We start from the raw sequence: 56453 nt of genomic DNA, 5'->3' as shown, positions 1-56453 counted from the left end.
GAGCTCGGGCATGACCTGCACCTGAAGCGTCCAGCGCGGATAATTGCCCTCCTCGATCGCGCCATAGAGCGCTTCCTGGTAGCTTTCGCGCGTGCGGCCGATCACATCAGCCGCCTCGGCATTGGTGTAGTGCTTGTGGCCGTGCTGGGTCTTGAAGTGGAACTTGACCCAATAGCGCTCGCCGGCATCGTTCCAGAGCGAGAAGGTGTGCGAGCCGTAGCCGTTCATGTGCAGCGGCGAGACCGGACATCCGCGGTCGGACATCAGGATCGTGACCTGATGCAGGCTTTCCGGCGACAGCGACCAGAAATCCCACATGGCGGTCGCCGAGCGCAGGTTGGTCTTCGGATGACGCTTCTGGGTGTGGATGAAGTCCGGGAACTTGTAGGCGTCGCGGACAAAGAAGATCGGCGTGTTGTTGCCGACGAGGTCCCAATTGCCCTCGGGCGTATAGAATTTCAGCGCGAAGCCGCGCACATCGCGTTCGGCATCGGCGGCGCCAAGCTCACCGGCAACGGTGGAGAAACGCGCCAGCATCGGCGTCTCGGCGCCCGGCTGCAGAACCTTGGCCTTGGTGTATTTCGAGATGTCGCCGGTGATCTTCAGCGTGCCATAGGCGCCCCAGCCCTTGGCATGCACGGCGCGCTCAGGGATGCGCTCGCGGTTTTGATGCGACAGCTTCTCGATAAGCTGATAGTCCTGCATCATGACGCCGCCGCGCGGGCCGGCCGTCAGCGAATTCTGGTTGTCCGGCACCGGGGCACCGGCACTCGTCGTCAATATGGGTCGATCAGACATCGCGTCCTCCTGTCAAAGGGTTTCGCGTCCGGGTGGTCACACAGGACCGGCGGCAGCCGTGGCGACTGCCGGCCGCAAACTGCGCGGCGATCAAAGCCCGAACGCTCTGGCAAGAGGGTTTTCCCACAGCGCTTCGATAATCTCCAATTGCATAAAAATTAAAAATCGATAAGATTTTCCTATCATGCTTACACTCAGACAGATGCGCTATTTCGAGGCGCTTGCCTCTGCTCGCCACTTCGGCAAGGCCGCCGAACTCGTCCATGTCAGCCAGCCGGCGCTCTCCGCCCAGATCATCGAAATGGAAAACCACCTGGGGGTGAAGCTGGTGGAACGCAGCCGCAGCGGCGTCTTCCTCACCCGCAAGGGCGAAGAGGTGCTGGCCCGCACCCGCGCCATCCTCGCCGAAGTGGATCAGCTGGAACTAAGCGCGCGGACCAGTTCCGGCACGCTCGAAGGGCGGATCCGCATCGGCGTCATCCCGACGCTTGCGCCCTATCTCGTTCCGCGGCTGGTGCCGCACCTGCGCCAGGTCTACCCGGCCATCGAGATCGAACTGAAGGAATCGGTGACATCGAGACTGGTGGCCGATCTCGGAGAGGGCCTGCTCGATGCCGTCGTCGCCGCCTTGCCGATCGAGACCGACGGGCTTTCGACGAAGCCGCTCTTTTCCGACCGCTTCTTCATGGCGATGGCGGACGACGAGCGAAACATCCTGATGTCGCCGCTGACCGAAGACCAGGTGGATGTCGAACAGCTGCTGCTGCTCGAAGAGGGCCATTGCCTGCGCGACCAGGCGCTCGCCGTCTGCAGCACGGCGGGCAAGCGACGCCTCGTCTCCTTCGGTGCGACCTCGATGACGACGCTCCTGCAGATGGTCGCCAATGGCATGGGCATGACGCTCATCCCGGAGATCGCGATCGCGACCGAGGCAGCCCGCAATTCCATCCGCATCGTGCCCTTCGCCGCCCCTGAACCGGCGCGCGAGATCGGGCTTATCTGGCGGCGCAGCAGCCCGCGCGAGCGCGACATGGAAGCGCTCGCAGCGGCGATCAGCGGCTGCGCCGACCACATTCTCCAGGCGGCAGCCGCCTGACCTAGCGACGCTCAGGCCAGCTTGGTCTTCAGGAACTCGACCGTCCGGCTCCAGGCGAGATCGGCTGCGGCCTTGTCATACCTCGCGGCAGAAGTGTCGTTGTTGAAGGCGTGGTTGACCCCGTCATAGACATAGATCGTCGCGTCCTTGCCGTTGTCTTTGAGCGCTTTCTGGTAGGCCTCGATGCCGGCGTTGATGCGCTCGTCGAGGCCTGCATAGTGCAGCAACAGCGCCGCCTTGATCTTCGGCACGTCCTCGGCCTTGGGCTGCGCGCCGTAATAGGCAACGCCGGCCTTCAGATCCGGGGAGCCGACCGCAAGCCGGTTGACGAGACCGCCGCCCCAGCAGAAGCCGATGGCGCCGACCTTGCCGGTCGATTGCGCATGTCCTTCCAGAAACGCCACGGTCGCCGCCGCATTCGCGGTCGTTGCCGCCGCATCGAGTGCGCCGATCATCTCGCGCGCCTTATCCTCGTCCGTCGGCGTGCCGCCGGCAGGCGACAGGAAGTCGGGCGCCAGCGCCAGGAAGCCTTCGAGCGCCATGCGCCGCGCAACGTCGCGGATATGCGGGTTCAGCCCGCGGTTCTCATGGATGACGATGACCGCCGGCAGCTTGCCGCTCACCTCTGCCGGGCGAACGAGGTAGCCCTTCATATCGCCGCCAGCGCCGGGATAGGTGATGTCCTCGCCGGTTACCCGGGTGTCGTTTGCAGCCACGATCTCGGCCTTTGCGCCATTGGCGGCGAGCAGCGGCGCGATCGCTGCCGCCGCCGCCGCGGAGCCGGCAAGGCCAGTGAGCTTTTCCATGAAACGACGGCGATCGAGGGTCAGATGCGTGTACTCGTCATAGGCGTCGATCATCGCCTGCGTGATCTTCGGTTCCTGCATGCCAGCCTCCTCCGGTTCATATCTCCCGCGGCGGCAGACAGAACCGCCCGCGACAGAATAGGTCGGCGGGCGGTCTGGAACATACAAACTTGCGTTACTGCCACGTGTTTCCCTCGCCCTTAAAGGCCGAAGGTCCCGCGCAGGTCGATCAGCCGTTGAGGTCGAGTACGATGCGGCCGTCGATCTTGCCTTCCTCCATGCGCTTGAAGATGGCGTTGATGTTCTCGATCTTGTCCCAGGTGAAATGCGACGCGACCTTGCCTTCGCCGGCAAACTCGAGCGATTCCTCCAGGTCCTGCCGCGTGCCGACGATCGAGCCGCGGATGGTGATGCGCTTCAGCACCGTGTCGAAAATCGGCAGGCACATCTGCCCGGGCGGCAGGCCAACAAGCGCCATCGTTCCCTTGGAGCGCAGCATGTTGAAGGCCTGCTCCATCGCTTTTGGCGCCACGGCCGTCACCAGGGCGCCATGCACACCGCCGGTCGCATCTCGCACCTGCTCGACCGCATCCTTGTCGCGCGCGTCGACGACGAGGTCGGCACCGAGCTTTCGCGCAAGTTCCAGCTTGTCCGGGAAGATATCGACGGCGGCGACATGCATGCCCATCGCCTTGGCATATTGCACCGCCATGTGCCCGAGCCCGCCGATGCCGGAGATCAGCGCCCATTCGCCCGGACGCACCTCGGTCTCCTTCAGCCCCTTGTAGACCGTGACGCCCGCGCAAAGAATGGGGGCCGCCGCTCCGAATTCGAGCTTTGCCGGCAGGCGGCCGACGAAGTCAGGATCGGCGAGGCCGTATTGCGCAAACGTGCCGTTGACGGAATAGCCGGTGTTCTGCTGGCTGCCGCAGAGCGTTTCCCAACCGGTGCGGCACGGCGTGCAGCCGCCGCAGGCAGTATGCAGCCACGGCACGCCGACGCGATCGCCTTCCTTCAGGCGCGTCACACCGCTGCCGAGCTTGGCGACGTAGCCGACGCCTTCATGTCCGGGAATGAAGGGCGGCTTCGGCTTGACCGGCCAATCGCCGTTGGCGGCGTGCAGGTCCGTGTGGCAGACGCCGGTTGCCTCGTATTTGATCAGCACCTGGCCGGGACCCGGCTCCGGGATCGGCACATTCTCGATTACCAGCGGCTTGCCGAATTCGCGCACCACGGCGGCTTTCATCGTTGCGGTCATCTCGTCCTCCGATGCGTTGTTGCCCAACGCCGGAGAGACTACGCGCAAAAGCGGCATCGGGTAATTGATACGCATCAAGACGGGAAGATGAAGGCGCAGACTGTCTCAGATCTGCGCCAGAATGCCGGTTCGCCTATCCCGGATCAGCTCATCGCCATCCAGACGGCGAGCCACACCCACATCGCAAACAGCGTTGCGCAGCCGCCCATGAACAGCGGGCGGCGATAGCGCAGGCGATTGCTGGTGACATGCACGAAGGCGTGCACATAACGCAGGGCGACGAAGAGCCAGGCAAGCGCGAGCGAGACGATGTTGTCGGCCTCGGTGATGTAGAGCAGCACGCAGCAGACGTAGAAGAGAACCGGCAGCTCGAACTGGTTGGCGATGCTGTTCTTGACCACCAGGCTTTCGCCCGGTTCGTCGCGGTTCTCGCGAAACTGACCGGCATTCGCCTTGCCGGCGCGCACCAGACCCATGCGGCGGACGGAGAGAAGAGCGTAGAGGCAGAAGACGAGGAAGACATGTGCCACGATCGGCCAGAAAATCTCGAAACCCGTCATTACGTTACTCCCTCAAACACGCTTACTCTGAAAAAGCGAAGGGCGCCGCGCGATGCCGCGGCGCCCTTCGAATGCAATCGCAATCAGTGCGCGCCCGGATAGTTCGGGCTTTCGCGGGTGATCGTCACGTCATGGGCGTGGCTTTCGCGCAGACCAGCACCGGAGATGCGCACGAACTGGGCGCGCTCCTGATATTCCTTGATCGTCGGGCCGCCGACATAGCCCATGGAGGCCTTGAGGCCGCCCGCGAGCTGATGCAGGACGCCTGCGACCGGACCCTTGTAGGGAACCTGGCCCTCGATGCCTTCCGGCACCAGCTTCAGCGTGTCGCGCACTTCCGCCTGGAAGTAGCGGTCTGCCGAACCGCGCGCCATGGCGCCGACGGAGCCCATGCCGCGGTAGGCCTTGAAGGAACGGCCCTGGTAGAGGAACACTTCGCCCGGGCTTTCATCGGTGCCGGCAAGCAGCGAGCCGATCATGACGGCCGAAGCACCGGCAGCGATCGCCTTGGCGAGGTCGCCGGAGAACTTGATGCCGCCATCGGCGATGACAGGAATGCCGGCCGCCTGAGCGGCTTCGACGGCGCCCATGATCGCAGCGAGCTGCGGCACGCCGACACCGGCGACGATGCGCGTGGTGCAGATCGAGCCCGGGCCGATACCGACCTTGACCGCATCCGCACCGGCATCGATCAGCGCCTTGGTGCCGGAGGCAGTCGCGACGTTACCGGCCATGATGCGAACCGAATTCGAGAGCTTCTTGACGCGGGCGACCGCGTCGAGAACGCGCTGCGAGTGACCATGGGCGGTATCGACGACGATGAGGTCGACGCCGGCATCGATCAGTCGCTCGGCACGCTCGAAGCCGTCATCGCCGACGGAGATGGCGGCGGCGGCGCGAAGGCGGCCCTGCGCATCCTTGGAGGCGTTCGGGTTCAGCTGCGCCTTCTCGATATCCTTGACGGTGATGAGACCGACGCAACGGCCGTCGCCATCGACGACAAGCAGCTTTTCGATGCGATGGGCGTGCAGCAGGCGCTTGGCTTCCTGCTGGTCGACGCTTTCCTTGACCGTGACCAGGTTCTCATGGGTCATGAGCTCGTGGATCTTCTGGTTCGGATCCGAAGCGAAGCGGACGTCGCGGTTGGTGAGGATACCGACGAGGCGACCCTGCTTCTGGCCACCGGCACCGCCGTTTTCGACGACCGGAATGCCGGAAATGCCATGCTGCTTCATCAGGCCGAGTGCATCGGCAAGCTTGGCGTCGGGGCCGATGGTCACCGGATTGACGACCATGCCGCTTTCGAACTTCTTGACCTGGCGAACCTCTTCGGCCTGCTCGGCCGGTGTCAGGTTGCGGTGGATGACACCGATGCCGCCGGCCTGCGCCATGGCAATCGCCAGACGACCTTCGGTCACCGTGTCCATGGCCGACGACAGGATCGGCAGGTTGAGGTCAATGTCCTGGGCAATGGTGGTCGCGATGTTGGTCTGACCGGGCATGACTTCGGAATGTCCCGGCAGGAGCAGGACGTCGTCGAAGGTCAAAGCCTCCAGACCAGTTGCCGTTTCGATGATGCGCGCCATGGCCAATTCCCTTCAAATAGCGAAAATCCCCGGGGACGGGCTGCGATTTGTCCACCGGGCGACTTCAAAGCGTGTCTTGGAAGTTGGCGAGGGCTCGTAACACGGATATGTCAGGATGAAAATAGCCAAAGCCGGGAAATGTCCCGCCTTCGGCCGATATTTGTTGCAGAGCAGCATTTCCGCGCAAAGAGGCGCGAAAACCGATCAGATGTCGAGCTGATAGCTTGCGGGCACGAAACGGTAACCCTCGCCCTGCTTCTCGACGAAACCGACCGCCGGAAACGGCATGTGGTAACCGATGAAGGGCAGCCGTTCGCTGGCGATCATGTCGAATACCCGGCGACGCGTCTCTGCCGCCTTCGCCTTGTCCATGTCGAAACGCACTTCCCAGTCCGGCCGCTGTAGCGACAGCACATAATGGTTGGCGGTATCGGCCGTCAGTATCAGGCCCTTGCCGTCGGAATCCAGCCGGAACACCATGTGCCCGGGCGAATGGCCGAAGGCGGCAATCGCCGAAATGCCGGGCACGACCGCGGCGCCGTCGCCGATGAAGGTGGTCTTCTCCGCAAGCGGCACGACTTTTTCCAGCACCGCCTTGTGGCCGTTTTCGGCCGGCGTGCCGGCGCGGGCCGGATCCTTCCAGAAGGCGTATTCGACCTCGCCCATCACATAGCGGGCATTGGCGAAGGCCGGCTTCCCGGCCTCCATCAGGCCGCCGATGTGGTCGCCATGCATATGGGTCACCACGACGACCGAGACCTGTTCGGGCGCATAGCCGGCAGCGCGGATCCCGTCGAGCAGACGGCCCGCCCCCGCGTCCCGACCGCCCTCGCCCATGCCGGTATCGAAGAGCACGAGATCCGATCCAGTATCGACCAGGGCCGGCGAATAGCTGTTGAGCAGCGCATCCGTCGGCAGGAAGTTCTGCTGCAGCAGTTCGGCCACGGCCTCTTGCGGCTGGTTGGTGCCGTAGGTCTCGTGCGGCTTGTCGCTGACGCGCGTGCCGTCGTTGACGACGACGATCTTGAACGCGCCAAGCTTGAGCATTCTTGTCGGAGGGCTGGCTTTCATGCCGGTGTTTTCCGATTTTTCCTGAGCGACTGCAATGCCCGTCATCAGCGAGGGCGCTGCGAGCACGCTGAGCGTTCCCGCTCCCATCAAGGTCCTGCGCTTCATCGACATTTCACTCATGGTCCGTTTTCGCTTTCTGTTGGGTCCGTTGCCATCGGCGGCAACCCGGCCAGAACTAGCGTCTTGACAGCAAAGGCCAGTCGGGATCACAGGCTTTTGATCCGCAATCACCGGTTTTGCCCCGACAAAAGCCATGACCGGTATTATTAGCTTCTGCTTATCGCTGACCGTCCGAAGCATCGTTTCATGAACCGTATCGTCCCGATGATCCTCGCCGTCGCTCTTTTCATGGAGCAGATGGACTCGACCGTGATTTCCACGTCGTTGCCGGCAATCGCCCGCGACATCGGCGTCGGGCCGATTACGCTGAAGCTGGCGCTGACCGCCTATATGGTGGCGCTGGCGATCTTCATCCCCTTGAGCGGCTGGATGGCCGACCGCTTCGGCGCCAAGAAGATCTTTCGCGCGGCGATCCTGGTCTTCATTGCCGGATCGATCTTCTGCGCCATTTCGAACAGCCTTCTCGCCTTCGTCTTCTCCCGCTTCCTGCAGGGCATGGGCGGCGCGATGATGACGCCGGTCGCCCGCCTCGTGCTGGTGCGCGGCACGCCGCGCAGCGAACTGGTGTCGGCGATGGCGCTGCTGACGATCCCGGCGCTCGTCGGTCCGCTTGCCGGGCCGCCGCTCGGCGGCTTCATCACCACCTATTTCTCCTGGCACTGGATCTTCCTGATCAACGTGCCGGTCGGCATCGCCGGCTACATCCTGTCGGGCATCTACCTGCCGAAGATGGAGCCACTCGATCCGCCGCCGGTCGACGTGTTCGGCTTCCTGCTCGGCGGCGTCGCCGCCTCCGGCATCGTCTTCGGCCTGTCGGTGATCAGCCTGCCCGCCCTGCCTCCGGTCATCGGCATCGCCTCGGTGTTGATCGGCCTCTTTTCGGCCCTGCTCTACATGCGCCATGCGCGGCGCCATCCGGCCCCGGTCCTCGACCTCAAGCTCTTCAAGGACAGCGCCTTTCGCGCCGCTTCGATCGGCGGCACGATCTTCCGCATCTCGGTCGGCGCCGTTCCCTTCCTGATGCCGCTGATGCTGCAGGTCGGCTTCGGCCTCAACCCGTTTCAATCGGGCATGATCACCTTCATCGGCGCGGTCGGCGCGATCACCACGAAGTTCTATGCACGCCGGGTCCTGGCCTTTGCCGGCTTCCGCACGACGCTGATCATTGCGGCGATCATTGCGGCGATCACCACCTTCGCCAATGGCTTCTTCACGCCGGAGACGCCCTATCTGGTGCTGATCACGATCCTGCTTATCGCCGGCTTCGCGCGTTCTTTCTTCTTCACCAGCGTCAACGCGCTGTCTTTTGCCGATATCGACGATGCGGACGCCAGCAAGGCGACCTCGATGAGCGCCGTGCTCCAACAGATCAGCCTGGCACTCGGCGTCGCTGTCGCCGGTGCGATCCTCGAAATCGAGACGAAGCTCAGCGGCGGCCCGCTGCAGCTCGACGATTTCCATACCGCCTTCATGATCATCGCCGCCGCCAACCTGATCGCGGCGATCCCGTTCCTCACCATGGCGAAGAACGCCGGTTCCTCCGTATCGGGCCACCGGCTACCGGCGCGCGAGATCGAAACGGCTGCGGGGAAATAAGCCGCCCGACACATGCGCCGGCGGCGAACACGGCGGCGGCTTTTCGAACGGCTGCTGCATGTCGCCTTAAACCGACCGTCCTCGTGGACGGCAGCATGCGGCAAATCAAAGGATTACAGGGCCCCTTGCGCGTCTGATCAAGGCGCGGGGAGCCCAGCTGCCCCAAGCGGTTCTCGCGCCGCCTAGTAGTCGGCCAGCACCTGCTCGGCACCCACGTCGCCAAAGCGGGGCTTCACGCCGAGAAGCGGTGCCGCGCGGCCGATGATGGCCTTGACCATGGGGGCGGCATTGGCCGCAGCCGTTCGCCCGCCATTTTCGCCGGTCCGTGGCGCATCGATGATCGAAAGAACGATGTATTTGGGCTTGTCCATCGGGAATGCCGCCAGGAACCCATTGAAGTTCAGGTCCTTGGCATATCGCCCGTTAATGACCTTGTCGGCCGTGCCGGTCTTGCCGCCGACATGGAAGCCTTCCACCTGCGCCCGCCTGCCGGACCCCTTCACGCCATTCCAGTTGTAGAGAAAGCGCATGTCGGCGCTGGTCGATTCCTTGATCACCCTCTGCGCAACGAGCTGCGTGTCTTCTGCCGAGCGCGGCAGGAATGTCGGCGGGATCAGGTGCCCGCCGTTCATCAGGGCGGCGGCCGCAACCGCCGTCTGCAGCGGCGTCGTCGCCACGCCATGGCCGAAGGATATCGTTACCGAGTTGATCTTCTTCCAGGTACGCGGCTGGGTCGGCGTTGCCACGCCCGGCATTTCGGTTTCCATCTTCGACAGCAGGCCCAGTTTGGTCAGAAACTGCTGGTGCGCTTCGATCCCGACCATATCGGCGACAGCCGCCGTGCCGATGTTCGACGAATACTGGAACACCTCCGGGATCGACAGCGGACGGTTCTTGCCCTTGAAGTCCTTGATGGTGAAGCCGCCCATGCGGATCGGCCGCGACGCGTCGACGACCGAATTCAGATTGACCTTGCCCGCATCCAGTCCCATCGCCAGCGTGAAGCTCTTGAAGGTCGAGCCCATCTCGAAGGTGGCGTTGCTCATCCGGTTGAACCAACCCTTTTCGTACTCCTTGTCGACGCCGCCGCCGGGCAAGGTTCGCGAGGGTTCGTTCGGATCGTAATCGGGCACCGACGCCATGGCGAGCACTTCGCCGGTGTCGGCGTCGAGCACCACCGCACCCGCGGCTTCGGCCTCATAGGCCGTCATCGCGTTGGCCACCACTTCGCGCACGATGTTCTGCACGCGCAGATCGATCGACAGCCGTACCGGCTCCAGCGACGCATTGCTGGTGAGGCCAGCCGCCCGCAGATCGGCAAAGCCCTGCTGATCGAGATAACGCTCTATGCCCGCCAGTCCCTGGTTGTCGACATTGACGTGGCCGAGGATGTGCGAAGCGGTGACGCCGCCGGGATAGAAGCGGCGCTTCTCCGGGCGGAAACCGATGCCGGGAATGCCGAGCGCCAGAATATCGGACTGCTGCTTCGGGGTGAGCTGGCGCCGCAGCCACTGGAAGGCCGAACCGGACTGGAGCTTGCGATGCGTGTCGCGCCAATCGAGATTGGGGATGACCGTCGCGAGCTTCTCGACGACCTCGTCGGCATCGACGATCTTGCGCGGCTCCGCATAGAGCGACATCGTGTTGAGATCGGTCGCCAGCAGATGTCCGTTGCGGTCGACGATATCCGGGCGAGAGGCAATCACGTGGCCGCTGCCACCGATCGATGCGGTGTCGGCCGGCGCCGACAGGCCATACTGAACCAGCCGTCCGCCGACCACGAGGAAGACCACGGCGAAGCCGGCGATCAGTATCCCCACGCGCTGCCGCGCCTGGTTCCTACGGCCGGCGCTGGTGCCGATGATGACCCCCGGCTTGCCGGCACCATTCCTCTTTACAGAAAAATGCGCGCGGCTTCTGAGCCGAACGGCAAGCGAAATCATCGACATACAGGTACTTCCACATGCAGGCCAACCGAGCACGTGCTCGACCCGTCGCCAATCGTCGATCGGCAGCCAGCGCTCGGTGGAACTAAAACCTTAGGAGGTCCTAATGGACCAGAGAGTAACACCAGAGTTGCACTCAACTGGTTAATGGCCGATTAACCACGATGCACCGTCTTTAGGGGGAACCGGGTTTTACAGAGCGATCAGGGGTGCGGCCGATCGGCACAAGCCAGCCCGGCCCATCGCTCCGCCCTGCCTTCATGATGAGGAGATTTCTGGAAAGTCGGCGGCCCGCGAGCGGTTACTCCGGCCGCTCGCAGACCGCGGCGATCTTGTTGCCGTCGTGATCGCGCACCCAGGCGCCGTAAAAATTTGCGTGAAACGGGCGCAGGCCCGGTGCGCCCTCGTCCGTACCGCCATTGGCAAGGGCTGCGGCATGAAAAGCATCGACGGCGGCACGCGTCTCGGCTTCAAGCGCGATGCTCACACCATTGCCATAGGTGGCGGGCGCGCGGTCGAAGGGCGTCACCACCCAGAAACGGATGCGGTCACCCTCAGCACCATAGCCGATCTCGGTCTCGTCCTGGCGTTGCCTGTGAAACCCAAGCGCCGGCAACACCGCATCGTAGAACGCGCCGGCGCGTGTCAGATCGTTGCTGCCGACCGTGACGTAAAGCAGCATGCTATTCGGCCGCTTCGTCTTCGGTTTCCGTTTCGCTGGCGGTCTGCTGACGTCCCTTGAAGTCCTTGGCCAACAGGAACATCTCGACCGATTCGGCGCGCGAGGAGGCCGGCTTCACATGGATGACCTGACGGAAATTCTGCTTGAGCATGTTGAGCAGCTCGCGCTCGGTGCCGCCCTGGAAGGTCTTCGCCAGGAAATGTCCGCCCTTGCCCAGCACGTCGACGGCGAAATAGGCTGCGACCTCGCACAGATGCATGGTGCGCAGGTGATCGGTCTGGCGGTGCCCGGTCGTCGGCGCCGCCATGTCGGAGATCACGAGATCCGGCGTTCCGCCGATGGCTTCCTTCAGTTTCGCCGGCGCCTCGGGGTCGAGGAAATCCATCTGCAGGATGCGCACGCCCGGGATCGGGTCCACCTCCAGGAAGTCGATCGCGGCGACGCGCGGATCGGCATCGGTCGAATTGGTGACCTTGGCGGCGATCTGCGACCAGCTGCCGGGCGCAGCACCCAAGTCGATAATGCGGCGCGCGCCGTTCAGGATCTTGTGCTTCTCGTCAATCTCCAGCAGCTTGAAGGCCGCGCGGGCGCGATAGCCCTCGAGTTGCGCCCGCTGCACATAGGGGTCGTTGATGTGGCGCTCGATCCAGCGGCGGGAGGATGCCTTGAGCTTGCCCTTCTTGACCTTCTGGCCAAGCTTGCGGCCGCTGCGGTTGCCGCCGACAGGAGGTTTCGTCATGGTTTGTTTCCTTCGTGGCTGCCGGAGGCATTGGAGCCGCGCTGGTGGCGGCGCGGCCGAGAGCGGCGCCAAGCGCCGTCGTCCGCCATCATGTCGGTGAGCAGGCCTTCGCGCAGGCCACGATCGGCGACGCGCATGCGGGTCGACGGCCAGCGGCGGCGGATTGCTTCGAGGATGGCGCAGCCGGCAAGCACCAGATCGGCGCGATCCGGGCCGATGCAGGGATTGGCGGCGCGTGCGTCGAAATCCCAGGACAGAAGCCTTGCCTGCATGGCCGAGACTTCATCGTCCGTCAGCCACAGGCCATCGACGCGACGGCGATCATAGCGCGGCAGATCGAGATGCACGCCGGCAAGCGTCGTCACCGTGCCCGACGTGCCGATCAGGTGGAAGCCGCTGCCTGACGTGCCGTTCGCCAGAGCTTCGACAGGCGGGCTGTCGAAGCGGGAAAGCATGCCTTCGACTTCCTGCACCATCGCCTCGAAGCTTGCCGGCGTTACGTGCTGGCCGCCATGGCGCTCCGAAAGCGTGACGACGCCGACCGGCAGCGAGGTCCAGTGGGTGATGTGGTTTGCGAGCCGGTTCGAGCGCGAATCACCGATGCGGATGACGGCGATCTCGGACGAGCCGCCGCCGATATCGAAGAGCACGACCGAGCGCGTCTCGCGGTCGACCAACGACGAGCAGCCGGAAACGGCAAGCCGTGCCTCGGTTTCGCGGTTGATGATTTCGAGATCGAGACCGGTTTCGCTCGCAACCCGCTGAAGGAAGCTTTCACCGTTTTCAGCGGCGCGGGCAGCCTCCGTCGCAATCAGGCGGCTGCGGCGGATGGTACGGGCGCCGAGCTTCGACGCGCAGATCTTCAGGGCCTCGACGGCGCGCTCCATCGCCTCGTCCGACAGCCGGCCGCTGGCACCGAGCCCTTCGCCGAGACGCACGATGCGCGAGAAGGCATCGACCACCCGGAACTGGCCGGGACGGGTCGGCTGCGCGATCAGCAGGCGGCAATTGTTGGTGCCGAGATCAAGCGCGGCATAGAGCGGCGCAGGAGGTTCGCCGGCGGCAACATAGGGTGCACGCGGTTGTTCACCGCGATTGCCCGGCCGCAACTGCGTGCCCGCATGACCGCCGCCGGAAGCAGAAGCCTGCCGCGCATTGCCGCCGCCATCGGCGCCACGCTGCGGCGCCGGCTGGCGCTCGCCGCTCGTCAGCGGGCGACCCTGGAGCCCGCGGCGATGCTTGGCCTTCTTGCTGCGCTTGTGGCCCTTGCGTTCGCCAAGCGACGCATCGACGACCTGGACGCCGCTGTTTTGCGAGGCGGATCCGGCCTGAGCCTGCTGTTTTGCTGATTTCGAACGACGTCGCCGCTTGCGCTTGCGCGCCGGCTCCGTTTCGTTCTCTCCTGCGGGACGCCCTGCCAAACCGGCTGGGCCGGACTGGCTGGCAATTGCAGACGGCGAAGCAGACGACTTACGTCGTTTGCGCTTGCCCTTGCCGTTGCGCGGACCGAGCTTCGATCCATCACCGCGGCCTGCTGCCGACGCCCCGGATTCGGACGGCTTATCGCCGTGATCGGGGTCTTTCACTTGTTTCAACCATGGCGCCGCGCAAGGCCTTACGGCCGCTCAAGGCGCTCTCTCGATTTTTCGTTGGCGCGACTGTACCAGCGCAACCCCCATTCGCCAAACTTTTTTTGAGAACCGGCTTGTGCACAACAAAGGCGTCGGGCGCCCGAACCCAGCAAACACAGCGGGTTGAGCATAAGGCCGCCTGTTCCGGTCACCCCTGATGGCTGCGATCTTCACTTCATGCGCGATTTTTTTTGCAAAAGGTATTTGCATCAGCCGCCGATTTGTTTATAAGCCCGCCAACCACACCGACGGGCTTCGCTCCGACGGCGGCTTTGGGGAATAGGTTAACGGTAGACCCACGGACTCTGACTCCGTTAGTCCTGGTTCGAATCCAGGTTCCCCAGCCAACTTTCACAGACAATTCAATAAGACATCAATGACATGCGGAACGCTCACGCGTGACGGACGCTCGCTAATGCAATGTTTCGCCCGACGAACCAGACGGCCGAACTCGGCGATCGGCTCGTCTGGGCATGGCTGCCGTTACCCAGCGGCAACGGCGCGCTTCCCGCGGCGAAATCAGCTGTAATATGCCCCTAAACACTGCAGCTTCGGTGTTTGCGGATATTCAGATCTCTTAGAGAGGCGCATACTCTTCGCCGCCCACAAATCAGGCGGAGACAGGCCGATGCTCGAGACAAAAGCGGATGCGGCATATGCGATCGAGTACTTCCAGGAACACCCGGAAGCCGGGCTGTGCCGGGAAGGACGGCGCTGGTGGATAACGCCGAACGCAAACGAGACCGATCGGCGGGTTCTCCGTATCGACAGCGCTGAAGCGGAACGACTGAAGGAAGACGCCCGCCTTCAGTCCGTCGCTGACATCGCGCATGCGGGCCGGTCGCTCTGGATCATGAGGAACATGACGTAGGTGCCCTTGCGGGTGGGCCACGGAGCATGGTCCCTACAGCAATCCCCGCCCGGCAAGATTGCGCATCAGCGACGCGGCGCCAAAGCTCCACGGCGCGCACTCCGTCGACAGTCGCACCGTGTTGGTCAGCGATCCGAGTTCGGCGTTGGCGATCGTCACCACGTCGCCGCGCTTGTGGGTGAAGCCCTGGCCGGGCTCTTCGCGGTCCTCGACGGGGGCGAAGAGCGTGCCCATGAACAGCATCAGGCCATCGGGATACTGGTGATGCGGACCGATCGCCTGGGCGACGAGGTCGAGCGGATCGCGGCTGATCTCGGCCATCGAACTGCGGCCGGTCAGGCGGTAGCCGTCCTCACCTTCGACCAGGAGGCTGAGTTCCGCCCTGCGGACATCGTCGATGGTGTAGCTTTCGTCGAAGAGCCGGATGAAGGGGCCGATGGCGCAGGAGGCGTTGTTGTCCTTGGCCTTGCCAAGAAGCAGCGCCGAGCGCCCCTCGATGTCGCGCAGGTTGACGTCATTGCCGAGGGTGGCACCCCTCACCTGGCCGCTTGAGGAAACCGCAAGTACGATCTCCGGCTCTGGGTTGTTCCAGCGCGACGCCGGGTGCAGGCCGACATCGGCGCCCGGGCCGACAGCCGAGAGGACCTGCGCCTTGGTGAAGACCTCCGCGTCCGGGCCGATGCCGACCTCCAGATATTGCGACCAGACGCCCTCTTCGATGAGGGCAGCCTTGACGCGGGCCGCCTCCGGCGAACCGGGCTTCAGGTTTCGCAGACTGTCGCCGATGACGGCGGTGACGCGGGCGCGGATGGCCTCCGCGCGCGATGCATCACCCGCCGCCCGTTCCTCGATGACGCGCTCGATCATCGAGCGCGCGAAGGTGACACCGCAGGCCTTGACCGCCTGGAGGTCCGAGGGCGCGATCAGGTGGATACGCGCCGGGTCCGCCTTTTGCGCGAGGAATTCCTCGATCGAGCCCAGTCGCTCACCCGGTGCGGTGCGGGCATGGTGAACCGGATCCGAAAGCTCGAGCAGGTCGCGCATGGTCGGCGCCGTCTTGCTGGTGATGTCGCAGAGCGCGCCGTCGCGCAGGACGACAAGCGACGGCCCGGCCACGTCCGGCCGCCAGACGCGGCCGACAAAGGTACCAGTGCGAAATGCCGGATCCATCATGCCTTCCATCCTCCCGTGAACACCTATTTCTTGCAGCGGAAGGCGGGGCTGTAAAGCCGGCAGCGACACTCAGGCTTCCCTCCGGTTGCAGCGTCCGGAACATTGCAAATCCTCATACGTTTATGCCTATGCCACGCCCCCTCCGGGCGCCCTTGTCGCGCAATCGCGACGGCGCGAAATCCGGTGCCACGACTGCCGGGAAGGTTCAGGAGCAGTCGCATCAAGGCCAGGAGGACGCCAAGAAAAGGATGCACACAATGAACCAGCACGAGGAATTCAAGGACAAGCCCGTGATCGATCCGGTGACCGGGCAGCCGCTGCCGCAGACACCAACGCAGATGAGCGACGTGCCGCCTCCACCCCGCTCCGGCCGCAGTAACTGGCCGATCGTCATCATCCTGCTCGCCGGCCTGGTATTGGCGCTGATCGCCTGGCTGCCGGCCGAACTCAGCCGCGACACCGCCAACACGGCAGCGCCTCCGGCGACCACCGACCAGCCGGCAACTGGGACGACGGGCCAGGCCACACCGCCGGCCGATACGGCCACGCCCCCCGCCGGTGGAACAACGACCCAGCCGGCACCGGAAACGACGCCGCAGCAGGGAACGCAGGGCGCCAGCCCGAACTCGACCCCTGGCACGACACCCGACATGACGCAGCCGGCGCCCTAAGTATGACGGAGCCCGCGCAAATCGATGGGCCGGAGGTTTTGATCTCCGGCTCTCGCGTCGTCGTTGACCGGAACGAAAGCGCTGAGGCCGAATGACGGACCGGGTGTTTCCGTCCAACGTCGTCGGTCAGTGCGGCCTGATGTTTGCGGAAATCATCGCATCCCAACCGGCTGAGGCGCAGTCGGCGATCGCAAGCAGGGTTTCCCGCGTGGCACCATCGCGCGCCTGGATCGACATGCCGTGCTGCAGCGAGGCGACGTAGGCGGCAATCGCGGCGCAATCGACACCGGCAGGCAGGTCGCCCTCTTCGACGGCGCGCTCGAAACGCTGCTCCAGAGCCACCTGCTTCTCAAGCCGGCGCAGCTTCAATGCGTCGCACACCTCCGCGTCCCCGCCCGCCATCTGCGGCGCGGAAAGAACCACCATGCAGCCTCTCGGCTCGCCCCGCTGGGTAAAATTCGCAGCCGTGCGCCTCAACAGGTCGTGCACCGCCGCCTTTGCGGTCGGAACCGCCTCCAGTTCATCCCAGATGCCGGCACCGTCGGTGCGGCCGTAAAGATCCACAGCCTCGATGAAGAGCTGCGCCTTGCTGCCGAAGGCAGCATAGAGGCTCGGCGGGTTCAATCCCATGACCCGGGTCAGGTCCGAAAGCGAGGTATTGTCGTAGCCCTTGTCCCAGAAGAGCTGCATGGCGCTTGCAAGCGCCTCGTCCCTCGAAAAACTGCGTGGCCGCCCGCGGCTCATGCTCGCTGATCCTTTTTGTATCGATCAATACATAAATCGCTTGACAGCGGATGGCAAGTCGCCTCCCTTTATATGTATCGATCACTACAGATTTGGAGAAGCCAGTGACGAGTTTGAAAGACAAGGTGGCCCTGGTAACGGGCGGCAGCCGCGGCATCGGTGCTGCGATCGCAAATCGGTTGGCGAGCGACGGCGCAACGGTGGCGGTGACCTACAGCCAGTCGAAAGAAAAGGCCGAGGCGCTCGTGGCGGAGATCAAGCGGAATGGCGGCAGCGCGCTGGCAATCCGGGCGGACAACCGCGATCCGGGCGCGGTCGAGGCTGCCGTCAAGTCGGTTGCGGAGAAGCACGGTCGCATCGACATTCTCGTCAACAATGCCGGCATCTTCGATGCCGGGACGATAGACGAGGTAACCGCGGAGGATTTCGACCGGACGATCGACGTCAATGTGAAGGCGGTGTTCCTTGCCACGCGCGCCGCGGCAGCGCACATGCCGGACGGCGGGCGCGTCATCACGATCGGCAGCAACCTTGCCGCCCGCGTCCCATGGCCGGGCATGAGCCTTTATGTGCTGAGCAAAAGCGCGCTGATCGGCTTCACCAAGGCGGTGGCACGCGATCTCGGGCCGAAGGGCATCACCGTCAACATCGTCCATCCGGGCTCGACGGACACGGACATGAACCCGGCCAATGGCGACCATGCCGGCCCACAGCGCGGACTGATGGCGATCCCCCGCTTCAACGAGGCAAGCGACGTGGCAGGCGTCGTCGCCTGGCTGGCGGGTCCTGACGGCCGCAGCGTCACGGGCGCCGAATTCACCATCGACGGCGGCACCAACGCCTGATCAGCCAAAGAACAAGGCCGGAAGCGCAGCTTCCGGCCTTTTCCCACTGCGTGATGCTGTGGCTTCGGACCCGTCAGGCCAGGAAGCGCTCCGGCCGGTAGGGCGCGATGTCGATGACCGTCTTTTCATCGGTCATGGCTTCCGCCAGCGCCCGGCCGGTGACCGGCCCGAGCGTCATGCCGTGATGGGCGTGACCGAAGGCAAACCACAGGCCCTCGTGACGCGGCGCCTTGCCGATCAGCGGCATCATGTCCGGCGTGCAGGGACGCGCGCCCATCCACGGTTCTTCGTCACGGCGTTCGGCCAGCGGGAAGAACTCGCGCGCCACCCGCTCGGCTCGCGTCAGCTGCACCGGCGTCTTCGGCGCGTCGCGCCAGGCAAATTCCGCGCCGGTCGTCAAACGGATGCCGCGCAGCATCGGCGCCAGGAAATAGCCCTTCTCGGCATCGAGCACCCAGTTGTTGAGCTGCGCGCCCTCCTGCGTGCCATAGTGCATGTGGTAACCGCGCTTCACGGCAAGCGGGAAATGGTAACCGAGCTTGCGGGTCACCGTATCGGCCCAGGGGCCGAGCGCCACGACGACTTCGCGCGTCTCCAGCGGCCCTTCCGGAGTGGCGACGCGCCAACCGGGACCTTCGAGCACGTGTTCTGTCGTCGCCGCATCGCCGGAAATCAGCCGTCCGCCCAGGGACTGGAAGTAGGCGAGATACGCCTTGTTGAGGCTGTGCGGATCGCGGATCGACCAGGGATCGCTCCAGCGCAGGCCACCGACGAGATCCGCCTTGATCGACGGTTCCAGCGTCTTCAGCTCACTCGTCGAAAGCTTCTGGTGGTTGACCCCAAAACCGGCCGAGAGTTTTTCCGCTTCCTTGTACGCGGCGTCGCGCTCCTTCTCGGTGCGGAACACCTTCATCCAGCCATCCTTGCGGATGAGGTCGCCGGCGCCGGACGCCTCGATCAGATCCTGGTGTTCGCTGATCGAATGCTCGATCAGCGGTGCATAGAGCTGGGCGATGCGCCGGTGCTGGGTGAAGCCGGAATGCCACCAGTAGCGCGCCAGGAACGGCACCAGGCCCGGCAGGGCGCGGAAATGGTAATGGGCGTCTATGGTGTTGTTGAGCGCGTAGCGAAAGAGCGCGCCGAAATCATGCGGGAAACCATAGGGAAAGACGCCCTCGCGCTGGATCAGGCCGGCATTGCCGTAGGAGGTTTCCTCGCCGGCGCCGCGACGGTCGAGCAACACCACCGACTTGCCGCGGCGGGCGAGATGGATGGCGGTGGAAATGCCGACGATGCCGGCGCCCAGAACCACTACGTCAGTCTTCATCTAAAGGCTGCCCCGTTGCTCGATCAAGACAAGCCGCGGCTTTTACGTCGGGCCGCGGCACCAATATCACTTCCTCTTCAGCGCAGTCATGATCTGCTCGAGATAGCCGAGCAACACGGCCGATACGACGAAGGCAAGATGTATGATCGTCGCCCACATCAGCTGTTCGCTGGAATATTGCTGCGCGTTCAAGAAGATCTGCAGCAGGTGGATCGAGGAAATGGCCACGATCGACGACGCGACCTTGATCTTCAGACTACCGGAATCGAGCTTGCCGAGGAAGGAGACCTCAGCGTCGCCTTCGTCGAAGCGGCTGACGAAGTTCTCGTACCCTGAAATCATCACCATCACGATCAGGCTGGCGACCAGCGCGGCATCGATCAGGGCGAGCATGGCCAGGATCATCTCCGCATCGTCATAGACGAAGACCATGCTGGCGATCTTGAACAGCTTGAAGGCGAACGAGATGCCGTAAAGGGCGAGCGCCGCTACCAGGCCAAGATAGAAGATAACGAGGAGCCAGCGGCTGGAGAGGATGATCCGCTCGACGAGCAGTTCCAGCGATTTCATGGTGTTCGGTTCCTCAAGGCTATTGCGACGGTTTCGGCATCAATAGCCAAGCAGGCAGGCAAGGGCAAGCAAGACGATCGAGCCCCAAACGCACCAAGGGCGGCCGTCACGCCGCCCATTTTCATCCATTCGTATTCGTCAAATTCGGGCTCCGGTCAGCCGCGGCGCACGAGGCCTGCAACGAGCGAAATCACCAGGAAGACCAGGAAAAGGAAGAAGAGGATCTGCGCGATGCCCGCGGACGTGCCGGCAATACCCCCAAACCCAAGTACACCCGCTATGATTGCCACAACGAGGAAGACAAGCGCGTAGTATAACATAGCAATTCTCCTTGCCTAAATCACTGCAAAGCAAACGCCATAGCTTTCAATTTGTTCCAGTTATCGATCAAAATCGGCGCGCAGAATTCCGCGGCTTCACTCGACATTAATATTCTGTTTACGATGAAAGACGAAAGAGTCCCAAATCGGCACGGTTTGCACCGGAAATGCCCGGAACCTTCGCAATACTCTGACGTTCTTCATCCATGGAACACGCAGGGTCGAAATGAAGATGCCGACAGCACATATCTGGAAAACGGCGATCGAAGCCGGACGGGAGCGGACGCATCTCTCCGATAGAAATCTTCACATCGGAAAGACGATGCGCGACCTATACACCGACGGCGACGAAAAGAGCGCCAAGCTTCAGTCTTTGATGGAAGAACTCCGCAAGAGAGAGGCCAAGGCAAAGAAGAAATAAGCGCGATACGCACCACAAACAAAGCCGCGCGACAGATGTCGCGCGGCCTTTGCTTTTACGGTTGTTCTTCCGGGAAAGAAGACTGACTGCATCGCTCGAACCACTAACGGCGGGACATCCAGTCGTCGATCTGGCGCTCCGCCTCGTCACGCGCAACGCCGTAGCGCGCCTGGATCCGCCCGGCGAGTTCTTCCCTGCGGCCATCGATGACATCGAGGTCGTCATTGGTGAGCTTACCCCACTGCGTCTGAACCTTGCCCTTCAGCTCGTGCCATTTTCCTTCAACAATATCCCAGTTCATTTTCTGTCCTTTCGGTTGATGCGGCCGCGCAAGCGCAAATTGCGCTTGGGCAATTGCGCTTGGGCGGCCGGTGAAATCAGTTGCGAGTCCTGGCGCCGGCGTCGTGGCGCGCGGCTACGGCGTAGCTGCCGTCATCGACCTTGACCTCGACCTGAAGCCGGCCAGGCGCCTTCACCTGCCATTCGATGGTCGCGTCTTCCACGAACAGCGCCGGATCGACTTCCGCGCAAGCGCCATAGGCGTGCTTGAAGGTCGTTCCTGTCGCCTCGATCGCGGGCGAAAGCAGTTCGCGGCATTCGTCCACGGTTTCGAAAGCCACGGTGGGCGCCGGCACTTCGCGGCAGGCCTCTGTCGTCTGCATGCAGCCGACCAGGACCATGATGGCGGCAATATGTTCCATTCGCATGCTCCCTTCCGTCAAACTCCAACAGCAAACGGCAATGCACGATCTGCGGTTCCGCAAAGGGGCGCGAAATATTTCCCGGAACTTTGGCGTGAGCTGCGCGTTTGGACGCCCGTCAAAAGCCCCCATCGGCGGTTGGGAGACGGTCGAGAACCTGCATCCGTTCGCAGCGTTCAACCGGGCGCGAGGGCGCGCAACGGCGACTGCCACCGACCATCGGCCACACCAATAATGGAACAAAAACGCCGCGCTCTCGTTTTCGCAACGATAACAAGCGCTGCGACCGCGGCCGAGCGACGGAGGAGATACTGGCGAGGCAAGGACACACCGCAAGGAGCTCGCCCATTGCGAGCGCCGAACGGTTACATCAAAGGTCGATCAGGACGGCGCGGTAGCGGTGCGGGCTATGCCTCATTGTCGTCATTCTGTTCGTCACCAGTCGCGGGCAAATTGATTTCACCGAAAATTGATTCTCAGTTCAACAAAGCAACCCTCGGATAGGAACGCGTCATGAAGAAGATACTTATCGTAGCAAGCCTGATCCTGCCCCTCGCGGCATGCACGCAGACAGAAAAGGGCGCGGCGATCGGTGCAACCGGCGGCGCGATCGTCGGCGGCGCCGCGACGGGCAACGTCAGGGGTGCGGCCGTGGGCGCTGCCATCGGCGGTGTCGCCGGTGCGCTGATCGGCAATGCCAACGAGCCGGGCCGCTGCATCTATCGCGACCGCTACGGCCGCCGCTACGAAGCCGCCTGCTGATCGGCGCATCTCACGAAGAAACGGGCAGCTGTCCGTTTCTTCCCCCCTCAGAGCGGAACCCCACCCTTCGACGGGCCTTTGGCCGCAGCTTCCGCTTCATCCAGTTTTTCAAGAAGATTGAGAAATAGTTCCGGAACGGGCTCCTGCTCGAGCGACCGATAGAACGCCTTCAAGCTGGCGCCGATCGAGCCGCCGATATCTCGCGTTTCGGCCGTGCCGCCGCGCCGTTGGCTCACGCCTTCATGCTTTCCGGTTTCATCGTCCATGCTGCGCTTCACCACCGCTTCGTCCTTCACGGTTTTGCTGCCTGCGCGAAATCGCCGGCACACCGTTCGAACACGTCCCCCATTTGCTCTAAGCCGAAAAACGTGTTCAAAACATCCATCTATTCCGCCACATACCCCCTATCCTCAGAAATCAAACGAATCGCATTGCACGTAAGGAAGTCGTTGATGTCACTTTCGACCCGGATTGCGCCCCACCTGCCCTTTCTGCGCCGTTACGCGCGGGCCGTTACAGGCTCGCAGGCCGCAGGCGACGGGTATGTGGCCGCTGTTCTCGAAGCCCTGATCGAGGACATCAGTCTCTTTCCGGAAGCCTCGAACGATCGGATCAGCCTCTACAAGCTGTTCTGCTCACAGTTCGAAAAGATCTCGATCGACCGCAGCGAAAACACCTCGCCGTTCGCATGGGAGAAGCAGGCCGCCGCCAATCTGTCGCTGATCGCGCCTGTGCCGCGCCAGGCGTTTCTGCTCGTGTCGGTCGAGGGCTTTTCCATCGCCGATGCGGCCGAAGTCATGAGCCTGAGCCAGGCCGAATTTTCGAAGCTGCTGACCCTCGCCTCGGAGGACATCTCGCGCCAGGTCGCAACCGACGTCCTGATCATCGAGGACGAGCCGCTGATCGCGCTCGATATCGAGGATATGGTGACCAGCCTCGGCCACCGCGTAACCGGGATCGCCCGCACCCACGGCGAGGCGCTCGATCTCTACCGCAAGACCTCTCCGAAGATGGTCCTGGCCGACATCCAGCTTGCCGATGGCAGCTCGGGCATCGACGCCGTCAACGAGATCCTCACGCAGGCCGCGGTGCCGGTGATCTTCATCACCGCCTTCCCGGAACGGCTGCTGACCGGCAAGCGGCCGGAGCCGGCCTTCCTCGTGACCAAACCGTTCAATCCGGACATGGTGAAGGCGCTGATCAGCCAGGCGCTGTTCTTCGACGAACACGCTCGCTCTGCCCGGCGCTAAGCCGGGCAACATGTCGCTTATCCAGGAAGCTGTCGTTCCGGTGGCTGGTCGCTGATTTCCTCGACAATGGCGAGAACGATGAGAGAGAGCGGCAGTGCCAGCATGGCGCCGACCGCCCCCCACATCCAGGTCCAGAACACGATCGCCAGGAAGATCAGGAACGGGTTCACCTCGAGTTCGTTGCCGAGGATCGCCGGAATGGCAAGGTTTTCCATCGCGAGGTGAACGACGAAGAAGACCGCGGCCGGCGCCAATGCCAGCCACAGCACCTCGTGCGTCATCAGCCCCGCCACCAGCAGGCTCAGCGTCATCGCCGTCACGCCGAGATAAGGAATGAAGCTGGAGACGAAAGCGAACAGGCCCCACAGCGGAGCCATGCCCAGGCCGCCGACAAACGCGATCACCGTCGTCACCAGGCCGAGCGAGAGATAGATCACGCTGGCGATCGAGAAGTAACGCGCCAACGCGTCCTCGATGCCGTTCATGATGCGAATGGCGCTTAGCCGCCGCTCACGGCTGGCAAAGGCAAGGATGACGGCCTTCCGCAGTTGCAGCCGCCCGAGCAGGAACAGGCCGAGTGCCGCAAGGAAGATCAGGGTCTGCACCAAGGCGGGCGTCAGCCCGGCTGCAGTGGCGGCAAGCATCGGTCCGGCATTCTTCATGACGGTGTCGGCAATCGCGTCGTTGCCGATGCTGCGCGCGACAGCCAGCCGCAGCCACTCGAACCGATCGATGAACGGCATCACCCGCGCCACCACGCTTTCGGCGAGCTTCGGCGCCTCGGAGGCGAGCGCCGTCAGCGGGCCGAGAAGAGCATTGACGAGCCACGAGAGGCCGGTGACGAAGATGCCCGCCAACAGCAGCCCCCCGAAGATCGGCGGCAGACCGTAACGCGCCAGCCCGTCGGCGGTCCGGCCGAGCACCACGCCGACGACGATCGCCAGCGTGATCGGCAGCAGGATCGTTTCCATGGCGTAGATGCCCGCACATGCGGCAATGGCGAAAAGGCCGATGATGCTCCAGGCGACCATCAGATCGATGCCGTCGCGCCGCGGAGCGGTCGATGGCGCCGCCGTCGCGACGGCAGCCTCTTCCTCGACGATCCGCCGCGCGCGCTTGCGCTGCTGGGCGGCACCCGCCCGCCGCAGCGTGTTCGCGATCATGCCGCGCCGTCCCTCGGCCAGGGCGGCGCGCGGGTCGTTCGCGTTTCCGGTCAACAGATCAGGCCGCCCTGCCTTTTGCTCAGGCCCTGCTTGCGGCACATCGCGTGATTGATCTTGCACGGTCAGTGGTGTTCCGGCGGGAAGACATGCAGGGTCAGCGACAACAGGCCGAGCCCCAGGATGATGACGAGCAAGGTATGGGCGACACCTGCGGCGGTGTAGGGAACGAGCCCAAAACCGATCATGACGCCCGCCAGGAGAAGGACACAGACACGGGGCAGCCAGTAGAGCATTGACAGTCCTCCCAATGGTGGCGGCCGGTTTTGGCCTGCTTCTTCGGATCGGACACTTAACGTGCCGGCGCGCCGTTTGGTTCCGCGCATGGGAGCTGGAATGGGAACGAAAAACGCCGCCGGACGGCAGTCCGGCGGCGCAAAAATGAGACGACGGGAAATCCCGTAGCGCCGGCCTTAAGCGGCAGCGGCGACGACGATGACTTCGACGAGGTATTCCGGGGTCGCGAGCTTGGCTTCGCCGGTGGCGCGAGCCGGGGTATTGCCCTGCGGTGCCCAGGCGTCCCAGACCGAGTTCATCTTCGGGAAGTCTGCCATGTCGGCGAGCCAGATGGTGGCCGAAAGGATGCGGGTCTTGTCGGTGCCGGCGAGCGCCAGAAGACGGTCGACTTCGGCAAGCGCCTGCTTCGTCTGCGTCACGACATCGTCACCGGCGTTGCCGACCTGGCCAGCGAGGTAGACGGTGTTGTTGTAGACGACGGCCTGGCTCATACGGGGGCCGGTTTCGAAACGCTTGATTTCCATGGACGTGTTCCTGAGGTTGGGCCGGACGATCGGTCCGGCCGAAAAGCGGCTGCCCGCCGCCGAAAGGCGAGAGTTGAAGGCGGCGCGACACCTCTACACCATCATGCCCTCAAGTCAAAGAAGCCGGGAACGATGTCCCGGCTTCCTGTTTCATTGACGCTAGATCGACGAGATCAAGCCGCCTGCTTCTTCTTGGCAAGACGCGCCTTGATGCTCTCGACATCCGCACGTGGCGTCGCTGCAAACAGCGTCTTGGTGTAGCTGTGCTTCGGATCGGCAAAGACCTCGTCGCGGCTGCCGTATTCGACCGCTTCGCCGAAATACATCACCATGACGTCGTCAGCGATGTAGCGCACGACCGACAGGTCGTGGCTGATGAAGACGTAGGTGAGCTTCAACTCGTCCTGAAGATCGGCGAGCAGGTTCAGCACCTGTGCCTGGACCGACAGATCGAGCGCCGAGACCGGCTCGTCGAGCACCAGCAGCTTCGGGTTCAGCATCAACGCACGCGCAATGGCGATACGCTGGCGCTGGCCGCCCGAAAACATGTGCGGATAGCGGTTGAAGTGCAGCTCGGTGAGGCCGACCTTCTTCAGCATCGTCATCGCCCGGTCGCGACGTTCGTCGGCCGGCGTGTCGGTGTTGATGACCAGCGGTTCCATCAGGATGTCGCCGATCTTCTGGCGCGGGTTGAGCGAGCCATAGGGGTTCTGGAAGACGATCTGCACCTTGCGGCGCATCTCCGGCGTCATGTCGCCCTTGGAGATATCGATCTTCTTGCCCTCGATCAGAAGGTCGCCCGAGGTTGCCGGATCGATCAGGGTGAGGATGCGGCCGAGCGTAGACTTGCCGCAGCCGCTTTCGCCGACGATCGCCAGCGTCTTGCCCTCTTCGACGGAAAAGCTCACGCCTTTCAGCGCGTGAACCGTCTTTGCCTTTTTGATGAGGCCGCCGGGGATATGGTAGTCGCGCACCAGATTGCGCGCTTCGAGGATCACGCTCATTGGGCCGCTCCTTCATCGACGAAGAGTTCGGAAATCGTCGGCAGACGATCGCCGGTCGCGTTGTCAGGCAGAGCCGCCAGAAGTGCGCGCGTGTAGTTGCTCTTCGGGTTTTCGAAGAGCGTCAGCACGTCGGCCTCTTCCATCTTGCGGCCCTTGTACTGCACGACGACGCGGTCGGCGGTCTCGGCTACCACGCCCATGTTGTGCGTGATCATGATCAGGCCCATCTTGTGCTCGGCCTGCAGCTTCATCAACAGGTCGAGGATCTGCTTCTGGATCGTCACGTCGAGCGCGGTCGTCGGCTCGTCGGCGATCAGCAGCTTCGGATTGCAGGCGATCGCGATCGCGATCATCACACGCTGGCACTGGCCGCCCGACATCTGGTGCGGATAGTGGCCGAGCCGTTCGGCCGGATCGGGAATACCAACCGCCTCGAACAGTTCGATCGCCCGCTTGCGCCGACCGGCCTTGTCGAGACCCATGTGGATGCGCAGCACTTCCTCGATCTGGAAGCCGACGGTGAAGCACGGGTTGAGGCTGGCGATCGGCTCCTGGAAGATCATGGCAATATCCTTGCCGACGATCTTGCGCTTTTCGCTGGCCGACATGCCGAGCAGGTCGCGGCCGTTGAAAGTGAGCTTGTCGGCCGTCACCTTCGCGGTCCAGGGCAGAAGCCCCATGGCGGCCAGCATCGACACGGACTTGCCCGAGCCGCTTTCGCCGACGATCGCAAGCACTTCGCCTTCATGGACCTTCATCGATACGCCGTTGACGGCGCGGAAGGGACCGGAGGCCGTCTGGAATTCGACGACCAGGTTTTCGATTTCGAGAAGCGCCATGATCAGGACCTCTTCAGCTTGGGATCGAGCGCATCGCGCAGGCCGTCACCCATCAGGTTGATCGCAAGCACGGTGATCAGGATCGCGATACCCGGAAGGGTCACCACCCACCAATGGCTGCTGATGAACTCGCGGGCTTCGGCGAGCATCGTGCCCCATTCCGGTGTCGGAGGCTGTGCGCCCATGCCGAGGAAGCCGAGGGCGGCTGCGTCAAGGATCGCGCTCGAGAAGGAGAGCGTCGCCTGGACGATCAGCGGCGCCATGCAGTTCGGCAGGATCGTCTTGAACATCAGACGGCCATGACCGGCGCCGGCCACCTTGGCGGCAACGACATAGTCACGGGTCTTTTCGCTCATGACGGCAGCACGCGTCAGGCGCACGAAGTGCGGCTGGAAGACGAGCGCGATGGCGATCATGGCGTTGACGAGGCCCGGGCCGAGGACTGCGACCAGAACGAGGGCGAGCAGCAGCGACGGGAAGGCGAGGATGATGTCCATCACGCGCATGATGACGGTATCGACCCAGCCACGGAAGTAGCCGGCGATGACGCCAAGTGCGATGCCGCCGACGAGCGACAGGGTCGTGACGATGACACCGACGAACAGCGAGAAGCGCGTGCCGTAGATCAGGCGGGACAGCATGTCGCGGCCGACGGCATCGGTGCCGAGCAGGAATCCGGCGCGGCCGCCTTCCTGCCAGACCGGCGGAACCAGCACCGCATCGCGGTACTGTGCCACCGGATCATGCGGCGCGACCCACGGTGCGAAGACCGCGAGCAGAACGAGGAACACAAAGAACACGAGACCGATCACGGCGCCGCGGTTCTCGGAGAAGTAATACCAGAATTCGGCCAGACGCGCCCGGCGGGACGGGTCGGTCGAAACGGTGCTTGTTGCAGCAGCTTGAGACATGACGCCCTCCTTAGTGCCGGATGCGCGGATTGATGAGACCGTAGAGCAGGTCGACGATCAGGTTGACCAGCATGATCACCGCAGCGATGACGAGCAGGCCGCCCTGGATGACGGCGTAGTCGCGACGCGACACCGAATCCACCATCCACTTGCCGATGCCCGGCCAGGAGAAGATCGTTTCGGTCAGGATCGCGCCGGCGAGCATGACGCCCACCTGCAGGCCAATGGTGGTGACCACCGGGATCATCGCATTGCGCAGCGCATGGACGCCGACGACCCGGAAGGTCGAAAGGCCCTTGGCACGTGCCGTGCGCACGTAGTCTTCGGAGAGAACTTCAAGCATCGCCGAGCGCGTCTGACGCGCGATGACCGCAAGCGGAATGGTTCCGAGCACGATCGTCGGCAGGATCAGATGGCTGACGGCCGACTTGAAGGCGCCAGCCTGGCCGGACAGGAGCGAGTCGATCAGCATGAAGCCGGTGACCGGCGGGAAGAAGTACATCAGCGAGATGCGGCCGGAGACCGGCGTCCACTGCAGCATGCCGGAAACGAGCATGATGAGCAGCAGGCCCCACCAGAAGATCGGCATCGAAAAGCCGACGAGCGCCGTGCCCATCATCGCCTGGTCGACGGCCGAGCCGCGCTTGATCGCAGCAATCACGCCAGCCGGAATGCCGAGAATGACCGCAAACAGGATCGCGCAGAGCGAAAGCTCGACGGTTGCCGGGAACAGTTCGAAGAACTGGTCGATGACCGGCTTCTTGGTGACGATCGAGGTGCCGAAGTCCCCCTGGAGCACGCCCCAGAGATAATCGAGATATTGCACCACGATCGGCCGGTCGAAGCCGAGTGCGTGTGAGATTTCCGCATGTCGCTCCGGCGACATGACGCGCTCGCCCGAAAGCAGCGCAACCGGATCGCCCGGAAGCAGGCGGATGAAGGAGAAGGCGATGATGGAGACGCCGACGAAGGTCGGTATCAGGACAGCCAATCGCCCCAAGAGAAATCGGAACATGTTAAACCCCGCGCCATGTTGCCGCGGCATTGTATCCCGCCGCTGGCACCACCGCATGCTTTCCCACTTAACGGCCAAGCATACAGCAAGTCGAAATGCCACAGCGACCTTTTGCGCTCCAGCAGGAACTCGGGGTCGCTATAGTGGATGCAAAGAGGGGCGCTTGCCCTTGGCAAACGCCCCCTTAAGGATCAGTTAACTAAATTACTCGGTGATGTCCACGCCGTCGAAGGCAAAATCACCAAGCGGGCTCTGAACGAAGCCCTCGACGTTCTTGCGCATCGGCACGACCGAGAGCGAGTGGTCGATCGTGGCCCACGGCGCTTCGCGCTTGAAGACGACCTGCGCCTCTTCGTAAAGCTTGGTGCGCTCTGCCGGGTCAGAGGTTTCCTTCGCCTTCTTCACGAGAGCGTCGAATTCCTGGTTGCACCACTGTGCACGGTTGTTGCCGCCGACAGCGTTGCAGCCGAGAAGCGTGTCGAGGAAGTTGTCCGGGTCGCCGTTGTCGCCGGTCCAGCCGAGGATAACGGCACCGTCACGATCCTTCGCCTTGGACTTGTCGAGGTATTCGGCCCACTCGTAGGAGACGATCTCGACCTTGACGCCGATCTTGGCGAAGTCCGACTGCATCAGTTCAGCTGCGCGACGGGCGTTCAGCATGTACGGACGCGAAACCGGCATTGCCCAGAGCTTCATCGACAGGTCCTTGACGCCTGCGTCTTCAAGCATCTTCTTGGCGACTTCCGGCTCGTAGGTGTCGTCTTCGATCTTGTCGTTGTACGACCACATCGTCGGCGGGATCGGGTTGACGGCCGGCTGGGCAGCGCCCTGGAAGACGGCATCGACGATCGCCTGCTTGTTGATCGCCTTGTTCAGCGCCTTGCGGACTTCCGGCTTGTCGAACGGAGCCTGCGTGGTGTTGTAGGCGAGGTAGGAGACGTTGAGGCCGGCCTGTTCCATGACCTTCAGGTTCGGGTCTGCCTTCATCTTCGAAACGTCGGCAGCGTTCGGGAACGGCATCAGGTGGCATTCGCCAGCCTGGAGCTTCTGGAAGCGAACCGAAGCGTCAGAGGTGATCGCGAAGACGAGGTCGTCGATCTTCTGCTTGCCACCCCAGTAGTCCGGGTTTGCCTTGTAACGGATGACCGCGTCCTGCTGGTAGGCAACGAAAGCGAACGGACCGGTGCCGAGCGGCATCTGGTTCATCTGCTCCATCTTGCCGTCAGCCTGCAGCTTGTCGGCGTATTCCTTCGACAGGATCGAAGCAAACGGCATCGCGATGTTGGCGAGGAACGGAGCTTCCTTGCGCGTCAGGGTGAACTTGACGGTCAGGTCGTCGACCTTTTCAACCGACTTGATGACTTCCGGGAAGCCCATGCCGGCTGCGTATTCCCACGAAGCGCCAGCAATGTACTTGTTCCACGGGTTGTCAGCCTTCAGCTGGCGCTCATAGGAGAACACCACGTCGTCGGCAGTGAAGTCACGCGACGGCGTAAAGAACTCGGTGGTCTGGAACTTGACGCCCGGACGCAGCTTGAAGGTGTAGACCAGACCGTCGTCGGAGATCGTCCAGCTTTCGGCGAGACCCGGCTCAACTTCGGTCGTGCCCTTCTTGAACTCGAGCAGGCGGTTGTAAACCGTGTGCGCAGCCGCGTCGAAGGTCGTGCCGGCGGTGTACAGGCCCGGGTCAAAACCCTCTGGCGAACCTTCCGAGCAATAAACGAACGTCTTCGACCAGGCGGAGCCGGCCATCAGCGTGGCAAGCGCCGTCGCTGCAAACAGAGTAGTGAGCTTTTTCATGAGCTTTGCTTCCCAGATTTGTTTTTGTTCTCGTGTTTTCCTGACGCGGAATGCCGTTGCCCCCCGGTCAAGGCCGGATGGAACGACATTTGGCGTCGCATTGCAATAAGTCGCCGCAGAAATTTGTCTATGCGAAAAATTCGTCCGCAGGTAGAGCCGGGATATTCGTCCACTGTTTTAGAATCGACTGACAAAACGGTGCACTGCAGCACTGAAACTCCATGGCGTTTTGGCCGCTTTCGCAGGGCCTGCGGCCCGCCCTGCCCGCCCGTCAGCGGCGCGATGCCGGCCCGCGGCAGCCGCCTGCGCTCCTCGGCGAATGCGCGATGGAGAAAGCCGTGGTCATTGGCCGCACGGACCTGCGATTCGGTTTCGACAGCTTTCCGTCAATCCCAAGATACTATGGTAGAAATCCCGAACGGGATTGTGCAATAAAATGTATACAAAACTCGGGGGAGACATTCGACGTGCCCAGACGTCCTTGGGAGGGACCGGCAGCTGCCTTTTACTGCTTTCAGTCGTTCGGCAGGCTTGCCGAGGGACGGGCATGACGCAGCCTGCCTGCAATACCGGCAACGCACATTGCCGATTGATCGCTGCGGCGCGCGGGATAAACTGCCGCGCGACGATAAGGGGATAGCCAGTCCGTGGCGGCTTTGCTGGAAAATCACAGGCGATACGACCTTCGCGACGAGCTAGAGAAGGCGCTGAACCGCGTCGATTTCTTCCGCATTTTTCATACGATGGCATTGCGCTTCGGCTTCAGCCATTTCGGCATCCTGCAGCTCGGCAACGAGAACGACGCCTGCATGCTGTCCACCCGCCTGGTGCTGCACGACCTGCCCTCCGGGCTCGCGGAAGAATACGACAAGCGCCACCGCTTCGGCGACTCCGTGTTCTACAAGACACTGCACCGTTCGGCGATCTCGTCGGTCTGGCGGGCGGACGACCCCGGCTGCGACGCAGGGCAGAACCTCCTGGTGCAGCTCGGCTTCGAACTGCTCGTCAGCGTGCCGGTGCACGCAGCCTCGACCGGCGCACGCTACGCCGTGCTCTTTCTCGGAGACGGGGAGGATATCGGCCGGGCCGAGCATGTCGCGCTCGCCTATGACGCGATCGCCGCCTTCGACTATTTCTATCGCATCGCGCTTGCCAACAAGGCCGGGATGGGACTGACGCCGCGCGAAACCGAAATCCTCAAATGGATCTCGCACGGCAAGACGGCAAGCGAGATCGCGCTCATCGTTTCGGTGTCTGAGCACACGGTGAACTCACACACCGCAACGATCCTGAAGAAACTCGACGTCGTCAATCGCACCCAGATGGTGGCGAAGGCAATCCGAGAGCAGATCATCCAGTAGCAGCCGATGCGTGGCCGCGTTTCGCACCGCCACGCCCAACGAACGGGACGCCCGCCATCAGCAAGGGTATTCGGTCATGACGCGAAAAGCACACATCCTGCTCGTTGACGACGACCCGGCAGAAAACCTGATCCTGCGCGCGCTCATCCGCAAGGTGAGCAGCATCGACATCGAGCTGCACTACTGCCAGACGATGGACGATGCGCTCGAATTCCTGCGCTCGGGCAAACCGGTGTCGATGATCCTGCTCGACAACCGCCTGCGGCCGCAGCTCGATTTCCGCGAGACGGTCCCAGCCTTCCGGCACCAGGGCTATATCGGCCCGATCGGCGTGATCTCAGCGTCGCTCGCCGATGCCTATTTTCAGAATCTGGAGGATTACGGCGCCGATTTCCGCATCGACAAGGCTGAAATCGACCCCACTGCGATCGACTTCATATTGCGGGAATATCTACCGCAGGAGTAACACCCGGCGGCACGTTAGCCGCCAGGCCACGCCGCGCGATATGCGCGACGGTGTTCGGAAATTTCAGGCAGCCGAGGTCTGCGGACGCTTGGTTTCTTCCAGGCCAAGCAGGAAGTTGATCTGCGGGCGGGCTTTGACGAGGTCGTCGATCGTGTAGCCCTGCAGCACTTCGAAGAAAGCGTTCAGCGCCTTGCGCAGCGCCGAGTTCAGGCCGCAGCTGTCGACGAGCGGGCATTCGATCTCACCCGCTTCGAAGCATTCCGCCATCGCGAAACTGTCTTCCGTCACCTTGACGACGTCGAACAGCGTGATCGCCGAGGCAGGCTTCGGCAGGCGTACGCCGCCGTTGCGGCCACGCACGGTTTCAACGAGGCCGGCCTTGGTCAGCGGCTGCAAGATCTTGAAGAGAAACAACTCGGAAACGCCATAGGCCCTGGCGATTTCGGGAATGCGGCTGAGCTTTTCCCCGTTGGCGGCGCAGTACATCAACATGCGAACCGCGTAGTTCGTTTGCTTCGTCAGACGCATCATTCACTCCGGCATCGAGAGGTTCACGAACTCATCATATAGGACGGATCGTAGTTTGGAACAATTCCAAAAAGCCAGAAAAGTCACTTCTTGTTGAGCGTTTACGGTTTCCTGATTGACTGATTGCGGCGCCCCGGTCAGAAAGATGAGGAATTTTGTTAACTTAGCTCAAACGAGAAAATGGAGGAAGCGATGTCCGTTTCAAGAGCAGCGATGGGCGTTCTGTCCCTGACCGCAACCCTGCTGGCAACGAGCGCCGCCTGGGCCGATGGTGAAGTCAATATCTACTCGTACCGGCAGCCCGACCTGATCAAGCCGCTGCTCGACGCCTTCACCAAGGAAACCGGCATCACCACCAATGTGCTCTTCCTCGACAAGGGTCTCGTCGAGCGCATCCAGGCCGAAGGCGCCAACTCGCCGGCCGACGTGATCCTGACCGTCGACATCAGCCGCCTGACCGAGGCGAAGGATGCTGGCGTCACCCAGCCTGTTGTCAACGAGACGATCAACAAGGACATCCCGGCGCATTTCCGCGATCCTGAGGGCAACTGGTTCGGCCTCACCACCCGCGGCCGCGTCGTCTATGCTTCCAAGGAGCGCGTTGCGCAGGACGACATCACCTATGAAGAGCTTGCCGACCCCAAGTGGAAGGGCAAGATCTGCACCCGCGACGGCCAGCACTCCTACAACATCGGCCTCTTCGCCTCGATGATCGCCCACCATGGCGAAGCCGAGACCGAGAAGTGGCTGACAGGCCTGAAGAACAACCTCGCCAAGAAGCCTGACGGTGGCGACCGCGACCAGGCCAAGGCTATCCTCGCCGGCGAATGCGACCTGGCACTCGGCAACACCTACTATGTCGGTCTGATGATGACCAACGAGAAGGAGCCGGAACAGAAGGATTGGGCAGCAGCCATCAAGGTGCTCTTCCCGAACGCCAAGGACCGCGGCACGCACGTCAACATTTCGGGCATGGCGCTCGCCAAGAACTCCCCGAACAAGGACAATGCGCTGAAGCTGATGGAATTCCTGTCGGAAGGCGAAGCCCAGAAGATCTACGCCGAGCAGGTGTTCGAGTATCCGGTTCTGCCGGGCGCCGAGCCGTCTGACGTCGTCAAGTCCTTCGGCACGATCAAGCCGGACGAACTGCCGCTCGCCGACATCGCTTCGAACCGCAAGAAGGCTTCCGAGCTGGTCGACAAGGTCGGCTACAACGACGGTCCGCAGGACTGATCACAGACAAGTCGCAAGACAGAAACAGCGGGCCATCGGCCCGCTGTTTTCGTTTCGGGAATAGCGAGACGACAGGTCCTGCAGGCTCATTGCGCCTTGGCGCGCAACTCCGCCGCATAGTCGAGGATCGCCTGGCGCCGCTCCGGCGTCCCTGGATGCGTCGACAGGATGCTGGTTTCGCCATGATCGTCGAGCTTTTCCTCGATCAGATCGAAAAAGCGGGCAATTGCCACCGGATCCCTGCCCGCCTTCTGCATCAGCTCCACCGAATGCCTATCGGCCGCACTTTCCGCCCCGCGCGAATAGGAAAGCGAAAGAAGGCCGGCGCCCTGCACCAGCAGATCTTCGGTTCCAGACCCGATATCGCCGCCGATCATCATGATGAGGCCGGCAACGCCGGCAGCGCGATAGATCTGGCGCAGGCTATGCTCGAGTTCGACATGGCCGATCTCGTGCGCGAGCACGCCGACGATCATTTCCGTGTCATCGCCGGCAAGCTCCACCAGTTCGTCCGTGACGACAAGCGTGCCATCCGGCAGCGCAAACGCATTTGGCCCGATCACTCCGCCTTGCCGGAAGTGAAGCGTGTAGCCGGCCTCGCCGCGCCCGGATTGAACTGCGATAGCACTGAACCCCTCGCGAATCCTGCCCTGCCTTTCGACCGCCAGTTGGGTCGGAGCAAACAGGGTCTTGTCCATTGTTTCCATCGTGCCCGCCGACATCAGCTCCGGCACGATCGGCGGCATGACCAGAACCGCGATCTCAACGAGCGCAGGTACCGCGTAGCGATAGATGGCGACGATACAAAGCGCGGTCGCGACCACCACGGCAATGAGACGCGGTCGGAACCGCTCCCATTCGTGGACATGGTTGACCCGACCCTTCAGCCTAAGGAAACGGTCGATGGCCTCGTTATCTGGCGTTTCGAACAAGGAACCGTCGGCAAATTCCACTCGACGCGGAATCGCGCCGACACGATCGGAAATAGCGACGGCCGCAAGGGGGCCGCTTGTAAGCTCGGCGCCCGCCCCGTCCAGGGCCTTCAGGCGTCCGCCCTCTTCCACCAGCAGTGCAGGCTCCGACCGGCTCGAGCCGGCCGGATGCCATTCGCCGCGGGCGATCTCGACACTGCTAGAAGCCAAAATCGAACCCTTCGAAATCCATGAACTCGGCGCCAACCGCGGACGATTGCGCTTCTATCTCGCTCATCAGCGTTCCGACGGCTCCGACTACGGTCACGCCGGTCAGTGCCCATTTGTAGCGCGCCATGCGCACGGCCGCCCATGGGCGCAACAGGCCCAGCGAGACGATCGTCGCGAGAAGGTTGGTGATGGCGATCAAGGTGTAGCGGCCACGCGACAGCCGGCTGGAGAACCTGTGTTTCCCGTCAAAGACCGTCGCGTTCCAGACTGCGTTGCGCACGGCTGCGCTGTAAAACAACGCAACGACCCCGTAGAGCGACGCCGTCACCACATAGCCGGCGACAATGACGATCCAGTGCCAGATCTGGATGTCGGCTGGATCAAAGGCTGTCGATTCAAACAACTGTGGTGCGGCGCGCAGTGTTCCCATCACAATCGCGGTGACGACAAGGGTGATGGCCAAAGCCAGTCCTATGGCAAGAAACAGGCCGCGATAGAGAGGGCCGAATGCCGGGTTGGTTTCGAACGCCTTTCCACCGAAGCGCATGTTCGATCCGACGTAGCGCCCGACCCAACGGCTGGCGAGCGGTGCCAGCAATCCCGCCGTGACAACGGTCAGAAAACCGCCGAGAATGAAGGCCTTGAAGGCACCACCGGAGCCGCCGACGAAATCGAAGCGCACGTTGCGGTAGCTCGTCACCCTTGCGCTGAAGCGCAAGCCCCGCGCCACGAGCCAGGGAATGAAGAACAGCGAGAGCAGGATAAGGATGATGCCGGCGATCGGAACGAATGTCAGCAGCAGGTTGTAGACGATCAGATAGCTGAAAACGATGACCCGCCCGATCAGGATCTGCTTGCCCTTGGCGTGGTACTCAAAGGCACGGCCGAGCAGAACCGTGTTGCCGTAGAAATAGCGGTTGCGCCGAACCTTTGCCCAGGCCGAATAGATGCCAAGCGTCACGATCGTCAAAAGCACGTTGACGATCCAGATGCCGAAATACTCCTTGCCGCTTCCCATGAAGGCGAAACGGTGAAAATCGCTCGGCGCGTCGCGCGCCGGAGTTGCTTGAAACGATGCCGCTTCAGCTACCACCATGATATCCCTCTCGATCACGTGCGGCCGTACTTGGAAAAGCGTTGCGGCCGCGTTTCAACAGCATGAAATCATTCAAAAACGCGCCATGCGCGCCCCCGCCCGCAAGGCCTTCCGCAATAGAACGTCCGGCGTGCGATCGATATTCGCAACCGCTCGGCCCGAATCTCAAATTAGTTGTGGCGCAACACAGAATGCAACAAAAAAGGGCCTCCCGAAGGAGGCCCCGAGGCGGGAGGATCTTTATCCCGTTGTTACTTCATCGTCGGCATGACGAACTCGGCACCGTCCTTGATGCCCGAGGGCCAACGCTCGGTGATGGTCTTGGTGCGGGTCCAGAACTTGATCGAGTCCGGGCCGTGCTGGTTGAGGTCGCCGAAGGACGAGGACTTCCAGCCGCCGAACGAGTGGTAGGCGAGCGGAACCGGGATCGGCACGTTGACGCCGACCATGCCGATGTTGATGCGCGAGGCGAAGTCGCGGGCAGCGTCACCGTCGCGGGTGTAGATCGCGACGCCGTTGCCGTATTCGTGCTTCATCGGCAGATCGAGGGCTTCCTCGTAGGTCTTGGCGCGGACGACCGAGAGAACCGGCCCGAAGATTTCGGTCTTGTAGATGTCCATGTCCGGGGTGACGTTGTCGAACAGGCAGCCGCCGATGAAGTGGCCTTGCTCATAGCCCTGAAGCTTGAAGTCGCGGCCGTCGACCACGAGCTTTGCGCCCTGCTCGACACCGCTGTCGATCAGGCTGCGGATGCGCTGTTCGGCCTCCTTGGTGACGACAGGGCCCATGTCGGCCTTCTCGTCGGTGTAGGGGCCGATGCGCAGGCTTTCGACCATCGGCGTCAGCTTGCTGATCAGGCGGTTGGCGGTTTCCTCACCGACCGGAACGGCAACCGAGATCGCCATGCAGCGCTCGCCGGCCGAACCGTAGCCGGCGCCCATCAGGGCGTTGGCGGCCTGGTCGAGATCGGCGTCCGGCATGATGATCATGTGGTTCTTGGCACCCCCGAAGCACTGGGCGCGCTTGCCGTTCATGGCAGCCGTGCCGTAGACGTAGCGGGCAATCGGGGTCGAGCCGACGAAGGAGACGGCTGCGATATCCGGATGCGTCAGGATCGCGTCAACCGCACCCTTGTCGCCGTTGACGACGTTGAGAATGCCCGCCGGCAGGCCGGCTTCGATCATCAGTTCGGCAAGGCGGATCGGAACGGACGGATCACGCTCGGACGGCTTCAGGATGAAGGCGTTGCCGCAGGCGATGGCCGGGGCGAACATCCACATCGGGATCATCGCCGGGAAGTTGAACGGGGTGATGCCGGCGCCGATGCCGACAGCCTGGCGGATCGAGTACATGTCGATGCCGGGGCCGGCGCCTTCGGTGAACTCGCTCTTCTGCAGATGCGGAATACCGATGACGAATTCGCAGACTTCGAGACCGCGGATAAGGTCACCCTTGGCGTCTTCGATCGTCTTGCCGTGTTCGCGCGAGAGGATCTCGGCAAGCTCGTTCATGTTGGCGTTCAGAAGTTCGACGAACTTCATGAAGACGCGGGCACGGCGCTGCGGGTTGGTGGCCGCCCACTTCGGCTGCGCTGCCTTGGCGCTTTCGACGGCTGCTGCAAGTTCCGCGTCGCTTGCCAGCGCCACGGTGCCCTGCACTTCGCCGGTTGCCGGATTGAAGATGTTGCTGACGCGGCCGCTCTTGCCGGCAACGCGCTTGCCATCGATGAAATGACCGAGTTCGTACATGGATGTCTCCTCCTGATCTTGATTGTGGCGGCATGATCGCACTACGATTTAAACAAAGCAATTTCCGATCTTCAGCAACCGTTGTGCAAGAATTAAAGCCCAACGACCGCAACCGGGGCTCAACACCATGAACTGGGACGATGTCAGAATGTTTCTAGCCGTCGCGCGGACCGGACAGATCCTGGCCGCATCCAAGCGGCTGGGCGTCAACCATGCCACGCTCAGCCGTCGGGTGACTGCGCTGGAAGAGGCGATGAAGACGCGGCTGCTGGTGCGCCGGCCGAACGGCTGCGAGCTGACCGCCGAGGGTGAAATCTTCCTCAGTGCTGCCGAGCGGATGGAGACAGAGATGCTGGCGGCGCAGTCGCAGATCGGCCGGATAGATACGGCGATCGCCGGCACGGTGCGGATCGGCGCGCCCGACGGCTTCGGCGTCTCTTTCCTCGCGCCCCGCCTCGGAAGGCTGACCGCCCGATACCCGGAACTGAAGCTGCAGTTGGTGCCGGTCCCCCGCTCCTTCTCACTGTCGCAGCGCGAGGCCGATATCGCGATCACCATCGAGCGGCCGGAACAGGGCCGGCTCGTGTCTTCGAAACTCACCGACTATACGCTCGGCCTCTACGCCTCGGCCGACTACCTCGAAAGACACGGTACGCCGCAGACGATCGACGATCTGAAGGGACACCGCCGCATCGGCTACGTCGAGGACCTGATCTTCACGCCGTCCTTGAATTTTTCCGCCGAGATCATGCGCAGCTGGGACGCGTCCTTCGAGATCTCCAGCGCCACCGGCCAGACGGAGGCGGTGCGCTCCAGCGCCGGTATCGGCATCCTGCACAACTATATTGCCCGCCATGCGCCGGAGCTGAAACGCATCCTGCCGGAAACGACCATCCGCCGCGCCTACTGGACCACCTATCACGAAAGCGCACGCGATCTCGTACGCGTGCGCACCGTCGTCGCCTTCCTGCAGGAACTGGTGACGGCGGAGCACCAGATCTTCGTCTGAGACATCAGGCGCCCAGGCACGCTCCTCGCGAGCGAACCCGGTCGAGACAGATATTTAAAGGGAAATCCCGGCTTCGCGCAGGCCGTCGATCAGTCGCGGAATGATGGCCGGATCCTGGTAGGGCATCGCCCGCTTGAAGTGGTCGATGGAAAAGTCCGGGTTGACCTCGAAGACCTCGTGCCAGTAGCGCCGCGCTTCCTCATGACGTCCGGTGCGACCGTAGAGGCAGGCGAGATAGAAGCGCGTCATGTCCGACCGCGGCGCCAAGGCCAGGCGCCGCTTGAAGGCGATCTCGGCTTCATCGAAGCGGCCGAGATTGAGCAAAGTCCGGCCAAGGAAATGCAGCGCCAGGTCGAACTGCGGATCGAGCCGGTGGGCGCGGGTGTAGAAGGGCAAGGCCTCCTCGAACTGGCCGAGAAAATCCCTGATCGTGCCGAGCTGCGTGTGGCCGCCGGCGGAGTTCGGGTCGAGTTCGATCGTGCGCTGGGCTGCCCGCTCGGCCTCGTCGAAGCGGCGCTTCCAGCAGAGCGCTATCGCGAGCGCGTGATGGCCGTGAGGTTCATGCTCGTCGGTCTCGACGGCTTTCTGCGCGAGCTTGAGGGCGCGCTCAATATTGTCGACGGTGCCACCGTTCCACCGATTGATGTAGTCGGTCATCGCGATGATCGCGAGCGACGCGTAGGCTGCAGCAAGCTCCGGGTCGATGACGATCGCCCGTTCGAGCATGCTGCGCGCTTCCGCCGATGACACCGCGTCGAACCGCAGGATCGCCTGGCGCGACCGCACGAGCAGATCGTAGGCCTCCGGGTCGACCTTTCCGCGCCCCTCGCGCCGCTCCGTCTCGCCAGCCGTCAGCTTCACCTTGAGCGCCGTCACGATGGTGCGCGTCACCTCGTCCTGGACTTCAAAGATATCCTCGATGCCGCGATCGTAGCGCTCGGCCCAGAGATGGCCCCCGGTGGTTCCGTCGATCATCTGGGCGTTGATGCGAATGCGGTTGGCGGCGCGGCGCACGCTGCCTTCGAGCACGTAGCGAACGCCGAGATCGCGGCTGACCTGACGGATATCGGCCGACTTGCCCTTGTAGGCAAAGGAGGAATTGCGGGCGATGACGAAGAGACCGGAGACCTTGGAGAGATCGGTGATAATGTCCTCGGTAATGCCGTCGGCGAAATAGCCCTGCTCCGGATCGCCGGACATGTTGTCGAAGGGCAGCACGGCGATCGACGGTCGGCTCGGAAGTTGCGGCGGGGCCTCGGCGGCGACCCTAATCGGCGCGTCGGCATATTCGTCCGGCGACCAGCTCCAGATATGCACCGGCCGCTCGATGTTCTTGACCTCGTGGTGGCCGTTGTCGACGAAATCAAGCTTAATGCGGCCGTGCACATATTCGTGCACTCCATCGGAAATCGCCACGCCGCCGGGCCTGGCGAGCGCTTCGATCCGGGCGGCGACATTGACGCCGTCGCCGTAAAGGTCGCTGTCGGCGACCATGATATCGCCCATATTGATGCCGACGCGCAGAACGATCTGCTGATCGTGGGGCACGTCCGCATTGGCTAGGAACATCGCTCTCTGCAAGGCGGCGGCGCATTCGACCGCGTTGACGGCGCTCGAAAACTCCACGAGCACGCCATCGCCCGTCCGCTTGAACACCCGGCCTTGGTGGGTTTCGACGAGCGGTTCCAGCACTTGGCTCCACCGCGCCATCAATTGTGTATAGGTGGTCTTCTCGTCTCGCTCCATCAGCCGGCTGTAGCCGACGACATCGGCAGCCAGGATGGCGGCAAGCCGCCGTGTGATGGATTCTTTGGCCATGGATTGCGACGCCTTACTGGGAATCCTCTTGGCCAAATTTTACCGGCGGATGGGTCTCGTGTCTATTCGAACCGGCTCCGCCCAACGCCCAAATACTAGCCCGAATTGGGTATCTCGACGACAGGAACCCGGCGCGCTGGTCCGACGTTGCTTTCACAGGGAAGAGAGCTGCTTGCTCAAGGCGATGGCTCCGACACGCCGGTCGCAGTCGGCACGCGCTCACGCTTCGACAAAGGAGTATGGAAGGATGCTTGTGTCCATGCCGGGCCGGCCGATCCTGCCGGGTGAACTCACCAAGATCGACGATGTCTTCAAGGAAGCGCTGCGCGAGCGAGAACCTTCGCGCCAGTCGGCAGAGGCATCGGCGCTCGCTGCCCGGCTCATCGAACTTTATCAGAACGGCGTACAGGATATCGTGGCGCTCAGAGCCCTGGCCAAGCTGTTCTGACCAAGCAAGGCGCCCTGCAAGTCTCTATACCGGTGGAATAGGGAAGAAATGGTACGGTTGGTGGGAATCGAACCTACGACCTCAGGTGCCACAAACCTGCGCTCTAACCAACTGAGCTACAACCGCACATAAAGCGACATCAGTCGCTTGGCGGCTCACATACGGAGACTTCCGTCGCTTTGCAAGCCTTAACTTGAGATTATCCTGGAAAAAATCCGGATGGCAAGCCATCCGGATTCTTGGTTTTGGGCGCAGATGGCAGAATTGGGCGACAGCAATCTGTCGCCGTTGTTCAGCCAGCGCGGTAGGCTGTGTTTAGACCTTCTTGAAGGACGACATCGCCTTTTCAGCGGCGTCCTTGCCCGGCTTGGCGACATTTTCGGCAACCTTCTTGGTCGCTTCCTGCATCGACTTCGCCTGCTCGACGGCGAGTTCGGCCTGCTTGCGGACAAAGCTCGTCTGCAGTTCGACGAACTCCGACAGCGACTTCACGCCGAGCAGCGCTTCCATGTGCGACAGCGAATTTTCAGCATTGGTGCGCAGTGCGTCGATGGCCTTGAGACCGAGTTCGACGGAGCCGGTCTGGGCGCTTTCGAGCGTTGCCTCGACGGTCTTCGTTGCCTCTTCGGCAGCGGTCTTCATCTTGGCATAGGCTTCCTTCGACTGGACGGCACCCTTTTCCGCGAAGTCGCGGAAGCTGTCGGTGAACTTCGCCGGGTCGAAAGAGGAAAGGGAAAATACGTCGTCGGTCTTCTTGGTAGCCATGAAAGCGCTCCTTGGTGTCTGGCCCTCTTCAGAGGCGCCGTTGATTGATGCGCATTATATAAACTACTTGCTTGTGCATTGCAATAAAATTGTGCAGTGCACAAAATCCGGAGAATTAACCTTTCGCGCCGAAAGCCGTGACGAAGCTCCGGCCCTCGCTGGACCCTTGCGGGCCTGCCGGGTATTAATAGAGTGTTAACCCGCAAGCGATCCGTCAATAGGCCCCCTTTATGCCCGCGAGACAGTATCCCTTCATTGATATCGCCGTGCATGCGCGGGTGCGGGAGCATTTTGCCCGCGGCGACGCGGCGATCCTGTTTTCGCGGGACTTCGCACGCATTCTCTGGGCCAACGACCAGGGCGCGGCCTTTTTCGGCGCCGGTTCGATCTATGATTTCATCGATGCAGGACCGGACCAGGGCGACCTGTCGCTGCGTCAGCTCAAGGCCGCGGGAGCGCAGCTCGTGCGCGCCGGCGACCGGCGCCAGCTTTCGATCCGCAAGTTCTCGGGCTTCCGCGGCACGCCGCTCAATGTGAGCGTGGAGATGATCCGCGTGCGCCCGGACGAGAACGCCGTGCTCTTTACCGCACCGCATTCGGGCGAGCCGCTGTCGCTTGAGGATCGCGCTGCACGCATGATCGCCGGCCTCGATGGGCCGGACACCCACATGGCCGTCCTCGACGGCAACGGCGGCATCATCGCGCACTCGCCGGGCTTCATCGATCTCGGCATGTCGGACGAGACGCGCAAGCAGCTCGTCGACGCCGTCGGCCGGGACCACGACTGGCTGATCAAGCGCCCGGTCGCAACGCGGAAAGGGCACCTGCCGGCCGCGGTCGGCAAGATCGCCGACGAGCCGTCGCTGCACCTGCTCTTTGCTGTCGAGACCATTCTCGGCACGCTCGATCCGGACGAAGAGACTGAGGCAGCGCAAGCGTTGCCGATCCTGCCGCCGGCCGAGGAACTGGAGCCGACCGCAGAGACACCCGCCCCCATTTCAGCGGTTCCGGAGGCAACGGCTCCTGAGGCGGCGGCGCCAGAGGCAGCGGACACCGTCGAACCGGCCGAAGCGCCGGATGAAAGCGCTGCACCAGCCGAAGACGCTGCCCTGGCCGACGCATTCGAACAGGTGGAGCCTGTCGAAGCAGATGCCGCGCAGGACGATGGCAACCTTGAGAACGCAGACGTCGACGTCGCTGCAGACGAGGTCGTTCTGCCGGAAGAACCGGAGGCGGTTGCCGCTGCAGATCCGCAGGCGCTTGCGGGTGCAGATGCGGACATTACGGTGCTGGGCGCGGAGCCAACGGAAGAAGACGGCGAGCAAGCGCCTGCGGTCGCGACCGACGTGACCGCGGCCGAGACGCCGGCCGCCGATGAAATCCCGTTGACGGAAGAGGTCGTTCGCGACGACGAGACGGTCGAGGCCGCCGAGACCACCCCGTCCGAACAGGCCGGCTTTGCGTTCGTGCCCGGCGCTCGTGCGGTGCGCTTCGTCTGGAAAATCGACGCCGAAGGCCGCTTCAGCGAGATCTCCGAGGAATTCGCCACCGCCGTCGGCCCGCGCGCCGCCGATGTGATCGGAACCACCTTTAATGAAGTGGCGGCACGCTACGGCCTCGATCCTGACCAGAAGATCGGCGCGCTGCTGCAGCGCCGCGACACCTGGTCGGGCAAGACGATTTTCTGGCCCGTGCAGGGCACGAGCCTTAAAGTTCCGGTCGATCTGGCGGCGCTGCCCACCTACTCGCGCTCCCGCGAATTCGACGGCTTCCGCGGTTTCGGCATCGTGCGCCTTGCCGATGCCGTCGAAGACGAACACGCCAACGGCCTGACATTCGACGCCGCAACGGACACGGCGGAGGAACCGGACGCGGAAGAGACGTTGCCGGAAGATCACGCGCATCTTCCCGCTACCGGCTCCGAGATCGAGGAACGGCCCTCGGAAGAGGTGCAGGTCGTCGAACAGCCGTCGTCAGAAGCGGAAGTCGAGCCTGCCGCAACGGTGCAGGATCACGACGCGACCGAAGACCAGGCCCCCTCCACCAGTGTGGATGAGGCAGAGCCGGACCACGCGACCGAAGTCGCCTCGGATGAACACGACGCGGCACCGGAGGATCCCTTCCAGGGAGAACGCCCTGCCCTGCAGCTGGTCGATACGACCGAGCCTCCAGCCTCCGACAAGATCGTCGAACTCGAGAAACATCGCGCCGCAACCGCGCTGACGCGTGGCGAACAGGCGGCGTTCCGCGAAATCGCGCGGCAACTGGGCGAGCATTTCGGCAAGCCGACGGAAGCCGCGCCGGTCGAGGAAAGCGACGCGCCGGCCGATGCGAGCACACCCTTGCCGGTGGACGCGCACGAAACCGTCTCATCCTCGACGCCAGCGGCAGAAGAGCAGCCGGGCGCGGAAGAAACCGAAGCGGGGACCGACGACGGGGTGGCCGAGGACGAACAGGCGAACGTGCATCTCCAGCCGCAAGCGGCCGATATCGGCCTTAGCGGCGAGATCCTCGACAGCCTGCCGATCGGCATGCTCGTGCATCGCGGTGAAGAACTGCTGCACGCCAATCCGGAATTCCTGCGGCTCACCGCCTATGGCGACCTCGACGACTTCGTCCAGGAAGGCGGCCTCGACGCGCTTTTTGCCAACGGCGAAGAGGCGACCGACCAGGAACCCGACGGCACGATGATGCTGATCCGCAAGGACGGCCAGATGCGTCCGGTCACCGCACGCCTGCACACGATCCGCTGGGACGGCCGGAGCGCGCTGATGCTGGCGCTGACGCCGGCGGCCGCGAACATGCCATCGAGCAAGCTCGACCAGGCCATCTCCGATGACGACGTCGATCGCCTGAAGACGGAAATCGACGAGCTGAAGTCAATCCTCGAAACCGCGACCGACGGCGTCGTCGTTCTCGGCCATGACGGCGACATCCGCTCGATGAACCGCTCGGCGAGCGCGCTCTTCAACTATGACGAGGGCGAGATCCGCGGCAAACCTTTCGCCGCGCTCTTCGCCCACGAAAGCCAGAAGGCAGTCATCGACTACCTGCACGGGCTTTCCGGCCACGGTGTCGCGAGTGTTCTGAACGACGGACGCGAGGTGATCGGCCGTGAAGCGAACGGCGGCTTCATTCCGCTGTTCATGACCATCGGGCGGCTTTCGGCCTCCAATGGCTTTTGCGCCGTCATCCGCGACATTACCCAGTGGAAGCGCACGGAAGAGGAACTCCGGAACGCCAAGCGCGCGGCCGAAACGGCGAACGCCCACAAGACCGAGTTCCTCGCCCGCGTCAGCCACGAGATCCGCACGCCACTCAATGCGATCATCGGCTTTTCCGACATGATGGCGAGCGAGCATTTCGGCCCGGTCGGCCACCCGCGCTACATCGAATATGCCGGCGACATCGGCCGCTCCGGTCGCCATGTGCTCGATATCGTCAACGATCTGCTCGACATCTCGAAGATCGAGGCCGGCGAAATGGAGCTCGACTTCGGCGCCGTGGAGATCAATGACGCGGTCTCGGAAGCCGTGTCGCTGGTTCAGCCGCAGGCCAACAGCCAGCGCGTCATCATCCGCACCTCGCTGTCGGCGGCCGTGCCCAACGTCGTGGCCGACGGCCGGTCGATCAAGCAGATCGCGCTCAACATTCTGGCGAACGCTATCCGCTTCACGCCCTCGGGTGGCCAGATCGTGGTGTCGACCTCCTACGAGGCCAATGGCAGCGTCATGCTGCGGATCCGCGATACCGGCGTCGGCATGACCCGCGGCGAACTGGACCAGGCGATGAAACCGTTCCGGCAGGTGACGACGGGCGCGCGCAAGCGTGGCGACGGCACCGGGCTCGGCCTGCCTCTGACCAAGGCGATGGCAGAGGCGAACCGCGCCCACTTCTCGATCACCTCGGCGCCGAACGAGGGAACGCTGGTGGAAATCTCCTTCCCGTCACAACGCGTCTTGGCGAACTGAGGCCGGATGCTATAAGGAAATGTTGAGTTGTGGTGGCCAGTTTGGCCGCCGCTGACTACGTCCTGCCGTCATGCCGCGGAATCGATCGATTGCAGTCCACATCTCAGAGCATCAAGCGCCGCCATGCGCGTGCCGGAACCGGTCTTTCGCATCCCCTGCTGGCGACCTGGGCCGGATTGACATCGCTCATCGTGCTGATGCCGATCGTCGCGATCGCCTGGCTGGCGATCTCGGGCGGCGGCGGCGACTGGCCGCATCTGATGCAGAACGTCATTCCGCGCGCCACCGGGCGCACGCTGCTCTTGATCTCGCTGACGGGTGCCGCGACCGCCTTCGTCGGCATTCTCACCGCCTGGCTCGTCGCAAGCTGCGAGTTTCCGCTGCGACGCTTCCTGTCAGCCGCTCTGGTCTTGCCGCTCGCAATCCCGGCCTATCTCGCGGCCTATGCATTCGGTGAGCTTTTCACCTTTACCGGGCCGGTGCAGGGACTGATCCGCGCGATCTTCGGCTTCAAGACGAGCCGTGACTACTGGTTTCCGGATATCCGCTCGCTCGGCGGCGCCGTGCTGGTGCTGAGCTCGGTTCTCTATCCCTATATCTATCTCGCCTGCCGCTCGATGTTCCTGATGCAGGGGCGCGCCGCCGCCGATGTCGCGCGCACGCTCGGCGCCGGGCCGCTGAAGGTGTTCTTTCGCATCCAGATTCCGATGGCCCGCCCGGCCATCATGATCGGCCTGACGCTGGTGGCGATGGAAACGCTGAACGACATCGGTGCAGTCGAATTCCTCGGCGTTCAGACGCTGACCTTCTCGATCTTCGACACCTGGCTCAACCGTGGCAGCCTTGCGGGCGCTGCACAGATCGCCTGCATCATGCTGGTCTTCGTCATTGGCCTGATGATGATCGAGCGGGCAGCGCGGCGGCGCCAGCGCTTCTCCAGCCAGAAGACGACCTCCGCCGTCCATGATGCCGCCCGGCTCGTGCTGTCCGGCTGGAAGAAGTGGGCCGCCATGGTCGCCTGCCTGCTGCCGGTGCTTTCAGGCTTTGCCGTTCCCGTGCTGATCCTCGGCAATTTTGCGCTCAAGCGTATCGACCAATTCGTCGAGCCGCGGCTGCTCAACGCGCTCTTTCATAGCATCCTGGTCTCAGGCGCGACCGCAACGGTTACCGTTCTGCTCGGGTTCGTGCTCGCCTATGCGGCGCGCACGGGACATTCGCGGGTGAGCGACATCGCCGGACGCCTCGCCTCCTTCGGCTATGGCGTGCCAGGCACCGTTCTTGCGATCGGGGTGCTGTTCCCACTGGCCGCTCTCGACAACATCATCGATGCCGGCATGCGCGATACGTTCGGTGTTTCCACTGGGCTGATGATGACCGGCACCGGTTTTGCGATCATCTACGCCTGCAGCGTGCGCTTCCTCACCATGGCCGAGGGCTCGCTCGAAGCCGGCTTCCAGAAGCTTTCGCCGCATCTCGACATGGCGGCGCGCGCGCTCGGCCGCACCGGCGGCCAGACCCTGCGCACCGTCCTTCTGCCGATGATGCGCCCGGCAGTGCTGACCGCCGCGCTCCTCGTCTTCATCGAGACGATGAAGGAGCTTTCTGCGACGATCATGCTCAGGCCCTTCAACTTTAATACGCTGGCGACGCTCGTCTATGAGGACGCGTCGCGGGCCAAGGTCGAAGACGCTTCAGTCGCCGCGATGATCATCGTCGTCGCCGGCATGATCCCGGTCATCCTCGTGTCGCGGTCGCTTGAGCGCCGCTCCTGAGCCTCGTTCAGCAAGGCACGGACAGACGAGAAACGCATAAAAAAAAGGTGGCTGGGAGGCCACCTCGATAGTTGAATGCTAAACCAACAATCGCTCGAGAAGTAACGACGTCATGTCTGCGACGGCATCTCTGCCGAACGCCGATCCAACATCGATCGGCCTCAAGTTGGCATGACCATGCGCCCCCAATCCTTAACAGGACCTTACCCGCCGGATCCGCAATTTTAGGGATTTTTCAGCAAGTCTGAAGCCTTGGTTAATTCCAACGACGCGAATCCGTTAACGCGCCCTCAATTTTTAAGGGCATCCAGTCCAGCATAAAGATCGAGCGCTTCCGGGTTGGCGAGCGCCTCCTTGTTCTTCACCGGACGCCCGTGCACGACATCGCGGACGGCCAGCTCGACGATCTTGCCGGACTTCGTGCGCGGGATATCGGCGACCGCGATCACCTTTGCCGGCACATGGCGCGGCGAGGCGCCGACGCGGATGCGGTTCTTGATCGCCTTCGTCAGGTCATCGGTCAGGGCAACGCCGGCGGCGAGACGAACGAAGAGAACGACGCGCACGTCGTCTTCCCAGTCCTGCCCGATGCAGAGCGCCTCTGCGACCTCTTCCATCTGCTCGACCTGATTATAGATCTCCGCCGTGCCGATGCGCACCCCGCCGGGGTTCAAGGTTGCGTCCGATCGCCCGTGGATGATGATGCCGCCATGCTCTGTCCATTCGGCGAAGTCGCCATGGCACCAGACATTGTCGAAACGCTCGAAATAGGCGGCGCGATACTTGGCACCTTCAGGGTCGTTCCAGAACATCACCGGCATCGACGGGAAGGCCTTGGTGCAGACGAGTTCCCCCTTCTCACCGCGCACCGATTGCCCTTCGTCGTTCCAGACGTCGATCGCGAGACCAAGACCCGGGCCCTGGATCTCGCCGCGCCAGACGGGCTTCAGCGGGTTGCCGAGGACGAAGCAGGAAACGATGTCGGTACCGCCCGAGATCGAGGCAAGCTGGACGTCCGACTTGATGCCCTCGTAGACGAAGGAGAAGCCTTCCGGCGACAGCGGCGAACCGGTCGAGGTCAACAGCCGAAGGGTGGAGAGGTCATGCGTGTTGGCCGGGACGAAGCCGCCCTTGCGCACGGCGTCGATGTATTTCGCCGAGGTGCCGAACACCGCGAACTTCTCGGCCGCGGCATAGTCGAAGAGCACGTTGCCATCGGGATAGAAGGGCGAGCCGTCGAACAGGCAGAGGGTGGCGCCGACGGCGAGGCCCGACACCAGCCAGTTCCACATCATCCAGCCGCAGGTGGTGAAATAGAAGAGCTTTTCGCCGCGACGAAGGCCGCAGTGGAAACGATGCTCCTTCAGGTGCTGCAGAAGCGTGCCGCCGGCCGAATGCACGATGCATTTGGGAACGCCCGTCGTGCCTGAGGAAAACAGCACATAGAGCGGATGGCCGAAAGGCAAGCGTTCGAAGGTCAGAGTTGCTGCCGCAAATGGTGCGATGAAATCGTCGAGCGTCGCGCCACCCTCGATCGAGGCCGCGAGTGCCGCGCTGTCGCCGGCATAGGGAACGATCAGCGCCGGCACGCCAAGCGCCTTGGAGACCGCGCGAACCTTGGCGTCGACGTCCTGGCGCTTGCCATTGTACCAATAGCCGTCGCACGTGATGAACAGCTTCGGCGTGATCTGGCCGAAACGGTCGAGAACGCCCTGCTCGCCGAAATCGGGAGAACAGGACGACCAGATCGCGCCGATCGAGGCGGTCGCCAACATCAAGGCGATGGTCTCGGGCATGTTCGGCATCATCGCTGCAACGCGGTCGCCGGGGCCGATACCTTCAGCCTTCAGCGCCTGCTGCAGGCGCGATACCAGCGCGCGAAGTTCGCCCCACGAGAGGCGATAGTCGACCTTGTCTTCACCGCGGAAGACGAGCGCGTCGTCGTCGCCGGTCTCGCGAAGAAGGTTCTCGGCAAAGTTCAGCTTCGCCTCGGGGAAGAAGCGCGCATCGAGCATGCGGTCGCCTTTGACGAGGGCTGTCGCGCCGCGTTCGCCGATGACGCCGCAGTGTTCCCAGACCGCGGTCCAGAAGTCGCCGCGCTCGGCTACCGACCAGGCGTGGAAGGCATCATAATCCGCAAAGGTCCTGCCGAAGCGTTTGCTGCTCCAGGCGATGAATTCGGCCATGGGGCTATGCGCAAGGATTTCCGGACCCGGAACCCACAACGGCTGCTCTGCGTGCATGCTTTCCTCCACTCCTGCTCCATGCCCTCTATACCATGCTGCATCGCAAAATAAACAGCACCGGCAAGCGCCTCGTCATCGCGTGGACGACATTTACCTGTCTGTTGCCTGTCCGTCGCATTTGATTTCTGAAGACCGAAGGCCTATCCAAGCTCACGTGACCCAAGCGACGGCGACCAGGCGGACATGAGACGTAAATTTCTGCATATGATGCGCGACGTACGCCTGTTGTCGCGGCTGAAGCGCCGCCATTTCCTGTGGCCGGCCGCAATCGGCGTCGGGCTTGCAGCCGGCTACAACGCCGTTCTGCCTCTGCTGATTTCGACCACCAACGTGCGCCCGACCGTAGAACACATGCTGGATGCCTGGTCTGGCGGCAAAAGCCGGATCGCCGGCAATCCCGAGATCAGCTTCTGGCCGGAACCGATGCTGACGCTCCGCTCGGCGACGATCGAAACGACGGACGGATCGTCCCGCAAGCTCGCGCATATCGGCAGCATTACCGCGACGTTCAGCCTGTTCTCGGCGATCGACGGCACGCCAGCGCTGCACGATGTCCGGCTGGTTGAGCCGGTCGTCACGCTCGAGCGGCGCACGGACGGCACACTCAACTGGCAGCGGCCGCACTGGCTGAATACGCCGGACGTGCAGGCCGCCGACAAGGATACGCCGTTCGGCGACATCACAGTCGAAAACGGCCGCCTGCAGATCATCGACCTCGTCACCAACCAGACGCGGGAATTTTCCGGCATATCCGGAACAGTCTCCTGGCCGTCGTTCACCAAGCAGCTCAGCGCCCGGCTTTCCGGCACCCTTGCCGGACAGGTGGTGGCCTGGACGCTCGAATGCAACGAACCGCTGATGCTGCTGACCGGCCGCAACGCGGCGCTGAAGACGTCGCTATCCTCGGCGGCGCTCAATCTCTCGTTCGAAGGCAACGGCAATCTCTCCCCGACACCGTCCGCGGCGGGACGGCTGCAGGTTTCGACGGCCTCGCTGCAGGCCCTTGCCGCCTGGTACAGGGGCAAGGCGGCAGGCACGTTGCCGGACAGCGGCTTCAGCCTGAGTGCCAACGTCACCAGCGGCAAGGCCTCGCTGAAGCTCGACGAACTTCATCTGACGCTCGGCGGTGCCAACGCGACCGGCATCCTCGACATCTCCACGCCGATCGACGATACCCACCGCGTCGAAGGCACGCTCGCCTTCGACCGCATCGATCTCAACGGACTGCAGCCGTTCATCGACCCGCTGGAGCCGGACGAACTCAGGCAACAACTCGGCGATGCGTTCATGCGCAGCTGGCGTGCCGATGTGCGGCTGTCGGCGCAGGAGGCGCTGGTCGGCCCGCTGCGGCTCGAAGATCTCGCCGCCGGGGTCATCTTCGATCACGGGCGCGCCTCCGTCAACGTCGCCGACAGCACCTATGCCAATGGCCGGCTCAGCGGCCGGCTCGCCGCTTCGGAAGAGGGTCTGGCCGGCGGCGGCAGGCTGGAACTGGTGCTGAAAAATGCCGACCTTGCTGCAGCCCTTGCAGACTTCGGCTTCACCGGCCCGATCCCAACCGGCCGGGGCAATGTCAATCTGGACCTTACGACGCAACACCCGTTCTGGCGCGCGCAGGTGGCCGAGGCTTCCGGCCGCATCAGACTTTCGCTTGCCAATGGCAACCTCACCGGCTTCGACGCTAATGCCTTTGCGAACCTTGTGCGGGCCGGCGAATTCTTTTCGCTGTCGCAGGCGAGCGACGGCAATTTCGCCTTCCAGACGGCGGACATCGAAGCCAGCTTCGAGGAAGGGTCGGCGCGGCTCAACCGGGCGCTCTTTGCCGGCCAGACCGGCAATCTCTCGGTCAACGGCGTCATTCCCTATCGCAGCGGCAGCCTGGCGCTTGCGGGCACCTACATCGACACGCTGAACGCCGGGCAAAGGCTGCGTTTCTTCGTCGGCGGTTCCTGGCCGAATGCGGTGATCTCGCCCCTGTCGGTTCTCGGCGAACCCAACTGAAAACGGCCGGTGTCAGGGACACCGGCCGCTGGTTTCATAAGAGGCGTTAGCGATGGCGCAGCGGATCAGGACTGGGCGAAGGCGGCCCGCTCGTCCCGCTCGCGTTGCGCCTCGCGCTGCTTGGTAACGATCGAGGCAACCACCACGCCGATCGCGACCACGCCGATGAGGATGGTGCAGATCGCGTTGATCTCCGGCGTCACGCCCAGCCGCACCTGGCTGTAGATCTTCATCGGCAGCGTCGTGGCGCCCGGTCCCGTGGTGAAGCTCGAGATCACCAGATCGTCCAGAGACAGCGTGAAGGCGAGAACCCAGCCGGAAAACACCGCGGGTGCAATGACCGGAAGGGTGATCGAGAAGAAGGTCGTCACCGGCGTGGCGCCGAGATCGAGAGCCGCCTCTTCGATCGACCGGTCGAAGCTGAGCAACCGCGACTGCACCACAACGGCAACGAAGCACATGGTGAAGGTGATGTGCGCCAGCGTGATCGTCCAGAAGCCGCGGTCGAGTCCGATGGCAACGAACAGCAACAGCAACGACAGGCCGGTGATCACCTCGGGCATGACGAGCGGCGCATAGACCATGCCGGAAAACAGCATGCGGCCACGGAAGCGGGTGTAGCGGACGAGCGCCAAAGCCGCGAGCGTACCGAGCACGGTGGCGAAGGTCGCCGAGATCAGCGCGACGCGGATCGTCACCCAGGCGGCATCGAGCAGCGCCTGATTGTGCCAGAGCTGCGCGTACCACTTGGTCGAAAACCCGGCCCAGACGGTGACGAGTTTCGATTCGTTGAAGGAGAAGATCACCAGAAGCACGATCGGCAGGTAGAGGAAGCCGAAGCCGAGCACGATCGAGGCGATGTTGAAGCGTGACCAGTTGCCCATGTCCTACCTCCCCTCGCTGTCGGCTTTGGCCTGGGCGTTCTGGAAGTAGACGATCGGTAACACCAGGATCAGAAGCAGGATCGTCGCCACGGCCGAGGAAACCGGCCAGTCGCGGTTGGCATTGAACTCGTTCCAGAGCGTCTTGCCGATCATCAACGTCTCCGAACCGCCGAGCAGGTCGGGGATAACGAATTCGCCGACGGCGGGGATGAAGACCAGCAGGCAGCCGGCGACGACGCCCGCCAGCGACATCGGGAACGTCACGCGCCAGAAGGCGGTAAACGGCGTGCAGCCGAGGTCGAGTGCCGCCTCTGTCAGGGTGTGATCCATCTTCTCGAGCGACGAATAGATCGGCAGCACCATGAACGGCAGGTAGGAATAGACGATGCCGATGTAGATCGCCCAATTGGTGTTGAGGATGATCAGCGGCTGGTCGATGACGTTGATGCTCAGCAGGAACTGGTTGAGCAACCCTTCGGGTTTCAGGATCGCGATCCAGGCGTAGACGCGGATCAGGAAGCTCGTCCAGAACGGCAGGATCACGAGCATCAGCAACGTCGGGCGAATGGTTTTCGGCGCCTTCGCCATGCCGTAGGCGACTGGATAGGCGATCAGCAGCGTCAGCACGGTCGAAACCGCCGCGATGATGACGCTCGACACATAGGCGTTGAAGTAGAGAACATCCTCCGTCAGCCAGACGTAGTTGTCGAACGAGAACTCTTTCGCCTTTTCAAGGATGCCGGACAAGCCACCGAAGAGATCGAAGACCGGCGTGTAGGGCGGCATCGCCACCGCCGTCTGCGACAGCGAGATGCGGAAGACGATGAAGAACGGGATCAGAAAGAAAAACAGCAGCCAGGCATAGGGGATGATGATGACGAGGCGGCTGAAAAGAGCGGATGCGACACGGGTCATGGCCTCAATCCTTCAGAACGACACCGGCGTCTTCGCCGAAGGAAACCCAGACCTCCTGGTCGTAGCCGAGCGGATCCTCGACCGCGCGCACCGCATTCAGCGACGACGCCTTGATCACGCGTCCATCCTTCAGGCGCACGTGGAAGACGGTCATGTCGCCGAGATAGCCGATATCCCAGATCTCGCCCTGAACGGCGTTGACGGGCGCATGGGCCGGCGCCTGACGGCTGACGCGGATCTTTTCCGGGCGGACGGCGACGGCCGACTTGCCTCCGGCAGCCGGCGTCTCGGGTGATGCCATGCGAATGGGGAAACCGTTCGTGCCTTCAAGGCGCACATAACCGCCCTCGGCCCCGGAGACCGCTCCTTCGAAAATGTTGACGTCGCCGATGAAGTCCGCGACGAAACGCGAGTTCGGCGCCTCGTAGATTTCGGCAGGGGTCGCCACCTGAATGACCTTGCCGTGGCTCATCACTGCGATGCGGTCGGCCATGGTCATTGCCTCTTCCTGGTCGTGGGTGACGACGACGAAGGTGAGGCCGAGTTCCTGCTGCAGATCCATCAGTTCGAACTGGGTTTCCTCGCGCAGTTTCTTGTCGAGCGCGCCGAGCGGTTCGTCGAGGAGCAGCACCTTCGGCCGCTTGGCGAGCGAGCGGGCAAGCGCGACACGCTGGCGCTGACCGCCCGACAACTGGTGCGGCTTGCGCTGGGAGAACTTCTCGAGCTTCACCAGCTTCAGCATCTGGGCGACGCGCTCGGCAATATCCGCCTTCGGCATGCCATCCTGCTTCAGGCCGAAGGCGATGTTCTTCTCCACGTTCATATGCGGGAAGAGCGCGTAGGACTGGAACATCATGTTGACCGGACGCCTGTAGGGCGGAATGCCGGCCAGGCTCTGCCCGTCGAGGATGATCTCGCCCGACGTCGGCTGTTCGAAGCCGGCGAGCATGCGCAGAAGCGTCGACTTTCCGCAGCCGGACGCACCCAGCAGCGCAAAGAACTCGCGCGTGTAGATATCCAGCGAAAGGTCGTCGACGGCGGTGAAATCGCCGAACCGCTTGGTCACGTTCTTGAAGGAAATGAATGGCTTGGAAGCGGGATCCGCCCAAGGGGCAAAGGACCGCCGGATACTGCCGAGAGACTTCATCATCTATCCCCGAATGATACAGCCGATGGGCACTCTCGTTTTCCCCGGTGCCCCCTTAAGAAAATTGCCCGGATTTTGAGGTCCGGGCAATTCGTTTTCCGCTCTTACTGGCCGGTTACGACCTTTGTCCAGAGTCGGGTCAACACCCTCTGTTCTTTCGCCTCGAAGGGCGTCACCGTGAACAGTTTCTGCATCACCTCGTCCGACGGATAGATGGCGCTGTCCTCCAAAACAGCCTTGTCAAGAAACTGCTGCGAGGCCTTGTTGCCGTTGGCGTAGAAGACGTAGTTCGATGCCTTGGCCACGACTTCGGGCTTCATCATGTAGTTGAGGAATGCGTGCGCCTCCTCGACGTGCGGTGCATCAGCCGGGATCGCAAGCATGTCGAACCACATCTGCGCGCCCTGCGACGGGATCGCGTAGTCGACGGTCACACCGGCCTTGGCTTCGGCCGCACGGTCGCGGGCCTGGAAGACGTCGCCGGAAAAGCCGATTGCAAGGCAGATGTCGCCGTTGGCAAGCGCATTGATGTATTCCGACGAATGGAACTTGCGCACGTTGGGACGGATGCTCGCCAGCAGCTCAGCGGCCTTTTCCAGATCGGCCGCCTCGTGGCTATCCGGATTGAGGCCGAGATAGGCAAGCGCCGAAGGCATGACGTCGGTCGGGGAATCGAGGATGTGGATGCCGCAATCCTTGAACTTCGCCGCCAGTTCCGGCTTGAAGATGACGTCCCAGTTAGGCTTCTCGTCGGTACCGAGGATCGCCTTCATCTTGTCGACGTTGTAGCCGATGCCGGTCGTGCCCCA

53 protein-coding genes and 2 tRNA genes (2 of these 55 cut by a window edge) are annotated in these 56453 nt (G+C 62.9%); 17 read left to right on the top strand and 38 right to left on the bottom strand.

All coding sequences use genetic code 11. The features are described 5' to 3' along the window. Positions 1-798, bottom strand: partial view of a catalase KatA gene (gene katA / locus M2267_RS03610; protein ID WP_429112527.1) — the 5' portion only. Its footprint begins 687 nt before the window's first position; the window shows 798 of its 1485 coding nt (coding positions 1-798); it begins with the start codon at positions 796-798; its stop codon lies beyond the left edge, outside the window. 184 nt (positions 799-982) lie between these two features. On the opposite strand from katA, the gene M2267_RS03605 reads away from it, so the two are divergent. After that, entirely contained in the window at positions 983-1894 is a 912-nt protein-coding gene (locus tag M2267_RS03605) for a LysR substrate-binding domain-containing protein (protein WP_429112524.1), read from the top strand. An 11-nt stretch (positions 1895-1905) separates the two neighbouring features. On the opposite strand, the gene M2267_RS03600 is transcribed toward M2267_RS03605, so the two are convergent. The 5 genes from M2267_RS03600 to M2267_RS03580 form a co-directional block, all read right to left on the bottom strand. Next, entirely contained in the window at positions 1906-2781 is an 876-nt protein-coding gene (locus M2267_RS03600) for a dienelactone hydrolase family protein (protein ID WP_192447729.1), read from the bottom strand. 148 nt (positions 2782-2929) lie between these two features. Beyond that, complete coding sequence (gene adhP / locus M2267_RS03595; RefSeq protein WP_429112521.1) at positions 2930-3958, bottom strand: alcohol dehydrogenase AdhP; 1029 nt, start codon at positions 3956-3958, stop codon at positions 2930-2932. A gap of 143 nt (positions 3959-4101) precedes the next feature. Then, positions 4102-4518, bottom strand: a complete 417-nt coding sequence (locus M2267_RS03590; RefSeq protein WP_043618295.1) for an MAPEG family protein — start codon at positions 4516-4518, stop codon at positions 4102-4104. A gap of 83 nt (positions 4519-4601) precedes the next feature. Then, positions 4602-6104 carry an IMP dehydrogenase gene (guaB, locus tag M2267_RS03585; protein WP_034800902.1) on the bottom strand — a complete coding sequence of 501 codons (1503 nt, stop codon included), beginning with the start codon at positions 6102-6104 and terminating at the stop codon, positions 4602-4604. Positions 6105-6308: 204 nt separating this feature from the next. Next, the gene (locus M2267_RS03580) at positions 6309-7295 is read right to left on the bottom strand and encodes an MBL fold metallo-hydrolase (protein ID WP_429112518.1); all 987 of its coding nucleotides are present in this window, start codon (positions 7293-7295) and stop codon (positions 6309-6311) included. A 186-nt stretch (positions 7296-7481) separates the two neighbouring features. Here M2267_RS03580 and M2267_RS03575 point away from each other — a divergent pair, with 186 nt between their 5' ends. After that, complete coding sequence (locus M2267_RS03575) at positions 7482-8891, top strand: DHA2 family efflux MFS transporter permease subunit (protein WP_429112516.1); 1410 nt, start codon at positions 7482-7484, stop codon at positions 8889-8891. A gap of 182 nt (positions 8892-9073) precedes the next feature. Here M2267_RS03575 and M2267_RS03570 read toward each other — a convergent pair whose 3' ends face one another. The 4 genes from M2267_RS03570 to M2267_RS03555 all read right to left on the bottom strand — a co-directional run bounded on the left by M2267_RS03570 (position 9074) and on the right by M2267_RS03555 (position 13844). Then, on the bottom strand, positions 9074-10840 hold the full coding sequence (locus M2267_RS03570; RefSeq protein ID WP_429112514.1) for a peptidoglycan D,D-transpeptidase FtsI family protein: 1767 nt from the start codon (positions 10838-10840) through the stop codon (positions 9074-9076). Positions 10841-11138: 298 nt separating this feature from the next. Then, the gene (locus tag M2267_RS03565; RefSeq protein WP_429112512.1) at positions 11139-11519 is read right to left on the bottom strand and encodes a VOC family protein; all 381 of its coding nucleotides are present in this window, start codon (positions 11517-11519) and stop codon (positions 11139-11141) included. Position 11520: 1 nt separating this feature from the next. Further along, positions 11521-12258: an RlmE family RNA methyltransferase gene (locus tag M2267_RS03560; protein WP_402323285.1), complete on the bottom strand. Its 738-nt coding sequence runs from the start codon at positions 12256-12258 to the stop codon at positions 11521-11523. Beyond that, entirely contained in the window at positions 12255-13844 is a 1590-nt protein-coding gene (locus tag M2267_RS03555) for a Ppx/GppA phosphatase family protein (protein WP_429113035.1), read from the bottom strand. Before M2267_RS03555 ends, M2267_RS03560 begins: the two co-directional genes overlap by 4 nt. Positions 13845-14162: 318 nt before the next feature. Between M2267_RS03555 and M2267_RS03550 the strand changes: the two genes are divergently transcribed. Both M2267_RS03550 and M2267_RS03545 read left to right on the top strand, forming a co-directional pair. Further along, positions 14163-14236 (top strand) — tRNA-Gln (locus tag M2267_RS03550). A 281-nt stretch (positions 14237-14517) separates the two neighbouring features. Next, the gene (locus tag M2267_RS03545) at positions 14518-14760 is read left to right on the top strand and encodes a hypothetical protein (protein WP_429112510.1); all 243 of its coding nucleotides are present in this window, start codon (positions 14518-14520) and stop codon (positions 14758-14760) included. 33 nt (positions 14761-14793) lie between these two features. On the opposite strand, the gene M2267_RS03540 is transcribed toward M2267_RS03545, so the two are convergent. Then, entirely contained in the window at positions 14794-15930 is a 1137-nt protein-coding gene (locus M2267_RS03540) for a fumarylacetoacetate hydrolase family protein (RefSeq protein ID WP_429113033.1), read from the bottom strand. A gap of 251 nt (positions 15931-16181) precedes the next feature. Between M2267_RS03540 and M2267_RS03535 the strand changes: the two genes are divergently transcribed. Beyond that, positions 16182-16604: a hypothetical protein gene (locus M2267_RS03535; RefSeq protein ID WP_429112508.1), complete on the top strand. Its 423-nt coding sequence runs from the start codon at positions 16182-16184 to the stop codon at positions 16602-16604. Positions 16605-16730: 126 nt separating this feature from the next. Here M2267_RS03535 and M2267_RS03530 read toward each other — a convergent pair whose 3' ends face one another. Next, positions 16731-17348, bottom strand: coding sequence for a TetR/AcrR family transcriptional regulator (locus tag M2267_RS03530; RefSeq protein ID WP_429112505.1), 618 nt, complete (start codon positions 17346-17348; stop codon positions 16731-16733). Between the two features lie 50 nt (positions 17349-17398). On the opposite strand from M2267_RS03530, the gene M2267_RS03525 reads away from it, so the two are divergent. Further along, positions 17399-18193: an SDR family NAD(P)-dependent oxidoreductase gene (locus tag M2267_RS03525; RefSeq protein ID WP_429112503.1), complete on the top strand. Its 795-nt coding sequence runs from the start codon at positions 17399-17401 to the stop codon at positions 18191-18193. A gap of 73 nt (positions 18194-18266) precedes the next feature. Here the strand turns inward: M2267_RS03525 and M2267_RS03520 are convergent, their stop codons facing one another. From M2267_RS03520 to M2267_RS03510, 3 genes are all read right to left on the bottom strand, one after another. Next, positions 18267-19520, bottom strand: coding sequence for an NAD(P)/FAD-dependent oxidoreductase (locus M2267_RS03520; protein WP_429112500.1), 1254 nt, complete (start codon positions 19518-19520; stop codon positions 18267-18269). 66 nt (positions 19521-19586) lie between these two features. Next, positions 19587-20090, bottom strand: a complete 504-nt coding sequence (locus tag M2267_RS03515; protein WP_429112498.1) for a TIGR00645 family protein — start codon at positions 20088-20090, stop codon at positions 19587-19589. Between the two features lie 155 nt (positions 20091-20245). Next, the gene (locus M2267_RS03510) at positions 20246-20410 is read right to left on the bottom strand and encodes a DUF1328 domain-containing protein (protein ID WP_034800864.1); all 165 of its coding nucleotides are present in this window, start codon (positions 20408-20410) and stop codon (positions 20246-20248) included. A 226-nt stretch (positions 20411-20636) separates the two neighbouring features. On the opposite strand from M2267_RS03510, the gene M2267_RS03505 reads away from it, so the two are divergent. Beyond that, positions 20637-20831 (top strand): hypothetical protein, encoded by a 195-nt coding sequence (locus M2267_RS03505; protein ID WP_429112496.1) that lies wholly within the window; start codon positions 20637-20639, stop codon positions 20829-20831. A 103-nt stretch (positions 20832-20934) separates the two neighbouring features. Here M2267_RS03505 and M2267_RS03500 read toward each other — a convergent pair whose 3' ends face one another. After that, positions 20935-21132, bottom strand: a complete 198-nt coding sequence (locus M2267_RS03500) for a CsbD family protein (protein ID WP_043618266.1) — start codon at positions 21130-21132, stop codon at positions 20935-20937. Between the two features lie 76 nt (positions 21133-21208). Further along, a complete protein-coding gene (locus M2267_RS03495; RefSeq protein ID WP_429112493.1) occupies positions 21209-21532 on the bottom strand; it encodes a hypothetical protein in 324 nt (107 codons plus the stop codon). A 513-nt stretch (positions 21533-22045) separates the two neighbouring features. Between M2267_RS03495 and M2267_RS03490 the strand changes: the two genes are divergently transcribed. After that, on the top strand, positions 22046-22294 hold the full coding sequence (locus M2267_RS03490; protein WP_034800856.1) for a glycine zipper domain-containing protein: 249 nt from the start codon (positions 22046-22048) through the stop codon (positions 22292-22294). Between the two features lie 47 nt (positions 22295-22341). Here M2267_RS03490 and M2267_RS03485 read toward each other — a convergent pair whose 3' ends face one another. Then, a complete protein-coding gene (locus M2267_RS03485) occupies positions 22342-22590 on the bottom strand; it encodes a NepR family anti-sigma factor (RefSeq protein ID WP_429112490.1) in 249 nt (82 codons plus the stop codon). A gap of 156 nt (positions 22591-22746) precedes the next feature. On the opposite strand from M2267_RS03485, the gene M2267_RS03480 reads away from it, so the two are divergent. Next, positions 22747-23544: a response regulator gene (locus M2267_RS03480; RefSeq protein ID WP_043618257.1), complete on the top strand. Its 798-nt coding sequence runs from the start codon at positions 22747-22749 to the stop codon at positions 23542-23544. A gap of 17 nt (positions 23545-23561) precedes the next feature. Here the strand turns inward: M2267_RS03480 and M2267_RS03475 are convergent, their stop codons facing one another. From M2267_RS03475 to M2267_RS03440, 8 genes are all read right to left on the bottom strand, one after another. After that, positions 23562-24692: an AI-2E family transporter gene (locus M2267_RS03475; RefSeq protein WP_402323738.1), complete on the bottom strand. Its 1131-nt coding sequence runs from the start codon at positions 24690-24692 to the stop codon at positions 23562-23564. A gap of 137 nt (positions 24693-24829) precedes the next feature. Beyond that, complete coding sequence (locus M2267_RS03470; RefSeq protein ID WP_090425577.1) at positions 24830-25000, bottom strand: hypothetical protein; 171 nt, start codon at positions 24998-25000, stop codon at positions 24830-24832. A 177-nt stretch (positions 25001-25177) separates the two neighbouring features. Further along, on the bottom strand, positions 25178-25525 hold the full coding sequence (locus M2267_RS03465; RefSeq protein WP_025426006.1) for a RidA family protein: 348 nt from the start codon (positions 25523-25525) through the stop codon (positions 25178-25180). 173 nt (positions 25526-25698) lie between these two features. Further along, on the bottom strand, positions 25699-26529 hold the full coding sequence (locus tag M2267_RS03460; protein WP_043618254.1) for an ABC transporter ATP-binding protein: 831 nt from the start codon (positions 26527-26529) through the stop codon (positions 25699-25701). Continuing rightward, positions 26526-27368 carry an ABC transporter ATP-binding protein gene (locus tag M2267_RS03455; RefSeq protein WP_082006055.1) on the bottom strand — a complete coding sequence of 281 codons (843 nt, stop codon included), beginning with the start codon at positions 27366-27368 and terminating at the stop codon, positions 26526-26528. Before M2267_RS03455 ends, M2267_RS03460 begins: the two co-directional genes overlap by 4 nt. Positions 27369-27370: 2 nt before the next feature. Beyond that, on the bottom strand, positions 27371-28279 hold the full coding sequence (locus tag M2267_RS03450) for an ABC transporter permease subunit (RefSeq protein ID WP_034800846.1): 909 nt from the start codon (positions 28277-28279) through the stop codon (positions 27371-27373). A 10-nt stretch (positions 28280-28289) separates the two neighbouring features. Continuing rightward, entirely contained in the window at positions 28290-29294 is a 1005-nt protein-coding gene (locus M2267_RS03445) for an ABC transporter permease subunit (RefSeq protein ID WP_034800844.1), read from the bottom strand. Between the two features lie 204 nt (positions 29295-29498). Next, positions 29499-31094: an ABC transporter substrate-binding protein gene (locus M2267_RS03440; protein ID WP_034800843.1), complete on the bottom strand. Its 1596-nt coding sequence runs from the start codon at positions 31092-31094 to the stop codon at positions 29499-29501. Between the two features lie 647 nt (positions 31095-31741). On the opposite strand from M2267_RS03440, the gene M2267_RS03435 reads away from it, so the two are divergent. Together M2267_RS03435 and M2267_RS03430 are read left to right on the top strand one after the other, a co-directional pair. After that, entirely contained in the window at positions 31742-32455 is a 714-nt protein-coding gene (locus M2267_RS03435; protein WP_052201830.1) for a helix-turn-helix transcriptional regulator, read from the top strand. Between the two features lie 10 nt (positions 32456-32465). Next, complete coding sequence (locus M2267_RS03430; protein ID WP_402323297.1) at positions 32466-32921, top strand: response regulator; 456 nt, start codon at positions 32466-32468, stop codon at positions 32919-32921. Positions 32922-32984: 63 nt separating this feature from the next. On the opposite strand, the gene rirA is transcribed toward M2267_RS03430, so the two are convergent. Continuing rightward, entirely contained in the window at positions 32985-33449 is a 465-nt protein-coding gene (gene rirA, locus M2267_RS03425; protein ID WP_034801384.1) for an iron-responsive transcriptional regulator RirA, read from the bottom strand. A gap of 213 nt (positions 33450-33662) precedes the next feature. On the opposite strand from rirA, the gene M2267_RS03420 reads away from it, so the two are divergent. Next, a complete protein-coding gene (locus tag M2267_RS03420) occupies positions 33663-34682 on the top strand; it encodes a Fe(3+) ABC transporter substrate-binding protein (protein WP_429113032.1) in 1020 nt (339 codons plus the stop codon). An 86-nt stretch (positions 34683-34768) separates the two neighbouring features. Here M2267_RS03420 and M2267_RS03415 read toward each other — a convergent pair whose 3' ends face one another. The 3 genes from M2267_RS03415 to M2267_RS03405 all read right to left on the bottom strand — a co-directional run bounded on the left by M2267_RS03415 (position 34769) and on the right by M2267_RS03405 (position 38668). Beyond that, the gene (locus M2267_RS03415) at positions 34769-35824 is read right to left on the bottom strand and encodes a M48 family metallopeptidase (protein WP_429112484.1); all 1056 of its coding nucleotides are present in this window, start codon (positions 35822-35824) and stop codon (positions 34769-34771) included. After that, a complete protein-coding gene (locus M2267_RS03410; RefSeq protein ID WP_429112482.1) occupies positions 35814-36920 on the bottom strand; it encodes a YjgN family protein in 1107 nt (368 codons plus the stop codon). Before M2267_RS03410 ends, M2267_RS03415 begins: the two co-directional genes overlap by 11 nt. Positions 36921-37171: 251 nt before the next feature. Then, positions 37172-38668: a CoA-acylating methylmalonate-semialdehyde dehydrogenase gene (locus M2267_RS03405; RefSeq protein ID WP_429112481.1), complete on the bottom strand. Its 1497-nt coding sequence runs from the start codon at positions 38666-38668 to the stop codon at positions 37172-37174. A gap of 127 nt (positions 38669-38795) precedes the next feature. Between M2267_RS03405 and M2267_RS03400 the strand changes: the two genes are divergently transcribed. Then, positions 38796-39677, top strand: a complete 882-nt coding sequence (locus M2267_RS03400; RefSeq protein ID WP_043618241.1) for a LysR family transcriptional regulator — start codon at positions 38796-38798, stop codon at positions 39675-39677. A 54-nt stretch (positions 39678-39731) separates the two neighbouring features. Here the strand turns inward: M2267_RS03400 and M2267_RS03395 are convergent, their stop codons facing one another. Beyond that, positions 39732-41495 carry an adenylate/guanylate cyclase domain-containing protein gene (locus M2267_RS03395; protein WP_429112480.1) on the bottom strand — a complete coding sequence of 588 codons (1764 nt, stop codon included), beginning with the start codon at positions 41493-41495 and terminating at the stop codon, positions 39732-39734. A gap of 247 nt (positions 41496-41742) precedes the next feature. On the opposite strand from M2267_RS03395, the gene M2267_RS03390 reads away from it, so the two are divergent. Next, the gene (locus tag M2267_RS03390; RefSeq protein WP_043618234.1) at positions 41743-41943 is read left to right on the top strand and encodes a hypothetical protein; all 201 of its coding nucleotides are present in this window, start codon (positions 41743-41745) and stop codon (positions 41941-41943) included. A gap of 49 nt (positions 41944-41992) precedes the next feature. Here the strand turns inward: M2267_RS03390 and M2267_RS03385 are convergent. Both M2267_RS03385 and M2267_RS03380 read right to left on the bottom strand, forming a co-directional pair. After that, a tRNA-His gene (locus tag M2267_RS03385) sits at positions 41993-42069 on the bottom strand. A 189-nt stretch (positions 42070-42258) separates the two neighbouring features. Then, positions 42259-42708 carry a phasin gene (locus M2267_RS03380; protein WP_043618231.1) on the bottom strand — a complete coding sequence of 150 codons (450 nt, stop codon included), beginning with the start codon at positions 42706-42708 and terminating at the stop codon, positions 42259-42261. A gap of 230 nt (positions 42709-42938) precedes the next feature. On the opposite strand from M2267_RS03380, the gene M2267_RS03375 reads away from it, so the two are divergent. Together M2267_RS03375 and M2267_RS03370 are read left to right on the top strand one after the other, a co-directional pair. Then, positions 42939-46679: an ATP-binding protein gene (locus M2267_RS03375; protein WP_429112478.1), complete on the top strand. Its 3741-nt coding sequence runs from the start codon at positions 42939-42941 to the stop codon at positions 46677-46679. 89 nt (positions 46680-46768) lie between these two features. Further along, a complete protein-coding gene (locus tag M2267_RS03370) occupies positions 46769-48451 on the top strand; it encodes an ABC transporter permease (RefSeq protein ID WP_429112475.1) in 1683 nt (560 codons plus the stop codon). Positions 48452-48741: 290 nt separating this feature from the next. Here M2267_RS03370 and M2267_RS03365 read toward each other — a convergent pair whose 3' ends face one another. After that, positions 48742-50694, bottom strand: a complete 1953-nt coding sequence (locus M2267_RS03365; RefSeq protein ID WP_429112472.1) for an acetoacetate--CoA ligase — start codon at positions 50692-50694, stop codon at positions 48742-48744. A gap of 186 nt (positions 50695-50880) precedes the next feature. On the opposite strand from M2267_RS03365, the gene M2267_RS03360 reads away from it, so the two are divergent. Further along, positions 50881-52698: an AsmA family protein gene (locus tag M2267_RS03360; protein WP_429112469.1), complete on the top strand. Its 1818-nt coding sequence runs from the start codon at positions 50881-50883 to the stop codon at positions 52696-52698. Between the two features lie 65 nt (positions 52699-52763). On the opposite strand, the gene M2267_RS03355 is transcribed toward M2267_RS03360, so the two are convergent. The 4 genes from M2267_RS03355 to M2267_RS03340 all read right to left on the bottom strand — a co-directional run. After that, complete coding sequence (locus M2267_RS03355) at positions 52764-53582, bottom strand: ABC transporter permease subunit (protein WP_192447783.1); 819 nt, start codon at positions 53580-53582, stop codon at positions 52764-52766. Positions 53583-53585: 3 nt separating this feature from the next. Beyond that, positions 53586-54497, bottom strand: a complete 912-nt coding sequence (locus M2267_RS03350; protein ID WP_043618213.1) for an ABC transporter permease subunit — start codon at positions 54495-54497, stop codon at positions 53586-53588. A gap of 4 nt (positions 54498-54501) precedes the next feature. Then, the gene (locus M2267_RS03345; RefSeq protein ID WP_205237069.1) at positions 54502-55644 is read right to left on the bottom strand and encodes an ABC transporter ATP-binding protein; all 1143 of its coding nucleotides are present in this window, start codon (positions 55642-55644) and stop codon (positions 54502-54504) included. Between the two features lie 104 nt (positions 55645-55748). Then, positions 55749-56453 carry the 3' portion of a polyamine ABC transporter substrate-binding protein gene (locus M2267_RS03340; protein ID WP_043618210.1) on the bottom strand. It continues 390 nt past the right edge of the window, so the window shows 705 of its 1095 coding nt (coding positions 391-1095); its start codon lies beyond the right edge, outside the window; its stop codon occupies positions 55749-55751.

The sequence above is a fragment of the Ensifer sp. KUDG1 genome, assembly GCF_050434285.1.
In the GTDB taxonomy this organism is placed as follows: domain Bacteria; phylum Pseudomonadota; class Alphaproteobacteria; order Rhizobiales; family Rhizobiaceae; genus Ensifer.
The sequence above is the reverse complement of the archived record's forward strand: the minus strand, read 5'-3'. Positions and strand labels throughout refer to the sequence as shown.

What these genes read in the sequence shown, in the direction of transcription:
- M2267_RS03440 (WP_034800843.1), bottom strand. Translation starts at nt 31,094, where the DNA reads ATGAAAAAGCTCACTACTCTGTTTGCAGCGACGGCGCTTGCCACGCTG.
- M2267_RS03520 (WP_429112500.1), bottom strand. Translation starts at nt 19,520, where the DNA reads ATGAAGACTGACGTAGTGGTTCTGGGCGCCGGCATCGTCGGCATTTCC.
- M2267_RS03405 (WP_429112481.1), bottom strand. Translation starts at nt 38,668, where the DNA reads ATGTACGAACTCGGTCATTTCATCGATGGCAAGCGCGTTGCCGGCAAG.
- M2267_RS03500 (WP_043618266.1), bottom strand. Translation starts at nt 21,132, where the DNA reads ATGAACTGGGATATTGTTGAAGGAAAATGGCACGAGCTGAAGGGCAAG.
- M2267_RS03540 (WP_429113033.1), bottom strand. Translation starts at nt 15,930, where the DNA reads ATGGATCCGGCATTTCGCACTGGTACCTTTGTCGGCCGCGTCTGGCGG.
- M2267_RS03545 (WP_429112510.1), top strand. Translation starts at nt 14,518, where the DNA reads ATGCTCGAGACAAAAGCGGATGCGGCATATGCGATCGAGTACTTCCAG.
- M2267_RS03355 (WP_192447783.1), bottom strand. Translation starts at nt 53,582, where the DNA reads ATGGGCAACTGGTCACGCTTCAACATCGCCTCGATCGTGCTCGGCTTC.
- M2267_RS03445 (WP_034800844.1), bottom strand. Translation starts at nt 29,294, where the DNA reads ATGTTCCGATTTCTCTTGGGGCGATTGGCTGTCCTGATACCGACCTTC.
- M2267_RS03570 (WP_429112514.1), bottom strand. Translation starts at nt 10,840, where the DNA reads ATGTCGATGATTTCGCTTGCCGTTCGGCTCAGAAGCCGCGCGCATTTT.
- M2267_RS03515 (WP_429112498.1), bottom strand. Translation starts at nt 20,090, where the DNA reads ATGAAATCGCTGGAACTGCTCGTCGAGCGGATCATCCTCTCCAGCCGC.
- adhP (WP_429112521.1), bottom strand. Translation starts at nt 3,958, where the DNA reads ATGACCGCAACGATGAAAGCCGCCGTGGTGCGCGAATTCGGCAAGCCG.
- M2267_RS03470 (WP_090425577.1), bottom strand. Translation starts at nt 25,000, where the DNA reads ATGCTCTACTGGCTGCCCCGTGTCTGTGTCCTTCTCCTGGCGGGCGTC.
- M2267_RS03590 (WP_043618295.1), bottom strand. Translation starts at nt 4,518, where the DNA reads ATGACGGGTTTCGAGATTTTCTGGCCGATCGTGGCACATGTCTTCCTC.
- M2267_RS03565 (WP_429112512.1), bottom strand. Translation starts at nt 11,519, where the DNA reads ATGCTGCTTTACGTCACGGTCGGCAGCAACGATCTGACACGCGCCGGC.
- M2267_RS03410 (WP_429112482.1), bottom strand. Translation starts at nt 36,920, where the DNA reads ATGGTGGTAGCTGAAGCGGCATCGTTTCAAGCAACTCCGGCGCGCGAC.
- M2267_RS03530 (WP_429112505.1), bottom strand. Translation starts at nt 17,348, where the DNA reads ATGAGCCGCGGGCGGCCACGCAGTTTTTCGAGGGACGAGGCGCTTGCA.
- M2267_RS03560 (WP_402323285.1), bottom strand. Translation starts at nt 12,258, where the DNA reads ATGACGAAACCTCCTGTCGGCGGCAACCGCAGCGGCCGCAAGCTTGGC.
- guaB (WP_034800902.1), bottom strand. Translation starts at nt 6,104, where the DNA reads ATGGCGCGCATCATCGAAACGGCAACTGGTCTGGAGGCTTTGACCTTC.
- M2267_RS03400 (WP_043618241.1), top strand. Translation starts at nt 38,796, where the DNA reads ATGAACTGGGACGATGTCAGAATGTTTCTAGCCGTCGCGCGGACCGGA.
- M2267_RS03460 (WP_043618254.1), bottom strand. Translation starts at nt 26,529, where the DNA reads ATGAGCGTGATCCTCGAAGCGCGCAATCTGGTGCGCGACTACCATATC.
- M2267_RS03365 (WP_429112472.1), bottom strand. Translation starts at nt 50,694, where the DNA reads ATGCACGCAGAGCAGCCGTTGTGGGTTCCGGGTCCGGAAATCCTTGCG.
- M2267_RS03350 (WP_043618213.1), bottom strand. Translation starts at nt 54,497, where the DNA reads ATGACCCGTGTCGCATCCGCTCTTTTCAGCCGCCTCGTCATCATCATC.
- M2267_RS03535 (WP_429112508.1), top strand. Translation starts at nt 16,182, where the DNA reads ATGCACACAATGAACCAGCACGAGGAATTCAAGGACAAGCCCGTGATC.
- M2267_RS03600 (WP_192447729.1), bottom strand. Translation starts at nt 2,781, where the DNA reads ATGCAGGAACCGAAGATCACGCAGGCGATGATCGACGCCTATGACGAG.
- M2267_RS03495 (WP_429112493.1), bottom strand. Translation starts at nt 21,532, where the DNA reads ATGGAACATATTGCCGCCATCATGGTCCTGGTCGGCTGCATGCAGACG.
- M2267_RS03580 (WP_429112518.1), bottom strand. Translation starts at nt 7,295, where the DNA reads ATGAGTGAAATGTCGATGAAGCGCAGGACCTTGATGGGAGCGGGAACG.
- rirA (WP_034801384.1), bottom strand. Translation starts at nt 33,449, where the DNA reads ATGCGTCTGACGAAGCAAACGAACTACGCGGTTCGCATGTTGATGTAC.
- M2267_RS03605 (WP_429112524.1), top strand. Translation starts at nt 983, where the DNA reads ATGCTTACACTCAGACAGATGCGCTATTTCGAGGCGCTTGCCTCTGCT.
- M2267_RS03375 (WP_429112478.1), top strand. Translation starts at nt 42,939, where the DNA reads ATGCCCGCGAGACAGTATCCCTTCATTGATATCGCCGTGCATGCGCGG.
- M2267_RS03360 (WP_429112469.1), top strand. Translation starts at nt 50,881, where the DNA reads ATGAGACGTAAATTTCTGCATATGATGCGCGACGTACGCCTGTTGTCG.
- M2267_RS03455 (WP_082006055.1), bottom strand. Translation starts at nt 27,368, where the DNA reads ATGGCGCTTCTCGAAATCGAAAACCTGGTCGTCGAATTCCAGACGGCC.
- M2267_RS03345 (WP_205237069.1), bottom strand. Translation starts at nt 55,644, where the DNA reads ATGAAGTCTCTCGGCAGTATCCGGCGGTCCTTTGCCCCTTGGGCGGAT.
- M2267_RS03395 (WP_429112480.1), bottom strand. Translation starts at nt 41,495, where the DNA reads ATGGCCAAAGAATCCATCACACGGCGGCTTGCCGCCATCCTGGCTGCC.
- M2267_RS03465 (WP_025426006.1), bottom strand. Translation starts at nt 25,525, where the DNA reads ATGGAAATCAAGCGTTTCGAAACCGGCCCCCGTATGAGCCAGGCCGTC.
- M2267_RS03510 (WP_034800864.1), bottom strand. Translation starts at nt 20,410, where the DNA reads ATGTTATACTACGCGCTTGTCTTCCTCGTTGTGGCAATCATAGCGGGT.
- M2267_RS03390 (WP_043618234.1), top strand. Translation starts at nt 41,743, where the DNA reads ATGCTTGTGTCCATGCCGGGCCGGCCGATCCTGCCGGGTGAACTCACC.
- M2267_RS03420 (WP_429113032.1), top strand. Translation starts at nt 33,663, where the DNA reads ATGGGCGTTCTGTCCCTGACCGCAACCCTGCTGGCAACGAGCGCCGCC.
- M2267_RS03480 (WP_043618257.1), top strand. Translation starts at nt 22,747, where the DNA reads ATGTCACTTTCGACCCGGATTGCGCCCCACCTGCCCTTTCTGCGCCGT.
- M2267_RS03450 (WP_034800846.1), bottom strand. Translation starts at nt 28,279, where the DNA reads ATGTCTCAAGCTGCTGCAACAAGCACCGTTTCGACCGACCCGTCCCGC.
- M2267_RS03380 (WP_043618231.1), bottom strand. Translation starts at nt 42,708, where the DNA reads ATGGCTACCAAGAAGACCGACGACGTATTTTCCCTTTCCTCTTTCGAC.
- M2267_RS03525 (WP_429112503.1), top strand. Translation starts at nt 17,399, where the DNA reads ATGGCAAGTCGCCTCCCTTTATATGTATCGATCACTACAGATTTGGAG.
- M2267_RS03490 (WP_034800856.1), top strand. Translation starts at nt 22,046, where the DNA reads ATGAAGAAGATACTTATCGTAGCAAGCCTGATCCTGCCCCTCGCGGCA.
- M2267_RS03575 (WP_429112516.1), top strand. Translation starts at nt 7,482, where the DNA reads ATGAACCGTATCGTCCCGATGATCCTCGCCGTCGCTCTTTTCATGGAG.
- M2267_RS03505 (WP_429112496.1), top strand. Translation starts at nt 20,637, where the DNA reads ATGAAGATGCCGACAGCACATATCTGGAAAACGGCGATCGAAGCCGGA.